Genomic DNA, 57,671 nt, shown 5'->3' with positions numbered 1-57,671 from the left:
ACTAATCTAGGAGGTTTCCAATACTTTCAAAATCATTTATAGCGACATGGGTATAAACTTCGGTTGACTTGGCTGTGCCATGACCTAAAAGCAATTGTTTGTCCTAAAGGCATGCCTGAACGGGTAGACTACCAAAACTATAGAACAAAATATGGTAGAATCGGTAAAGTTCATACCGCAGCGAGCGATATTAACGAGGCTAGAACTCGAGACCAATTAATTCTATACTATTAATCAGCTAGATTATACAGGATGTCCTGATTCCGATTTGCCTTTTTAGCGAAGAGTCCTTTTTCGATAAGTTAATTGAGATTTTAAGTGAATGGTATTCCTTTAATGATCTTAAGATGTTTATGTAGTACTTATGAGCTATATATTTATGAATAGTAGGAATTTTAAACACTAAATTCAATCTTAAGTTCCCACAATGGATTTGCCCGTTTCATTTAGCGATTTTACCGATATGGGTTCGTTGTAAGTATGCATTTCATCGATGTATTGCACTATACTGCATCAAATATTACAGGTTTCACATCATTTAAACTCAAATTTACAACAAATATTTAATACTCTTATCTTATTAATATTTCTTTTTTTATAAGAAAAAACTGAAAACTTAGTAGGTTTAAAAAACGTATAAATTCAGTTTTTAAAATGGACTATATCATCCTTAATGGCTAACCACCACGAGTCCCCTAAATAACCAAAATGTCCCACATATTGAGTCCCCTCACAAAAGCGCCTTCGTTGAGCGTGATAAAAGGAAATATTCACTTTTTACTGAATATCTTTTTTTTTCTATGGATTTCAACCTTCGTTACTGCGCAGGACGCAACACTGCAAGTAGACGGAACTTCTGCCATATGCATAGGTGAAACCACGTCACTTGAAGTAATTATCGGGGCCAGTATTAATCCATATACTGTAATTTATTCCGATGGCAACAGTAACTTTACGCTATCGAATTATACAAGTGACGCTGATTTGGAAAGCCCTACCTATGGAGGTGATCCGATACTGGTTTCTCCCGTGGTAACTACCACGTATTCGCTGATCAGTGTAACAGACCAGTTCAACACTTCATTGCCAATAAGTACTACAACTGTTACCATACAGGTAAACCCACTTCCGTCCGCAATAAGTACAACAATAAACTCTGGCAATCCTGTTTGTTACAACACTCCTTTTTTGATAGAGGCTTCTGCCATAGAAGGTGATTCTTATGAATTATGGAATGAAACCAACACGGCTAAGATCGGCGATATTCCCTTTAGTGCTTCTATTACCGCCAATACAAATTATACCGTTAGGGCCATTAGTGCCACTGGTTGTATTACTACCGAGAATTTAAGTGTCAATTTAGAGACTATAGCACCTTCCCTTTCCGGGGAGGGCAATAAGATTTTGAATCCGGGTACCGATATATGTACCCAGAGTATACCGGACTATCGGTCAACCGTTACCGTCTCCGACAATTGCTCTTCAAATGGAAATATCATAATGACGCAATCTCCGATCGCCGGAACAATTCTTAGCGATCATGGCACCGTACAACCCATAGTGATAACCGCTACAGACGAATCTGGAAATGAAAACACCTATAATTTCAATGTCACGCTTCAGGATAATCAGGTGCCGGAAATCACCTGTTTAGGTAATCAAACACTAGCGGGAAACGCTTCTTGCGAATATCAAAATAACGGAACAAGTTGGAATCCGTTGGCTACCGACAATTGCGCCATTGATGAATTGACATACACTTTGAGCGGTGCCACCAACGGTTCAGGAACTGACTTGGATGGCGTGGTTTTTTCTCAAGGGGTAACTACGGTCACTTGGATAGCAACAGACCCAGCCGGACTAACGGCCAGCTGTAGTTTTGATGTCACCATTACAGATGATACGGACCCTACAGTAAGTTGCCTAGGAAATCAAACGGTAAATACGAATACCGACGTATGCTCTTATACGCATGCCGGAAACTCATGGAATGCTTCGGTAAGTGACAATTGCGGTATCCCGACTATCGTATATGAACTTTCTGGGGCCACGGAAGGAACGGTGCCTTCTACTTTGGATGGTACTACCTTTAATGTCGGTATAACCAATGTACAAGCGGTCGTCACCGATGCTTCTGGGAATACGGATACATGTGACTTTAGCATAGGCGTAAATGATCAAGAAGCACCTCAAATCACAGGGTTACCTTCAGATACGGTAATCGATACAAATGTTGATTCATGTGTTGGTACAGTAAATTGGATTGCCCCCATAGCCAATGATAATTGCAATGTTCAAAGCTTGGTGCAAACATCTAGTCCTACCGCTGACCTGTCAAATGGAGATGATTTTCCCTTAGGAATAACCACTATTACCTATACGGCAACAGATGATACTGGGAACACAGCTACAGAAAGCTTTACGATTACTGTACTTGATAACCAAAACCCTGAAATAAGCTGCCCCTCGGATATTTCACAGAATGCTACAAATGATGTCTGTGGCGCGGTAGTCACCTACATGCCACCGATTGGAACTGATAATTGTTCGGGCGTCAGCACAATTCAAATATCCGGTTTGGCTTCGGGAGCGACATTCCCAGTGGGTATAACCACCAATACCTTTGAAGTCACCGATGCTTCAGGAAATACGGCAACATGCAGTTTTACCATAACTATTTTGGATAATGAAGCCCCGTCCGTAGTAAATATACCAGCTGATATTACAGTGGGCAATGATACAGACAATTGTGGGGCTATCGTCACATGGGTCGCACCCACCTCATCCGATAATTGTTCTGATAGTACCATAACACAAACTTCGGGAAATTCGAACGGAACATTTTTTCCAATAGGAGCAACCACTATTACCTATACGGCTACTGATGCAAGCGGAAATAGTACGAACACCAGTTTCACAATAAACGTTGAGGATCGTCAACAGCCTGTAATAGAAGCTTGCCCAACAAATATCACAAAACCTAGTGATGCCGGTCAATGTGGGACAATGGTTTCATGGACAGAGCCTTCAGTCACGGATAACTGCACAAACCCGGCTACCATAGTTTGGACCAAGTCTCACACACCAGGGTCTGTATTTCCGGTTGGTACCACGACTGTTACCTACATTGCTACGGATGAAGCTACAAACAATAGTCTGGTATGTTCCTTTGATGTACTTGTGGAAGATATAGAAAAACCTGTTATCGGTGATTGCCCCTCGAACATCACAACAACTGTAGATTCAGGTGAGTGCGATGCCATGGTTAGTTGGACCGAGCCCACGGCTGTCGATAATTGTACGGACGAAATGACGTTGGTTTGGACCAAATCACATATTCCTGGAAGCACATTTCCAGTAGGAACGACCACCGTTTCGTATATCGCTACAGATGCCAGTGGGAATACAAGCGCTACATGTAGGTTTGATGTAGTGGTTGCCGATAATGAAGCTCCTCAGGCTGCATGCATTGCACCAACTATATTTTTGGATGCGACTGGCGTAGCCACCCTCACCAGTGCTGATGTAGATGGCGGGTCATCGGATAACTGTACCCTATCCGCGAATTTGATTTTCACGTTGAGTAAGAGCACCTTCAATTGTTCTGACTTAGGAACGAACCCTATTACCGTAACGGTTATCGATGAGTCGGGAAATGAAAGTGTTTGTAACACTAGTGTGACCGTCGTTGATGCCATAGCGCCTACACTCAATAGTACTACGGGCACTGTGGATTCAGATATAAATACAGATATTGGATCTTGTAATTATTCGGTTCAGGGGTCTGAATTAGATCCAGTGGGTATGGATAATTGTTCCGGGGTATTGCTATCCTATACGGTTACCGGAGCTACATCACTATCGGGAACTGGCTCCCTCGCTGGAGAAACATTGCTGCAAGGGGCCAATACGATAACGTGGACCGCTTCCGATGGAGCTAATACATCAACTCCCTTGGTTTTTACAAAAACCGTTGTTGACAATCAAGCACCTACCGTTACAGCGGTAAGCAATCAATTTAAAAATACAACCTCGGGGATTTGCGGATATGAGGTAATCGGAACAGAGTTTGACCCGGTTTTTACTGATAATTGCAGTATTACGACGACCTCTTATAGCATTAATGGTGCTGCTGCCGTAACGGCTTCCACTTTAGATGGTGAAATCATTCCCCCGGGAATAAATACAATAGTATGGACTGCCAGCGATGGCCTAAACACAAGGTCAACAAGTTTCAGGGCAACCGTGAACGATTCGGAAAACCCAGTGATTTCAGTTATTGCAGATATTACTGAGAACATCTCTACGGGTTGTGATATTGAAGTGAATTGGTCAGAACCTACAGCATCGGATAACTGTGTAGGGGTAAGTTTGGTCCAGACCGATGGATTAACAAGTGGGTCCACTTTTCCTGTGGGTACTACAACTATTACCTATGAAGCGACCGATGCTTCTGGAAATAGTGCGACCATGAGCTTTGATGTTATCATAAACGACCTAACACCTCCTGTATTGACCTGCGTTTCCGGAAGCTCGGAACTAAGCCCCTTCTTACGAAATGCGGATACGGGAGACTGTTTTTATACGGTATCGGGTAGTGAATTTGATCCGGTGACCTCTGATGGTTGTGCCTACACGGACGCCACCAACTCCTTTGACGGTTCGACAACCCTAGATGGAAAAGAACTACCTGTTGGAACGCATACCATCACTTGGACGGCGACCGATGAAAATGATAATATATCGACCTGCACCATTTATGTAACGGTGGCAGATCTACAAAATCCTTCATTTGAGGCACCCACTGGTGAGTTTAATCGCACCACAGACCCAACGCATTGTTATTATACTATAGTGGATGCTTCTTTTGACTTGAAAAATTTACAGGATAATTGCAGTGTATTAGATCCTACCTATAGTATCACCAATAATGGAACAGTTGTATTTACCGGAATCGCTTCATTATCCGGTCTACAGTTGCCTAAGGATGAGAATAACAACTACGTTATCGAATGGACACTAAGTGACTCGAACGGAAACACAGTGGTTGCTCCCACATTTTCGATTGCAGTTTCGGATAATCAAGCACCGACTTTTGAATGTAATGGAAACGAAACACGGACTATTTCTGATGGTTCATGTGATTACACGGTCACAGGAACAGAGTTTGACCCACAACTTTTGGCGGATAATTGCGATGTCGAAGGTGACTTGATCATTTCATACGTATTGGATGGAGTTGCCGGTGGAACAACCACTTCATTGGCTAATGAAGTACTTGACGTTGGCGTACATACTATAGTTTGGACAGTTGCCGATTTGATAGGGAACAATGCGAGCTGCGAATTCAATATTACGATAGTAGATGAAGTAGCCCCGACAATTGCCCCAGTTGGTAACCAAACAAAAAACGCACCTACAAATAGCTGTGCATATACGGTTGTTGGAACGGAATTCGATCCCCCATCGGTAAGTGATAATTGTCCAAGCGTAACATTGATAAATAATCAATCAGGGAGTTCAACTTTAGACGGATTCGATTTTCCAGTAGGGATTACAGTAGTAGTTTGGACAGCCACGGATGCTGGTGGAAATTCCGCTACGATACAATATCAGGTAGAAGTGTTGGACGTTACGGCTCCTGACTTTGAACTCATCAATAGTTCGGCAGCCTTAGTTTCGATTACCAAGTCTACTTCGTCCGAAGATTGTTTTTATGAAGCCGTAGGTTCTGAATTTGACCCGCAGGCTATTATGGATAATTGTACCATGGATAATTATACCATTCTCAATGACTACAACAACTATCGTTCATTAGCTTTTGCGACATTTCCAGTAGGTACGACCACTGTGAATTGGAGCATTACGGATAACTTCGGAAATGAAACTACTAAAACTTTGGAAGTAACCGTCGAAGATGATGTGAAACCAATTATTGACTGTCCCGCAAGTACATTAAATAGGGTAAATGACAACGGCCAAGCATACTATACAATAAGAAATAATGAGCTAATGCCAGATGTTATAGACAACTGTGGCATTGCTTCCTACACTTATACGATTTCCGGAGCCACTTCCGGTGCAGGTTCCTCTATTTCAGGGATTCAACTAAACGAAGGGTTGAATACGATAACATGGACTGCAACAGATATGGCCACTCCTGCAAATACAGAAATGTGTGTTATTACAGTAGATGTCGTTTCTAGTCTCTTCCCATCTTTGAGTTGTATTGGAAATCAATCTAGGGATACCGATTCAGGAATATGTACATATTCAGTTCAAGGATCGGAATTTGACGCCCTTGCCTCAACTCCTGGAGCTATCTTGACCAATAATTATAACAATGCGTCCTCCTTAGCGGGAGCAGTATTCCCAGAGGGTACTACCTTCGTTACTTGGACCGCCTCTCAAGAAATAGATGGTCAAACCTATACGGATGTCTGCAGTTATTATGTATTTGTAAATGATTCAGAATTACCTACCATAACAGCACCAGTCGATGTTACGACAAATACAAACGCACATTGTAGAGCGACCGGAATTTCTTTAGGTACTCCCATAACCGGTGATAACTGTGGAGTTCTGTCGATTTGGAACAATGCGGACACTTCTTTTAATATCGGAACTCAAACCATTACATGGTACGTAGAGGATGTTCACGGAAATATAGCATCTGATACACAACAGGTAACCGTCAATGATGATGACCCCCCGACCTTTGAATGTAGATCATCAATTACTAGGAGGGTAGACGAAGGTCAAAACTTTTATACAGTATTTGATACCGAATTTAAACCATTTGGAATCTCTGATTGCTCTGGATTCACGGCTATCAATGATTTCAATGGAACAAGTAATCTTGCAGGAGAACAATTTTCCGAAGGAACAACTACAGTAACGTGGACCTTGACGGATGGGGTAGGCAATAGTTCAACATGTGTAATAACGATTACCATAACCGATAGTAGCGATACTTCACCCGCTATAAGCTGTAGGGCGAACCAGAGACGTGATACAGATGTAGGGTTATGTACCTATACCATTCAAGGAACCGAGATGGATGTAAGTTCAACCTCTCCTGGTTCAACCTTGACCTATACGCTTTCAGGAGATACAACCGGATCTGGAACAAGTACACTCAATGGGATAGTAGTGAACAAAGGAGCCACTACGGTCACTTGGTCAGCCGATAATGGATCCAATTCAAATTCATACTGTACGTATAATATCTATATCATAGACAATGAGGACCCTATGGTAAATTGGCCTTCGGATATTGCTGTAAATGTTGATGCGGATGCCTGCGCAGCAACCATAATCGATCTAGGCACACCGACCGCAACGGATAATTGCGATAGTCCATTGGAGATTAGCTACACTAAATCCAAAAGCGATTCTACATTCAATTTAGGGGAGACTTTGGTCTATTGGACGGCAAGAGACCAAAGAGGTAATTTTGTATATCACACCCAATCCGTAACTGTAGTTGACAATATTGCGCCGACAATCTCATGCCCAAGTACCACTTACTATAGAGAATATACAAACTCAGGAGTTGATTTCTATTATGTAAATGGAGACGAATTCACTCCTGTGGTCTCCGATAACTGTGAAATTACTTCGTACACCAATAGTAGAACCGGAAACGGGTTCTTGAATGGCGAAAAACTCACTGTCGGTAGTCATACGTTCACTTGGACGGCATCTGATGGGACCCATACTTCAACTTGTGATGTCACTGTTGTAGTCATCGATTCTTTTGAACCCCAATTGACTTGCCCAAATCAAATAGAACAACTAACAGCTGCAACCTCTTGCTCATTTGAGATACCTGATGGAATAACCGATTACGATGCCACCTTCGCTTCCGTTTCAGGAAGTAACCGGACATTGACACATGACTTTGCGGGAGCACCATCAGATACCTCACTAGCGGGAGCTTCCATACCAGTAGGTACAACTACCATAACATGGACGGCAACACAAACCATAAATGGAGTTGATTATAGCAACAGCTGTAGTTTTGATTTTACGGTAACTGATGAAACCTTACCTGTGCTAGACAGTCCGTTCGAAGATATTACAGTCAATGTTGACCCCGGCACATGTACCAGTACCTTTACGTTGACACCTCCTACAGGGACCGATAATTGTACTGCTTCCGGAGATCTTACGATAACCAATAATGCACCAGCGGTATTTATTTTGGGGACTACTATTGTTCGTTGGGAATTGGAAGATGAGGCTGGTAATGTCTTGTTACATGAACAAAATGTTACTGTTTATGATGACGAAGCACCGGTCATTGCAAATTGTCCGGTAACCAATGTTACTGCGGTAGCTGAGGGCGCGTCCTGTCAGATAGCGGTTTCATGGCCGTCATTGATCGTTTCAGATGAATGCTCCGGTATGGATTCCTTTACATCGACACATTCGCCAGGCAGTCTATTCGATATTGGTACTACTACGGTGACCTATACGGCTATAGACAACAATGGAAATACTTCAACTTGTTCCTTTGATGTTGTCGTCTCCGATACAGCACCGACAATTTCATGTTTACCAGATCAATCGAGAAATACGGACTCGGGTAGCTGTTCGTATACAGTATTTGGAAATGAGCTAGACCCCACAGGTTTTGACGACAATTGTGCTTCCCCGGTATTGACGTGGAGCTTTACAGATCCTGATACCAGCCTTCTGGTGACTGGCATGAATACCCTTTCAGGCGTAACCATTCCCAGAGGGCCTGAAAATGGAACCGATACAGGAAAAGTAGAAATCACTTGGACGATAGAAGATTCCAATGCACAAACCAGTACCTGCTCCTATATTCTCACCATAAATGATGATGAAGCCCCAATTATCGTAGTTCCCGGTAACCAATTCAGAAATACCGATACGAATCAAAATTATTACACGGTCAGTAGTACTGAGTTTGATTACATCTCAGCTTCGGACAATTGTGGTATTGTTACCAAAATAGTAAATGAATTTGGTGTAGGCACCTTAGTGGGGGAGCAATTACAATTGGGAGAAAATTCGATAACATGGGAAGCGACAGATGATAATGGAAACATAGGAACGGCAATTTTTATAGTAACTATCGAAGATAACGAGATACCACGTTTAGAAACAGCCCCGTCCAATATAAATGTAAACACATCAAGTGGATGTAGCGAAACGGTGAACTACATACCACCTACATTTGTTGATAATGTCACGGATTCGGCAGATTTGGCAATCACTGTTTCTCCGGTTGATGCCATTCCCGGATATGACTTTCCCATAGGAGATACCGAAGTAACATATACGGTTACCGATGAAGCAGGTAATACCTTGACCTATAAGTTTACCGTTACCGTAAATGATACTATTGCTCCAGTAGTAAATTGCCCGGCTGGAGATAGTGGAAATCAATTCAATAGGAATACTGATATCGGTAAAGCATTTTACACCGCCCAGCCCAGTGAGTTTGATCCGATTAGTTTTAGTGATAACTGTCAGGTAACTCTTGAAAATGACTACAATAACAAGACCTCCCTCAATGGAGAAAAATTTCCCATTGGAAGTACGACAGTCACCTGGGTAGCCACTGATGAAAATAACAATCAAACCAGTTGTGAAATCGAGGTGGTGATTACGGATGTAGAAGATCCTATCATCAACAATTGTCCGGATACAGGGGTAAGTCAATCCGCGGAGACCGGACAGTGTTACTATTTGGTGGTAGGCTCAGAGTACGATCCCTTTGACTTTGATGACAACGCCGGTCTTTCAAAACTTACCTATTCTCTTGATGGGGGAGTTGAAGTAGGTACCAATCTAAATACAACACTTTCAGGAGTTCAAATTCCAGTTGGTACAGCATCTAATCCTATTACTACGGTATTATGGCGACTATATGATTCAAGCGATAATATCAGTGCGACCTGTACTACGGAATTTACGATAAGTGATGACGAAGACCCCAATTTTAATACTATTGCCACACAAATTAGAAATACCGATTTAGGTTTGAATACCTATACCGCAAAAAGTCCTACAGATGATCTTTGGAACATCCCGGTTACCGATAACTGTGGTATACAAAACATCACCTATCAAATAGATGGAGGGGCAAAAACGGGCATGGGTCTTTCCACGACAATTATTGGCGAAGCCTTTTCAATTGGAACGCATACTATCGTCTGGGAAGCCACGGATGTAAATGGAAACACCAGTACTGGCATATATCAAGTAGTTGTTGAAGATGAAGAAGACCCAACTGTGGTCTGTAATCCGATAACCGTACAATTGGATGCTACGGGAAATTATACCCTTACGGCTACCAATATTGATGATATCGCTTTTGGTACCACAGACCCAAGTGGCATTCAGGATATGACGGTTTCTCCGAGTACCTTTGATTGCACTAAAATCGGAAATAACACGGTTACCCTTGCGGTTACTGATAACAATGGAAATGTCGCCAGTTGCCAAACTATAATAAATGTCGAGGATGTCATACCACCCGTTGCCGTATGTAGATCGATAGCATTGAACTTAGACGCCTTGGGTATTGCGACTATAACGGCAAACGACATTGACAATGGATCTACTGATAGTTGCGGCATTGCAAGCCTTTCTGTAAGCAAAACTACTTTTGACTGTAATGATTTAGGTGCGAATACGGTGACGTTGACAGTTACCGATATAAATGGAAATAGTGCGACTTGTGATGCGACTGTAACTATTTCGGATACTAATGCACCAGTGGCAGTTTGTAAAAACATTACCGTATCCTTGGATGAATTTGGCAATGCGACCATCGTAGGTTTAGACGTTGACAACGGTTCTTTTGACAATTGTCAGGATGCACTAACATACGCCGTTAGCCCGAATACGTTTGATTGTTCGGATGTCGGCGAGAATTCGGTAAACTTGACCGTTACCGATGGCAATGGAAATTCAGATAGTTGTACCGCTATTGTTACTGTTGAAGACAATACGGCACCAACAGCCATATGCCAGAACATTACCGTAAATCTAAATAGTTCAGGGATTGCTGCAATAACGGCAAATGATATAGATAACGGTTCTTTGGATAGCTGTGGAGTGAATACACTGACCATAGATAAAACAACCTTCGACTGTACAAATCTGGGCTCCGACCCCATGACCAATACGGTAACTTTAACAGTAGCTGATGTGAACGGTAATACAGCTTCTTGTACTGCCTTGGTTACTGTTGTAGATGATGTTCCACCTGTGGTAACCTGTACATCCGATAAGATTGAGAATACGGATAATGCTATATGTGGATACCAGCACATCGGAGCTGCATGGGATGCAACGGCTTCGGATGGTTGCGTGGCAATAAATACGTTGACCTATGAATTGTCCGGTGCTACAGTAGTAGCCGCCAATCCATCCAACACAACTTTGGACGGCCAAATATTTAATAGTGGGGTGACTACCGTTACCTGGACAGCGGTAGATGGCAGTGGTGTTTCATCTCAATGTTCCTCTACAGTGACCATTAATGATGATAAATTGCCCAATGTAGTATGTCAAGATATTTTCATTCAGCTTGATGCCGCTGGAAATGCTTCAATTATATCGGCGGATATTGATAACGGTTCAACTGACAATTGTGGTATTCAAGAAATGTCACTAAGTAAAATGAACTTTACCTGTGCTGATTTTGGTCCAAATACAGTTACCCTTACCGTTACCGATACAAGCGGTAATATAGAAACGTGCGATGCAACCGTTACGGTGGAGGATACTATTGTACCTGTGGTATTGTGTACTCCCATCACTGTACAATTAAATGCTTCAGGGAATTACAGTCTGTCCAATCTCGATATTGATGATATCGCTACGGGCTCTTCTGATAATTGTCCTAATTTTCTAGCAACCGTAACTCCAAATACGTTTGATTGTACCAATGTCGGCGCAAACAGCGTAACCTTGACCATTACCGATATAGCAGGGAATACGGATACGTGTACAACAACCGTAACTGTTGAGGACAATGTGGACCCAATCGCGGTTTGCCAAGATATTACGGTACAATTGGATGCTACAGGCAATGCAAGTATAACAGGAAGTGACATTGATGGAGGTTCGAATGATGCTTGTGGAATTGTTTCGTTGTCAGCCAGCCAAACTAATTTTACTTGTACCGATCTAGGGACCAATAATGTAACCTTGATAGTTACCGATGCAAATGGTAATCAAGATACCTGCGTTGCAGTAGTAACTGTTGAAGATAATGTGGCTCCAGTTTTCAACTATTGTCCAACAAATTTTTCAACCAGTACGGATGTTGGTCTATGTACATATACGCAGAATGGCAGTTCTTTGAATCCCAATGTCGTGGACAATTGCAATGGTGTTTTGTCAGTTATGTACAATTTGACAGGAGTAACTTCAGGTACGGGTACGGATTTGAATGGTGTTGCATTTAACCAAGGGGTTACTAGCGTCACTTGGACAGCGACAGATTCGGAAGGAAATAGTGATACCTGCATTTTCTCCGTTACTATAAACGATACATCGCCCCCCATAGCCACGATCCAGGACATCACAGTGGAATTAGGGCGAGATGGAACTATACAGATTGTTCCTTCGGATATTGACAATGGTTCTACAGATAATTGTGGAATCGTGACCTATGAAATTTCAGGCGATGGGGGTACAACATTTGACCCATCAGTAACATATGATTGTTCAAATTTAGCACCTACTTTTAATCAGGCTCGTCTTCGTGTAACTGATGCTGCCGGACTTTCAAGCATAGCGTTTGCTACAGTAACTATAGAAGATAATCAAGCACCGGCCCTAGACGATATATCTGACCGAAATGTAGTTGCGGATACTGACGTTTGCACCTATACACATTTGGATAATTTATGGAACCCAACGGATAATTGTGATGTATCACCGACAATTACATATACCCTAGCTGGAGCGACCACTGCCATTACAGGCGTAAATACAAGTCTGAACGGTCAAATATTTGAAACAGGTACTACAACGGTTACCTGGACAGTTTCTGACAATGCGTCCCCTGCAAATACCGATACGATTAGTTTTAATGTTGTTGTCACTGATGACCAGGCACCAACAATTTCCTGTCCGGTTAACATAATGCAGGACATTGAAAATGTAGGGGATTCCTCAGTAACCGTATCGGGTATACCAGCACCAATATATGATGACAACTGTAGTGTGACAAGATTGACCTATGAGCTATCCGGAGCCACGACGCTTGCTCCACAAGTATCCGGGATCAATGAACTGAGTAGTAGCACATTCAATTTGGGAACGACAACTGTTGAATATGTAGCCTATGATGCACAGGGGAATTCAGAAACATGCACATTTTTAGTTACAGTGAATGCCCTACCTGAGAATACCGTGGTCGTTACACCAACAACGCTGCAAACTTCGGAGAGTTCGGGCACAGCGACCTTTGACGTGGTACTGCCTTTTGAGCCTTCCGGAGATGTAGTATTTGACATAGCCAGTGATAATGAACAGGAAGGTACGGTCTCCTTGAGTTCGATAACCTTTGACGAATCTAATTGGGATATTCCCCAAACCATCACGGTCACGGGAGTTGACGATGATGTGCAAGACGGAGATACCGATTATACCATAATTTTAACAACCGATACAAGCCTAACTGATGAACTTTCGGGTTATTACAATGTGAATCCATCGGATATAAGTGTCACCAATCTCGATAACGATATGGCCGGGGTCTCGGTATCTGCAAGTAATGGAGCGACGACAGAAGATGGAGGAACGGCGACATTCACATTGGTTTTGGATACAGAACCAGTTGCCAATGTAACGATAACACTGGCTACGGATGATACCTCTGAACTGGAAATGTTAAGTGAGAGCACAGTAACCTTCACCGCAGCCAACTGGGATATTCCCCAAACGGTAACCGTAACAGGTAAAGATGATGACATTGTAGATGGTCCGGTAACATATACCATAGTTACCAGCGATGCTAGCTCATCGGATCCTAATTATGATGCATTGTCGGTGGGAAATGTGAGCATAGTAAATGAAGACAATGATACTGCAGGTTTCATAGTAACACCAACGGCATTGACCACAACCGAAGCCGGGGGGACGGCAACTTTCACCATTCAACTAACGAGTAAGCCCGCTACGGACTCGGAAGATTTTGTGGTAGTAGTTGATATGGCGAGCAGCAATGTAGCTGAAGGTATAATTGATGAATCCGAATTCACATTTACAGCAGATAATTGGAACACTCCACAAACGGTAACCGTTACCGGAATCGATGATGTTGTGGTTGATGGAACAATTGGGTATACTATTCTAAATACCGTCAACACCACCTTGACCACGGATATAAATTATGATGGATTGGACCCGGAAGATGTCTCAGTGAACAACTCGGATGACGATGCGGCAACAGTTTCAATCAATAGTATTACAGAAACCGAAGGAGATACCGGAACGGTAGATTTTGTATTCACGATAACACATTCTGGAGCTGAGGTCATTGGAGGATATGGAGTTACATTCTTTACATCCAATGGAGAAGCCAAAGCACCTTCCGATTTTATTGGTAATGGAGGTGTTATCAATTTCACTACAGGGGCTATAGGAGAAACCCAAACCGTGACCATTTCGGTAAATGGGGATACCGCTGTTGAAATTGATGAAACGTTCAATGTAGTTCTAAACAGTATTATAGCGCCTGGTAAGGATATTAGTATTGACCCTGCCGGAAAAACTGGGGTGGGTACCATTCAAGATAATGACAATGCAACAATCTCTATTTCCGATGCTTCCATACAGGAAGGAAATATGGGCACCACTATACTCGAATTTATAGTTGAACTGGATAGAGAAGTAGAGGATGGGTTGACTTTGGATTATTCGACCAGTAATGGCACCGCTCTGGTATCCGATTCAGATTACGACGCCAGTTCAAGTACACTGACTTTCGAGGGTACGGCGAACGAACAAGAAATAATTCAAATCATCGTGAATGGTGACGATACAGTAGAATTGGATGAATCATTTACGGTGAATTTAAGCAATTTGAATCCAGTATCAGCGCCAGGTTCTGCAATTGTATTAGCGGTAGCTACTGCGACCGGAACGATCATCAATGATGACAACGCGGAAGTATCGATTACAGGATTCAATGTTGATGAATCTGCAGGAACGGCAATTTTTACTATCAGTAGCGATAAACCCATTCAAGATGAAGTTACACTGAATTTTGTTACAGCGGATGTTTCGGCTGGAGCAGGAACTGATTATACCGCCATCGGGACAACTCTGTTGACCTTTGGGGGATTAAACGCACAAAGTCAAAATATAAATGTCACTATCATTGATAATGCAATAGCGGAACCCGAGGAAACCTTAAATGGTATATTAAGTTCATTAGTGGCCAATGGCCAAAATGTCTCTATCGGCACTGCGAGCGCTACGGGCACGATCACTGACAACGACGCGGCCACGATAGCGATCGATGACGTAAGCGTGGGCGAGGGTGCCGGTACGGCTACCTTCACGGTCACCCTGACGGGCAACGTACAGGACGACTTCACGTTGGACTACGCTACATCCGACAACAGTGCCCTTGCGGGCTCCGACTATACGTCGATAGGCACCACGACCCTTACCTTCGGGGGCGCCAACGCCAACATACGGACCTTTACCGTTGACATTACCGAGAACACGATAGCCGAGCCCACGGAGAGCTTCTTCGTCGACCTTGGCGGATTGACGACCAACGGTCAGACGGGCATCTCCATATCTGACGCCCGTGGGGAAGGCACGATCACAGACAACGACGCACTTGTCCTGGACATCGCGGGCCTTTCGGTAACGGAGACCGAGGGCATGCAGACGGAAAACTTCACGGTAACCTCCAACATCGCGGCCGAGGAGGACATCGTCCTTGGCTTCACCACGTCTCACGTGGGCACTACCGAGGGCACGGACTATACGACACAGACGGGGCAGAGCTACACGCTCCCGGCGGGCGATACGTCCCTTGACATCCCGGTGGCCATTTTGGGCGACCTGATCGCCGAGGCGCAGGAGACCTTCACGGGCACGATCTCCCTTACCGATGTGAACGGACAGGACGTCTCGATCGGCACGGCCAGCGCTACGGGCACGATCACTGACAACGACGCGGCCACGATAGCGATCGATGACGTAAGCGTGGGCGAGGGTACCGGTACGGCTACCTTCACGGTCACCCTGACGGGCAACGTACAGGACGACTTCACGTTGGACTACGCTACATCCGACAACAGTGCCCTTGCGGGCTCCGACTATACGTCGATAGGCACCACGACCCTTACCTTCGGGGGCGCCAACGCCAACATACGGACCTTTACCGTTGACATTACCGAGAACACGATAGCCGAGCCCACGGAGAGCTTCTTCGTCGACCTTGGCGGATTGACGACCAACGGTCAGACGGGCATCTCCATATCTGACGCCCGTGGGGAAGGCACGATCACAGACAACGACGCACTTGTCCTGGACATCGCGGGCCTTTCGGTAACGGAGACCGAGGGCATGCAGACGGAAAACTTCACGGTAACCTCCAACATCGCGGCCGAGGAGGACATCGTCCTTGGCTTCACCACGTCTCACGTGGGCACTACCGAGGGCGCGGACTATACGACACAGACGGGGCAGAGCTACACGCTCCCGGCGGGCGATACGTCCCTTGACATCCCGGTGGCCATTTTGGGCGACCTGATCGCCGAGGCGCAGGAGACCTTCACGGGCACGATCTCCCTTACCGGTGTGAACGGACAGGACGTCTCTATCGGCACGGCCAGCGCTACGGGCACGATCACTGACAACGACGCGGCCACGATAACGATCGTCGGATTTGACGTTGACGAAGGCATTGGTTCCGCAGATTTTACAATTAGCACAAACAATGCAATCGAAGATGAAATTACTATAGATTTCACGACTTCGGATGTATCCACTACATCTGTATCTGACTATACCCGAGTAGTAAGGACCTTGTCGTTTGGAGCAACAAATGTCAATACCCAAACCATAAGTGTCGCTATTATCGATGACAATCTTGTCGAGGCTTCAGAAAACTTAGAGGGCATCTTAAGTAATTTATTGTCGAATAATCAAAATGTAACTTTTGATGGATTGGCTAGTGATCTCATAGCCATAGGAACCATTAACGATAATGACACTTCGTTAATCAGTATATCAACAAGCGCACAAGCCTCTGAACCCAATACAAATGGAAGATTTACCATTAGTTCGAACAATCCGATGGCAGTACCCACTAGTATAAGCTATGTGGTCGGAGGAGATGCTATTCCAAATTCAGACTATGTCGAGTTAAGTGGAGTAGTTACAATACCCGCGGGTGATTTATTTATGGACATTGAAGTTCCGATTTTGGACGACTCAACCATTGAGCTATCCGAAGATGTTATTATTACCCTCACTGGAATTATTTCAGGAGATTTGGACACTTCATTAGATGCGGCCAACAACGAGTCCACGGCAACCATAAGTGATGATGATAGTACACTATTGAGTCTAACTTCTTTGGGGTCAGCGTCAGAATCCGGTCAAGACAGTAGGTTCCAAGTTTCCCTTAGTGAGGTAGCCTCGACAGCTACGGTAATTAACTATACCATTTCCGGCACGGCAACATCCAATGATTATGAAGCCTTGAGGGGCAATGTTACTATTCCTGCCGGAGAATTGTCCGCACCGATAGAAATAGTGATCATAGACGATAACATTTTAGAGGGTGATGAAACCATCGACATCTCCCTGACCGGTCTTGTATCAGGAGACGCTGATATTTTAATTGATGGCGCCAATGGTAGTGCTATAATGACCATAGTCGATGATGACAGTTCCATAGCAAGTATCGAGGCTTCTACTCAGGCCATAGAGGCTTCTGTAAATGGACAGTTTACAGTTTCACTTAGCAATCCTGTGTCCACACCGACAATACTGACTTACTCAATTATGGGAACTGCAACCCCGGATGATGATTATGTTGCACTAAGCGGTAGCATCACTATACCTTCTGGTGATACTATAGGAAGTATTGATGTGATTGTCATAGATGATGTATTAGGGGAAGGTTCCGAAAACATTGTTCTCACAATAACGAATGTGGATAGTGGTGTAAACATTGGCACAACGAACGAGGCGGTGGTCACTATAGAAGATGATGACAGTTCTACGGTAAATATCCAATCTTTAGGCGATGCCAGTGAACCAACGGTTGATACCGGGTTTGAAATTACCTTGAATGCACCGTTGTTAATTCCCGCTACTATTGATTTTACGGTTTCGGGAACAGCAACTGCAGGAGTTGACTATCAAGCCATATCGGGTTCGGTAACTATTCCAGCAAATACATTGTCCGTTATCATACCGGTGATTGTTATCGATGATGATATGGTCGAATACGGGGGAGAAACCGTAGCTATAACTTTTGATGCTGCAGAAGATGTTTTGGTTTTTGGTGCCCAAACCGAAGCAGAAATAACAATCAATGATGATGAAGTGCCTACACCTGGAATTGAATTAATCAAAACAGGAGAGTTAAATGGTGATTTAGAAGTCGGTGCGTTGATAACATATACGTTTACCGTAATGAATACCGGCAATTTACCTTTAGATATTATTCAAATTGAAGACCCTTTATTGACTTCTGAGGTCATTCCGGTTTCGGGTATTCTAGCGCCGGGTGAACAAGTGGCCATATCAAGTGATTATGAAATAAGCCAGGCAGATATCGACGAGGGTAAAGTCACCAATACAGCTTATGTTTTTGCAACCGATACGGTGCTAGGTACTACAGTTGATGATAACTCGGATAACGGTATTGTTGAGGATGGACAAGACAATCCAACAATTGTCGAATTATCACAACTGGAGCGTATAGCGCTTATCAAGACAGCCACATTTAACGATGAGAATTTGGATGGTGTATCCCAAATAGGAGAAACGATTACCTATCAGTTTGAGGTTACGAATACCGGCAATGTGACATTGACAAATGTCAGGATAGAAGACGCTTTGCCAGGTATAGTACTTACGGGGGAACCAATCATATTAGAACCTGGAGCATCTGACAATATAACATTCAGAGCTACCTACGCGATTACGGTAGATGATATTGCAAAAAGAAGCGTTACCAATCAGGCTATGGCATTCGGAACAACGCAGTCAGGAAAGATCGTTCAAGATTTATCGGATCCCACCGATATTGCCGGAAACATGCCTACTGAAATAACTCTTTCAGGATGTGAATTAAAAGTGTTCAATGCCATATCTCCGGGTACAGATCGAGAGAACGAGGCTTTCTTGGTAGAAGGACTGGAGTGTTATCCAATCAACAAAGTAGAGATTTATAATCGATGGGGTAAGATTGTTTTCGAGAGAGAGGCATACAACAATAAGGACAATGTTTTCAGAGGAATTTCGGAGGTGAAAGGCACAGTTAACCAATCAAGGGAATTGCCGGACGGAACATATTTCTACGTTATAAAATATGTGGATTTTGATGGTAGTTCAAAAAGTAAGGCTGGGTACTTACATATTAATAGAAGATAAAGAAAAGATACAATCGCATTTTGCGAACAAAGAAAAACGATAATGAGATTAAGAATTGTTCAATTGATTTTTTTCTGTATGGTATACAGTATGAATTCCCAACAAGATTCGCAGTTTACCCAATACATGTATAATACCATAACAATTAACCCGGCCTATACAGCATCCCGCGATGTGATGAATATTTTTACGTTACATCGCGCACAATGGGTTGGCCTAGAAGGTTCGCCAAGTACCAGTGTCGTTTCGTTGAGTGCTCCTGTCAAAGGAAGTAATTTGGGTATTGGAGTCTCTATTTTAAACGATAGAATCGGACCTTCTGATGAAACAAAATTAGAAACGGATTTTTCGTATACCATAAGAGCATTTGACGACTTTCAATTCGCATTCGGGCTAAAAGCCTCTATTGGCTTTCTAAATGTGGATTTTTCCAAGCTCAATCAATTTAATCCTGGTGATTATGCCTTTCAAGACAATATTCAAAATAGCTTTACTCCCAATGTTGGAGCAGGGCTCTATTTGTATTCCGAGAATACCTACTTTGGGGTATCGGTACCAAATATTTTAGAAACAACATACTATAATAAATATGCTGATGCCGGGTCTGTAAGTACTGCTGTACAAAGGGCCCATGTATATTTAATCGCCGGAAAAGTTTTCGAATTGAACGATGCGATTAAATTGAAACCATCAATACTTACAAAGATCGTCAATGGTTCACCTTTACAGGTAGATGTTTCGGTCAATACGCTTTTCAGCAATGTACTTACTTTAGGCTTGGCCTATAGATACGACGCGGCGGTTAGTGCTCTCGCCGGTGTTCAGATATCCGATTCTTGGTTTATTGGGTATGGTTATGATATGGCCACAACCGAGATAGCGAATTACAGTTATGGAACACATGAGATATTTTTGAGATTTGAGCTTTTCAAAAGGTATTCTGGAATATCATCTCCCCGATTCTTTTAAATACATCCTATGTCAAAAAAAAATAAAATACTTGTATTAGCGTATCTGTTTTCAATGGTGATAGTCCATTCTCAGCAAAGGAGACTAGCACTTGCAGATGAGAAGTACGATCTCATGGCCTATATGGATGCGGCACGCCTTTATGAAGGAATAATTAAAAAAGATGTGGAAAACGAAGAAGTTTTGAGGAAACTGGGAAACTCCTATTTTTTCAATGCGAATTTTGAGGAAGCAGAGAAGTGGTATTCCAAACTTTTTGAATACAACAAGGAGCAAGCTGCCCAAACGAGGTTACGCTATCTTCATGTTCTAAAAGTGGCAAAGAAATATGAAAAAATGAAGGAGTTAAGTGATGGGAAAGTTGATATGGTTGAGCATATAAACAAACTGAATGAAAGCCCTGAATACTTTTTCAATTTTGAAACAGATCGTATTACGATACAAATCGAAGATGCCGGAATTAACTCGGAAAACTCGGATTATGGAACAAGTTTTTTAGAAGACGACCTGATTTTTACTTCGTCAAGAGCACTATCAGGGATTGACCAAAAGATTTTTGAATGGACGAACAAACCCTTTTCGAATTTATTCAAAGCGAAACAGGAAATAGGAGGAGGGTTCCATAAACCTAAGGAATTTTTGAAGGGAGTCAATACGAAATTCAATGAGTCCACAGCGGTCTTTACTACAGATGGGAAAACCATGTTCTTTACACGAAATGATGCTATGCTGAGAGAGCGAAAAAAAGATAATACCCAAATAGTAAATCTTAAAATATATAGAGCCACACTAGTGGAGGGCAAATGGACTGATTTTCAAGAAATGCCTTTTAACAGTGATGTGTATAATTGTGCGCATCCAGCATTAAGTGCTGATGAAAAGATCTTGTATTTTGTTTCCAATATGCCCGGAACCATTGGACAATCGGATTTGTATAAAGTAAGAATCAATGGGGAAAACGACTTTGGAACACCAGAAAATTTAGGTACTTCAATAAATACCGTCGGTAGGGAAACTTTTCCTTTTGTGTCTCCAAATGGCGAATTGTTTTTTGCATCGGATGGTCATTTTGGTCTTGGTGGCCTCGACATTTTTGTGGCTAAGATGAGCAAGGGTGGTATACACTCAGAAGTTCTGAACCTTGGTGACCCCATCAATAGCTCCAAAGATGACTTTGGCTTCTTCATTGACAAAAAAAACAGCGAGGGTTTTTTTAGTTCCAATCGCGATGGAGGTCAAGGAGGTGATGATATTTATAAGTTTGAAGTGATACCGGAACAGAATACACCGGAGGTAGTTCCAGTACCTGAAATAAATACGACTACAATTGTTCAAGGCGTAGCAAGGGATGAAGTGAATGGAGTGGAGTTATCAAAAGTAGAGGTAACGCTATATCGATTGGAACCTCATGAAATATTGGCAAATACACTTACGGACGAAAATGGAAACTACTCATTCGCTATTGAACGGAATCAAAAATTTAGAATAGAGTTCAAAAGGAAAACCCATACGCAAAAAGAAAGACGGTTTAACTCATTTAAGTCACCAAGCTTACAAAATGGTATTCGTTTGGATGTCTCTTTGCAGCCTATTTTGGATGCTAAAGTATTGGCGAATTTGAACAAAATCTATTTTAACTCAAATGACAGCTACATTAGAACAGATGCTTCTTTGGAATTGGACAAGTTGGTGGTGCTCATGCTTGAAACATATCCGGAGATGGTAATTAAGATAGAAGCTCATACCGATCCAGTTGGTTCTCATGAATATAATGATTGGCTGTCGCAAAGAAGAGCTACATCTACGTACAATTATTTGGTGTCAAAAGGAGTACCTGAAAATCGAATAGTCTCTTACACAGGTTTCGGAAAAAGAAAGCCTATTAATGAATGTACAGAGGCTAACCGATGTACGCCCGAAGAATTAGAGTTGAACAGACGTACGGAGTTTCCTATAATATCATTGGAAACTGGTAAATGATTTATCTTGGTCATGCCTAAAATATCAACTATAATTTTCCAATACTTATTTTTAATATATTGTCATGATTAAGTTAGCTTCGTGACCCCAACCAAGAATAGATAACCTTTTTTGTTTCCAAGAATCTCCAAAACATAGTTGCTGATCAGTTGGGTGAAGATTTAGAACTTGCAGCACGAAACTTCGTTTCGCTCACTTCAATTTAATTACCCATTTTCGGATTCGGATAATTATCGGACTGGTCTTCAACCGTCTCGTCCATACATACAAAATCTTTTTCGATCAAAAGCTGAATTGTGGCGCCGTTGGCTTTTTGTATGCTATGATGGAAACCGATTTGACTGGTTTCAAACCAATTTTTACTTGCTTTTTTTTCTAAAAACAGGGTGATGGTGTTGTTTTGAAATTGGGCATCAAGCGTATGAATTCCTTCTTTTGCTTCTAATACATAGGTGAATATCGTATTGCCAAAATCCGTGGTTTCTTCAAAGCGACCTGTTTTACAAAAAATCTCGACCTCTGATTTGGTCAAGCGATAGCGTATGGAGTTTCCTTTGATTCTAATTTTCATCTTTTGCTTTCTTTTCAACCAGACTTTTGGTGAATTCATTTAAGGTTTCTACTTTTTCTTCAAAATCACCTTTTATAGTTTTCCGGAATTCGTTCAGGTTGTTGACCAGATCATCAATATTTTCAGGAATCACATCCTCGAAAAACTGACGTAACCGTTTGGCGGTCGTAGGTGATTTCCCATTCGTAGAAATAGCAACTTTGACATTTCCCTTGGTCACAATTCCTCCCATGTAGAAATCACAATACGGAGGATTGTCCGCCACATTGACCAGTATATTTTGCTTCCGGCAATCATGATATACCCGCTCATTGACCGAAATACTATCCGTAGTGGCGATAACCATGTGATTGCCAAGTAAAAAATTTGACTCGTATGCGGCTTTATGCATTTTAATGTTGAATTTTTGGGCCAGGGCGACGGTGCCTTCCCGATACATCGGAGATACCATTTCTACCTTGGCATTCGGACTTGATTTCAAGAGAAAGGTCAACTTTTCTTCCGCAACGTTACCACCACCGACAATTAAAATATTCAATTGTGAAACTTTAAGGAAAACAGGGTATAGATCGTTACGCTCCATGGAGTTCTTCTTTTTTATCTGTTTTGTAGTTTATGGTAACTCGTGTCCCTTTACCCACTTCAGAATTGATGAACAAACGCCCGTTGATATAGCTGATTCGTTCTTTCATAAAGAACAGACCCATTCCACCTTCACTGTTGTTTTTTGGGACTTCGTCTAGAATAGAGGCATCGAAACCCTTTCCATCGTCATCCACAACGATACTTAAAATAGCATCCTTGAAATTAATAGTGACCAAAATGTAATTGGCATGTGCATATTTTATGGCATTGTTCACCGCCTCTTGTGTAACCCTATAGATATTGGTTTCAGCTAAAGAATCAAAACGAATGTGTTCTTCTGTTTTATTCTCAAATAAAATAGTTTTCCCCGTAAGTTTTGAAAGCTCAATAGTCATTTTATGAAGTGCCGGAAAAATACCATGATCGCTCAATTCTGGGGGTGTCAAATTGAAAGTTGCTGTGCGAACACCCTTTATTAAATCAGCGGCCAAATCTTTGAGATAGGAAATTTTCTCTCCCGAATTCTCGATATTTTCCAAATCAATGGATTCAATAGTAAACTTTAGGGCTGTAAGCATCTGACCGATACCATCATGTATGTCTTTTGCAATCCGTTTTCGCTCTTCCTCTTGCCCTTCAACAATTTGGCTGGCTTGTTGTTTTTTCTGAAGCATACGCTCTTCAAAATTCTGTTGGGTCAATTGGGCTACTTTCAATTGATTTTGTTTCCGTTGGGTGATGTCAGAGCATAAAATCAAAATACTCTGTTGTTTGCTTGCTTGGTGCATAGGAATAATCGAAATATCTAACCAAATCTGCTGTCCTGATTCTGTAGTGATTTGTATCTCTTCTGTTCGAATATTGTTCTTTCGATTGTTTTTGAGTACTTCTTTCAGGTATTGTTGTTGTCCCTCGTCGGTGGTTAATAGTTCTGACAAAGGAGTATTGAGTTGCTCTCTTTTGAGCCCTAATAGTTTCAGGAATTTTTTACTGATGAAGACAATACTCCCGTCTTTACGGGCACTGGCAAAGAGAGCGGCATTGTCAATAACAAAGTTGAGTTCTTGTAATTCCCGCAATGACTTTTCTTTTTCGGTGAGCAAGGTCTCTATTTTCTTAGTGTTCATATCAGACTCTACCTGACTTTGCATTAAATTGGTGATCGTTTTGCGAATCTGTAGGGATAGGGGTCTAAAAATCAAGAGCATTTCAAGCAATAGGATCAAAAGGGAAAATGCCAATAGCCAATATTCCTTTTGTTTTAAATTTTGAAGTTGCGCATTACTACGCGCATCGTATTTATTTACGATGTTGTCCATCAAACGCAAAAAGGAACGTTCGTTTTCTAAAAGAATGGTTTTCTGTCTGAGAAAATCAAAGGGCTCTATTTTTTCTTGGGATAGGATTTCTTCCGTTGCATTGACCATAGCCTTATGATGTGGATCTAGGTTTTGAAAAAGACTAAGGATCTCAGCATTGTTTTCAGGAGGGAGGTTCAAAGTGGGGTCTCCTAATTGAAGTCCTTTATGTGATGCTTTCCAAACGGATAAGGTTCGTTCTATTTCGGAAATAATCCCCTTTTTTTTCTCCGGGGAGGAAGTATCGTTGAGTAGTAACACTTCTTTTACCAATTTCTGACTGAATGCACGTTGCCGACCAGCAACATTGATTACCCGAGAATCACTTAACTGGGAATTTAAATGGGTCTGAATTAATATTTGAGCGATTATTATGGTCAAAGCGATTCCTGCCAGCGCCAAAAGATACCACTTCCTGACCCTAAGAAAGGTGGTGGTGTCAAGAGGTTTCTGATGGTTGCTACTGGGCATTGTTCTGTTTTCTTTTTGCGACGATAATTTATCTGGGACCAATTGCCCTGGATACGAGTTGAAGAGACACTTCGGAAAGCGGAAGCTTCAATGCAGCTGCGTGGCCTTTATCGGACATCTTTCGCCACGTTTTTTGTAAAATGTCAATCGTTTTTTCTTCGGGATGTTTCGCGGCAAAGGGTTCAAAATAATATTCTAGAAATACCAAACAGATGACATCCTCCAAAGTCTGTGTCTCCTTGTTCTTTTTTAATTGTTTCTTTTCTAGAAGAAATCCGACCTTTTTAATCACTTCCTCTGGGTAACCAACTTGTTCTAAAATGGAAGCCGCTTTTTTGACATGGAACTTCTTCAACTCTTGTCGCCATCTTAGATACCCTTCGCGATTCATTTCGAAGGAATCACGTGTGATTTCCCAGCGACGAATATGTTGACAACGTGCTGTCAACTGCAAGACCTCGGAGGCATTTGGAGCAAAGGTGTTCAATTGCTCGGTCATTCGTTGAGCGTACAGCAATTCTTTAGGATATGTTTTTCCTTGGAAGACTTCTGTATTCGGGTCTTCCTTATTTGCGGCATCAAAAAGCGTAAAAGCATGTTGTAGTTGATCCGAAATCGACATATCAATGGGTTTTGACCAAAACTATTCAGAAAAGCCTACATACACAAAGCCATCCTCGATTTTAACGGGATAGGTGGCAATAGCTTCTAAGTCCCCATTGAGGTGTTTTCCTGTTTTTAATGAGAAATTGTTCTTGTGCAAAGGGCAAGCCACTTTGGGTTCTAGGTTTTCATCACCGATCATTCCTCGAGACAAGACCATTTCCATTTTGTGGGGACATAGATTTTGACAGGCGTACCAGGCATTTTTCCTAGTGAAATTGAAAATCGCGACTTGCTTGTCCTTATACTTGATGCATGCCCCTCCATTTTTTGGGAATTTGGAAATCGCTGCCGCTTTAAACCAAATTTTTACATCTTCGGCAGGTACAGTTTCATAAAGGTTTAAACTAGCAATCATAATTTAGGTTTTTACAATTATCAATTATCAATGAACAATGAACAATGAACAATGAACAATGAACAATGAACAATGAACAATGAACAATTGGGAGTGAACATGATGGGTTGAATTTCACACCCATGCCTTTGGCATTTTTTGTGCTCTCAACGATACGAACTCGATGTTGTCATCGGTCTCTTCAGAGTTTACGAAATGTGTATAGCGCTCTCTTATTTCAGGAGTTTCGACAGCTTCTGTCCACTCGCATTTATAGGAATCGACCAAGGCCTGCATTTCGGCATCCAGTTCGTCGACAATCCCTAAAGAGTCGTTGATGATTACATTTTGCAAATAGGTAATACCTCCTTCTAACTTTTCCAGCCAGGGAGCGGTTCGTTGTAGCGGGAGCGCTGTTTTGATATAGAACATGATAAAACGGTCTACATAGGTTATGGCGGTTTCCTTAGCTACTTTTTCAGCCAGTAAAATGGCATGTTTTGGATTTGCACCTCCATTTCCACCAACATATACATTCCAGCCACCTTCTACAGCGATGAATCCGAAATCTTTGCCTCTTGCTTCGGCACATTCGCGGATACACCCAGATACCCCTCCTTTAAATTTATGTGGAGAGCGAATGCCTTTATAGCGATTTTCGATTTCTACGGCGAAGCTTACACTTTCATCCATTCCGTAACGACACCAGGTAGAGCCGACACAGCTTTTTACCGTACGGAGGGATTTCCCATAGGCTTGCCCTGTTTCAAATCCTTCTTTGATGAGTTCTTCCCAAATTAAAGGCAGCTCATGCAACTTCGCTCCGAACATATCGATTCGTTGCCCACCCGTGATTTTGGTGTATAAATCATATTTCTCGGCAATTCGACCCATGGCGATAAGCTGCTTGGGAGTGATTTCGCCACCTGCGACCCTAGGTACCACGGAATAGGTTCCGTTTCGCTGAATATTCGCTAAGTATCTGTCGTTAGTATCTTGAATAGTACTTTGTCTGTTCGCGGTTTCGTTGTAAATACTGGCAAAAATGGCTGCTATGGCAGGCTTACAGACCTCACAACCATGGCCTTTGCCCACCGTGTCCAACAGTTCATCATAATCTTGTATACCTCTTAATTTAACAATGTCGAACAGCTCTTGCCGCGAATATTCGAAGTGTTCACATAGGTTTACCCTGAGTGTTTTTCCGATTGTTTTTAAACTCTCTGTTATTAAATCGGCCACCATCGGCTTGCAGCCGCCGCACCCGGTGGCCGCTTTTGTGGCTTTCGCGACCAACTTGATATTCTCATTTCCATCGTCCAAAACCGAAGAGCAAATTGCGCCCTTGGTCACTGCTTCACAGGAGCAGACTACTGCGGTATCCGGTAAATCCATAGCACTACCAAAGGAAGTGCCACCTTCACCGCGCCCCCCGATAATAAGAACTTCAGGGTGTTCGGGCAATGACATTTCATTCTGATACATCTGAAGTAGCATATTGTAATCTTCGGCTTCGCCGACCAAAATTCCGCCCAATAGTCTTTTACCATCATGGGAGACATTGATGCGTTTATATAGACTTTCCGTCTTATTTTCAAAAATGATGGAATGACCCTTCTCGGGAGGCATAAAAGGTGTCCCAAAGCTGGCCACATCAACACCGATTAGTTTTAATTTGGTCGACATGTCGATTTCCGCGGCCATGACCGATTCTTGCTTCCCGAGAATTCGATCTACGGCTACTTGCGCCATTTCGTAACCAGGTGCTACGAGACCATAGATCATTTGGTTATATAATGCGACCTCGCCAATAGCCAAAATATGTGGGTCGGATGTTTCCATTCTGCTATTGACTACAATACCACCGCGTGTTCCCATGGTTAAACCGGCATTTTTACCGAGTTCATCACGAGGTCGTATACCGGCTGAAATCACTAACATGTCTACATTTAGGATATCGTCCTCACCGAATTCCATGCCGGTGATTTTGCCATTTCCCAAAATCTGATTCGTGGCTTTGCTCAGGTGGATATGAATACCCATTGACTCTAATTTTACCTGCAGTACTCTACTGCTTCTACTGTCGAGCTGTCGCGGCATTAACTTTGGCGCGAATTCCACCACATGTGGCTCGAGCCCCATGTCCATAACGGCCTTTGCCGCTTCCAATCCTAGTAGGCCACCTCCAAGTATGGCGGCTTTTCCTCCCTTTATGGTTGCCGCATAGGCCAAGGTGTCTTGTAAATCCTCTATCGTACGGTATACAAATACGCCATTTTTCTCCACCCCTCGAATAGGGGGAACAAAAGGAACGGATCCCGTGGCCAGTACCAGATAGTCATAGGCAACACTTTTGCCTTTGGAGGTAGTCACCGTTTTAACGTCGCTATCAATGTCGGAAACGCGCTCATGGGTATGCAATTCGATTCTATTTTGCTCATACCAACTTCTGGGTGCAAGACGCAAGCGTTCCGCATCCCCATCTTCGAAGAACTCACTTAAATGAACACGGTCATAGGCGACGCGAGGTTCTTCCCCGAAAACGATAAGCCTATAGCTAGAGGTATCCGACTGGGCCACAAACTTCTCGCAGAATTTAAACCCCACCATTCCATTTCCAACGACTACAACTGTTTTCATAAGCTTCGATTTTAATACGAAAACACAATATTACGTATTAATACGTATTTTTTATCTGTTTATATGGAAATAAATACGTATTCTTGTTGCGGATATGATAATCTTTCCATAAAAAAGTAGTAATATGAAAAACGAAAACTCACCGAAAGTAAGCTTGGTAGGTGCAGGGCCTGGAAGCAAAGACTTAATTACATTAAGGGGTTTGAGGGTTTTGAATGCTGCTGACATCATTTTATATGATGCCTTGGTGAGCGAGGAGCTTCTTTTGGAAGTAGATGCTTCGATACCGAAAATATACGTAGGTAAGCGCTGTAGTAAGCATTCCTTTACCCAAGATAATATCAACATCCTTATGGTTGAAAATGCATTCAAATATGGACATGTAGTTCGTCTTAAAGGAGGGGACCCCTTTGTCTTTGGACGAGCACAAGAGGAGATTGATTATGTGGAATCCTTTGGTATCCCCGTTTCCGTAATACCCGGAATTTCAAGTGCCTTGGCAGTGCCCTCCGGCCAAGGAATACCCATGACACGACGCGGCGTTAGTAGTAGTTTTTGGGTGATGACAGCGACCAAGCGCGACGGTTCTTTTTCCGAGGATTTGATTTATGCGTCTAAATCTTCAGCGACCATGGTCATTCTAATGGGTATTCGAAAATTATCGAAAATAACTCTTGAAGTTAGTAAATATAGAGGGTGTGAGATGCCAATAGCTATTGTTCAAAATGGAACTCTTGACAATGAATGCTGTACCATTGGTACCTTGGGCACAATCAATTCATATTATGAAACTTTGGATGTTTCCAAACCTGGAATTATCATTATAGGAAATGTAGTGGCCGAACACCCTGCCTTTTTTGAAGAAGAGGTACAGCGCGTACTCCATTCTAGCCTATAGGTGTATCTTAGTAAATAAGGTCAGTTGATTGATACTTTAATTTTCTTTCTTTTTTATTTTTTTTTTTGAATTCTTCAATTTCATTATCTCTTTTTTCACAATTCTGGATTTTCAGAGAACACTTTATCCCATCCTCATAAAAATACGTATAACAACAAATATTTGGCACTATAAATACGTATAAATACGTATTAGTACGTATTTTTGACCCGTTAAGTAGTATAACCTTATAAATCGTATTGAATATGAAATCAATTTTGAAAATCTCCTTTTTTCTATCGGTAACCCTATTAATGGTTGCTTGTGGTGGAAAGGAAGCTAAAAAAGCCACAGAAAAGACTTCTGAAGCCGTCGCATCAAAAACACAACAATTGGATATTGAAAAACCACAACTCACATTCGGGTTTATAAAATTAACGGATATGGCTCCTTTGGCTATCGCCAAAGAAAAGGGGTTCTTTGAAGAGGAAGGGCTTTTTGTTTCTGTTGAAGCCCAGTCGAATTGGAAGAATGTATTGGACCGCGTCATTGATGGACAGTTAGACGGTTCGCACATGTTGGCCGGACAGCCTATTGCAGCTGGTGCCGGATTCGGAAGACAAGCACAATTGGTAACTCCCTTTTCCATGGATTTGAACGGAAATGGAATCACGGTTTCGAATGATGTTTGGTCAAAAATGAAACCAAACGTTCCGAAAGGATCCGATGGAAAACCGATTCACCCTATTAAAGCAGACGCGTTAAAACCCGTAATTACCGACTACAAGAATAGTGGTAAACCTTTTAAAATGGGAATGGTATTTCCTGTCTCCACACACAACTATGAAATTCGATATTGGTTGGCGGCTGCCGGAATTCATCCGGGCATGTACACTGCTGACAACGTACAGGGTCAAATTGATGCTGAGGTTTTACTTTCGGTGACACCACCGCCGCAAATGCCAGCTACTTTGGAATCTGGAACTATTTATGGGTACTGTGTGGGTGAACCATGGAATCAGCAAGCTGTATTTAAGGGTATCGGAGTTCCTGTAACCACGAACTATGATATCTGGAAAAACAATCCTGAGAAGGTTTTCGTAATGACAAAAAAGTTTGTCGATGACAATCCGAATACGGCGGTTGCTGTTACCAAAGCATTGATTCGTGCAGGTAAATGGCTGGATGAGCCTTCGAATAGAGCGGAGGCTGTAAAGGTTCTTTCTATGTCTCAATACGTAGGTGCGCCAGAAGAGGTATTGGCGAATTCTATGACCGGAACTTTCGAATTCGAAAAAGGTGACAAGCGCGAGATGCCCGATTTCAATGTCTTTTACAAGTACAATGCAACCTATCCTTTTTATTCGGATGGTATTTGGTTCCTAACGCAAATGCGTAGATGGGGACAAATTCCTGAAACAAAAACCGCAGAGTGGTATGGTTCGACCATCAAAGACATTTACCGTCCTGATATCTGGAAAAAAGCTGCGGACTTGTTGGTGGCTGAAGGACAAATTCCCGCAACCGATATTCCTGAAACGGATGGATACAAACCCGTAACCGCTGATTTTATTGATGGAACGTCCTTCGATGCAAAAGATCCAATCGGATACATCAATAGTTTTTCCATCGGAAATAAAGACTAAGAAATTCTATTCTCATAATCGAAGCAAAGTAAAGCAGCATGGAACAAGAAATCACATTAAAAAAAGAAAGTCAACCCTTGGCATTTTTAAAGCCTTTGGTCGTCAAGTTTACGCCAAAGTTTCAAAAGGGGGATATTATTTCTTCCTTAAAGAAAACGGGAATTACCATTGTCTCGATCCTATTGTTTTTGGGCTTATGGCATTTGGGTTCCAAGGCCCTGTATAATAAAGAAGCAGCCTACAAAATCGAGAAGGCACTAACGGAACAGGGGCAGGCAGCGGCAGATGCCGAACGTGCCTGTATCGCCTCAGGCGATAGTAGTTGTCAACCGAATACACTGCCTTCTCCGGCTCAAGTTTGGAGTTCGCTACAGGCCTTAATTGCAGACCACAAAGTAATTACTGCAGACAAAGCAGCCTTTGTTGAAAAGATGGCCGAAACGAATATCAAGTTAGTGGAACAGGGTAAAGATGCGATTGTCTATACCGGTCGTGCCTCCTTTGTGGATATTGTTTTGACCAGTATAAAAACCGTGTTCGCTGGTTTTCTATTGGCGCTTTTAATTGCTGTACCTATTGGAGTTATTATCGGTTTGAGTCCCTCGTTACGAAGTGCGTTCAACTGGTTTATTCAAGTTTTTAAACCCGTATCCCCTGTAGTTTGGTACTTACTGGTTTTCATGATCGTAAAGACCTTGTATATTGGGGATAGCTCGGATAATGCTTTCGTGATTTCCTTTATAAGTGTGGGTTTATGTGCCATGTGGGCGACGCTCGTCAATACGGCTATGGGCGTTTCTTCGGTGGATAAAGATTACATCAATGTTGCAAAAGTTTTAAAATTAGGCACGTTTCAAAAGGTGTTTAAAGTGATTTTGCCTTCCTCCTTACCCTTGATCTTTACGGGATTACGAATTACCCTTTCAGTAGCTTGGATGGTTTTAATTGCCATCGAACTATTGGCCCAAAGTCAAGGACTAGGACTCTTTGTTTGGGAAGAATTCCAAAACGGAGCGAACGATTCAAACGCAAAAATTATCGTGGCCATGTTCATCATCGGTATCATCGGTTTCTTATTGGATAGACTGATGCTAACCGTACAGAATATGGTCTCGTTCAACAAAAACGAGGGAGTATAAAAAAGATATAAGACAGCTACACTGCTAGACGTAAGACGAATCATTCATAACTAAAAAGATGGCATACCTAGAACTAAATAACATCAATAAAACCTACGGAGAAGGAGAAAACGCTACTGAAGTGCTTTCAGATATCAATCTCTCTATAGAGGAAGGAGAATTTGTTGCCATCGTGGGCTTTACCGGAAGTGGAAAAACAACTTTGGTCAACCTGATCAATGGACTCCTAAAGCCAAGCAGCGGTGAGGTTTTGTTCAAAGGAGAACCTGTGGTGGATACAAGTCATGAAAGGGGCGTGATTTTTCAAAACTATTCCTTATTGCCGTGGTTAACGGTAGGGCAGAATGTCTATATGGCGGTCAAAGAAGCTTTTCCAAAGGAGTCTAAAAGTACATTACAGCAGAGGGTTCGGGACTATGTCGATATGGTCAGCCTAACGCCTGCGATTAACAAAAGACCAAAGGAACTATCTGGGGGAATGCGTCAGCGTGTGGCGGTCGCAAGGGCCTTGGCCATGAATCCTGAGATGATCATCATGGACGAACCTTTAGGAGCTTTAGACGCTCTGACCCGGGGTAATCTTCAAGATGAGATTTTGAATATCTGGAGTAAAGACAAACGCACTGCGCTCTTGATTACCAATGATGTAGACGAAGGTATTTATATGGCGGATAGAATTATTCCTTTAAAGCCTGGACCAAATGCGACTTTGGGTCCGGAGTTTAAAATTGATATTGAACGGCCGAGAGACAAGACAGCTTTGAATGATAATCCAAATTATAAGAAAACTAGAAATGCCATCATCGAATACTTGATGGATATAGGTGAGTCTCGTAAATCGGTTTCCCAAGAGGAATTCGTACTTCCTGAAATCCCACCAAAGAGTTTTGTAGCCTAAAAAAAGAAAACCATGAGTACAGCAAGTATGACAAAACCAATCACCGAAAACGGAATTCTATTTCCGTCGAAAGTGATGTTGGACCTATCGAAACTGAAGAAGGTATATTCCACACCAAAAGGTGATTATGTGGTATTGGAAGATTTGAACCTGCAAATAATGAAGGAAGAGTTCGTTACTATTATCGGGCACTCCGGTTGCGGAAAAACGACCATGTTATCAATGATTGCAGGCCTAAACCCAATTTCAGGAGGAAACATTGCCGTTTTGGGGAACCCTGTAAAAGGCCCTGGACCCGATCGCGGAGTGATTTTTCAATCGCCAAGTCTCATGCCCTGGATGACCGCTTTGGAAAATGTGTTGTTGGGAGTCAATCAAGTCTTTCCCCATGCTACAAAGGCACAACGAAAAGACATCGCCAAATACTATTTACACAAAGTAGGACTTGATGGCGCTTTCGATAAAAAGGCCATCGAATTATCGCAAGGCATGCAACAACGAGTTGGTATTGCCAGGGCTTTTGCTATAAAGCCCAAAGTGCTCTTACTCGATGAACCTTTCGGCATGCTCGATTCCTTGACCCGTGGAGAACTGCAAGACATTCTAATAGAAATCTGGAACAAAGAAAAAATTACCGCCGTAATGATTACACATGATGTTGATGAAGCCATTTTTCTGGCCGATAGGGTGGTTATGATGACCAGTGGTCCAAGGGCTAAAATTGGAGATATACTGGATATTGAATTCGAACGTCCCCGTACTAGAAAATCCGTATTGGAGCATGATGATTATTACACCTATCGCAAACATTTGATAGACTTTTTAGAGCACTGATAACCAAAATTAAATCACACGTATGAACTGAGCTTACTAAGCGTTATTGCCTTTCGATTGCTATAGTGGCGAATGACATACAACCTTTAAGAATCCATTAAAAATACACAGATGAAAAAACAACAACTCGTAGTTGTCCTAGCCTTGCTATGCACTACATTTACCTTTGCACAATTTACTTTAGATGGTCAGTTTAAGCCGAGAACAGAGTACCGCAATGGCTTTGGAAGCATTATTCCCGATGCTGCGGATCCGGGTTACGCGATTTCGACCAGAATACGTCTTAATGCGGGGTATACCTTTGATTCCTATCAATTCTATGTTAGCCTACAGGATGTAATGGTTTGGGGGGAAAATCGACAAATATTGCCCGATGATCAAAACGATTCTTTTGCGGTCTTCGAGGCTTGGGCAAATATCCACCTTGGAAAGGGGTGGTCTACAAAACTAGGGCGCCAAGTACTCTCCTATGATGACCAACGCATTTTTGGCGGACTCGATTGGGCACAACAAGCACGTAATCATGATGCGGGGCTTCTAAAATACAAGAGCGAGAAGTTCATGCTCGATATCGGTCTCGCCTTTAGTCAGGATTTTGATAATCCCACAGGATTTCAGTCCGTTGGAACGGCCTATAACACAGCAGGTTTCTTTACCTATAAGACCATGCAGTATGCCTATTTGAAACAACAATGGACGAATCTTTCAGGAAGTTTATTGCTTTTGAACAATGGCTTCCAGAATTTTACGGGAGAAGCGGATGCCCGTGTAGCCGATGGTACTAGTAATCTTCAGACCCTAGGAACCCATTTGAACTATAAAAAAGGAAGCTTCGGGGCGGCGCTCAACGCCTTTATTCAAACAGGTGAACGACAGGGGCAAGTCGATGTCAAAGGTGCTTATTTACTGGGATTGGACTTGAGTTATAAGGCGACCTCAAAGGTAGGTCTAGGCATAGGGGTCGAGGTCATCAGCGGAAATGATGGAGAAGCGGGCGAAACGGGAGCCTTCTTTCCCTTATATGGCACCAATCATAAGTTCAACGGGTTTATGGATTATTTCTATGTTGGAAATCATGCCAATTCCATTGGATTGTTCGACATACACGCAAGTGCCAAGTTTACCCTTGGTAAGACCTCAAGTTTATTGGTAAAGGTGTTGAACTTCAGCGGAGAGCAAGAATTAGCGAGTGGAGAAAAGTCATTGGGCACAGAGGTAGACCTGGTATTCGCCAAGAAATTCAAAGGTTACGGGTTAGCGATCGGCTATTCCCAAATGTTCGCGAACGACGGTATGTATGAGTTGAAAGGAGTTTCCGAAGATTTGGCCGCCGGTACGCAAAACTGGGCTTGGGTGCAACTCACCATGAAACCAAAATTCCTGAACACGGCCAAGAAAGACTAGTCCGTAAAGATGCTTCGATAGGCTATCATGACCCTCTGGGGTTGTGGTAGCTTTTTTGTTCGTACGATCATCCTGAGTACTTGACTTCGATTTGTACAGGCTCCTTTGAAGTGTATTGAAACACTTTTACGCTGCGCCATCCTCAGTGGAGTCGAAGGATTAGGAATACAAAGGGGCTTTGATTATGCTCAGACTGACATTTGAATAACATCCTACATTCCACGTCGAGCACCCAACAAAAATGCTATATTTGTACGTATAACTACTTATAGTATTATCGTATTTTGAATCAAACTACCATAGTTTTAGTTGACGACCATGTACTAGTGCGCGATGGTATTCGTGCCCTTTTAGAAAGCGAAGAAGATTTGGTTGTTATTGGGGAAGGTGCTGATGGTACTGAAGCAATAGCGCTTGTAGAAGCCAAAAAACCGGATATACTGATTATCGATATTCGAATGCCTAGGATGACGGGTATCGAAGCGGTGGAAAAATTAAGTGCTGCAAATGCAGAAGTCAAATGCATTATTCTCTCTATGCACGATTCTGAGGAGTATATTTTGCAATCCGTGGCGGCAGGTGCCAAGGGTTATTTGCTCAAGGATACCGGTAAAGTAGAGTTCATCAAGGCCATTCATACGGTACAGGAAGGTGGAAAGTACTATAGCGGGGATATTTCGAATGTTTTGGTCAACAATTTGCTGAATCCAAAAGCAAAGAGTAATGAGAGTCACGACAAAAACATACGTACGAACAATCCCTTTGATTTGACCAATAAGGAAATTCAGGTCTTAGAGTTGGTCTTATCAGGATTGACAAATAAACAAATTGCCGAAAAGCTACAAAATAGCAAACGTACTGTAGAAACACACCGTTTTAATCTCATGCGCAAGATGGCGGTCAAAAACTTAATGGACCTCTCAAAAAAAGCACAAGAATTCAATTTGGTCTAAGGCCGATTTATATTTTGATAATAGTAATTTCATTCCCTTTTTTTAGCAATACCCTGAAAATACCCGCTAACTATTACCATATTATTACTACGTATTAGTACGTATTTTTCTAATTTGCTTGTTCAAATATGATGCTGTCATAGATAGATTGCGCAATGCAGAAAAAGAAAACAGAAAAGACGATTTGTTCCTATTGTGGTGTGGGTTGCGGTATTGAAGTTACTGTAGATACTAGGGGTACGATTACGGTAGAAGGTGATGAAGACTACCCTGTAAATAAAGGTATGCTCTGCTCTAAAGGGCGCAATCTAAATTATGTAGCCCAAGATACTAGCGACCGTATTTTGCACCCTGAAATGCGTTGGAGCAGAAACCACCCCTTGCAAAAAGTCTCTTGGGATACGGCTTTTGAACGCGCCGCCGCGGTTTTTAAAAGTATCATTGCCAAACATGGTCCCAATAGTGTGGGCTTTTATGTGTCCGGTCAATGCTTGACCGAGGAGTATTACCTTGCCAACAAGATCGCCAAAGGCTTTATCGGGACGAATAATATCGATACCAACTCTCGTTTGTGTATGAGTTCTGCGGTGGTCGGCTATAAAAAAACGGTAGGTGAAGATTCCGTGCCCATTGCTTATGCGGATATAGAACTTGCCGATACTTTTTTGATTGCCGGTGCGAATCCCGCTTGGTGCCATCCGATTTTGTATCGTCGTTTAGAGCAACGGAAGGCAGATAACTCCGAAGTCAAAGTCATTGTTGTTGACCCTAGAAAAACACAAACAGCCGCCGCAGCTGATTTGCATTTGCAGATTCTTCCCGGTACCGATGTTGTTTTATTCAATGCGATTGCCCGTTGGTTGATAGACAAACGAAAAATCGATAAGAATTTTATAAAGAAGCACACGGTCAATTTTGAGGCCGTCAAAGAAATGGCCTTTTCCCTTTCCATTAGACAAGCGGCAGACAAGTGTGGTATTCCAGCCTCTGAAATCCGCAAAGCGGCGCAGTACATTGCAGAATCGAGCAAATTTTTAAGCATGTGGACGATGGGACTCAATCAAAGTGTGATTGGGGTGGCTAAGAACGTGTCCCTTCTCAATATTTCCCTTTTAACGGGTCAAATTGGCAAACCCGGTTGCGGTCCATTTTCACTCACAGGACAACCCAACGCGATGGGCGGTCGTGAAGTAGGAGGGATGGCAAACCTTTTGGCCGCTCATAAAGATTTAGGAAATCCGATCCATAGAAAAGAAGTCCATGATTTTTGGGGAGGAAAGGAAATCCAAGGTGAACCCGGTTATACGGCCACCGAAATGTTCGATGCTTTGGAAAAAGGGAAACTAAAAGCTATTTGGATTATCTGTACGAACCCGGTCGTAAGTATGCCCAACGCACACAAAGTAGAACGTGCATTGAAAAATGCAGCTTTTGTGGTAGTTCAGGATATTTCCCATGATTCTGAAACTACCAAGTTCGCAGATCTGCTCCTACCTGCAGCAGGTTGGTTAGAGAAGGAGGGAACGATGACCAATTCTGAGCGTCGTATCAGCTATTTGCCCAAAGTAATCGACCCACCTGCGGAAGCTTTGCCCGATGTGGAAATCTTGTGGCGCTTTGCACAAGCGATGGGTTTTAAAGGTTTTGATTACTCCACTGCCAGCGAAGTCTATGACGAGCATTGTCTGTTGACCAAAGGCACCAATATCGATATTTCCGGACTCAATTATGACCGACTAAAAAACGAAGGAAGTTTTCAATGGCCGGTTCCCCATCCTACGCATCCGGGTACCCCGAGACTTTTCAAGGACAATATCTTCTATACGCATGATACGAAGGCACATTTTAATACACCAGCTACGCTTTACAATTCATCCGAAGCAACTGATATTGATTTCCCTTTAATCTTAAATACAGGTCGTATTCGGGACCAATGGCACACCCGAACCAAAACAGGAAAAGTCAAGCGTTTGCTCACTCATATTCCGCAACCTTATCTTGAGATGAACAAGGTTGATGCGTATCTACGAAAACTGAAAGATGGTGATATCGCCGTTATCAAAAGCCGTAGGGGAGCAGTGCAAGTAAAGGTAAAAGTGACTGGCGATAGTAGGGATGGTGTCGTTTTTCTTCCGATGCATTGGGGCAAAGTATTGAATAATGATTTTGGTCGCGCCAATAATATTACGAATGATATTGTCGACCCGGTTTCCAAAGAACCTGATTTTAAATACTGTGCGGTTCAAGTGGAGAAATTTGTAAAGCAAGAGCAGAAAATAGTCGTCATCGGTGCTGGGGCTGCTGCCTATCGCTTTATACAATCGTATCGCGAGAAAAATCAAAAAGATGTTTTGCATGTGTTTTCCAAAGAAAAGGACCCCTTTTACAATCGGGTTTTGCTTCCAGAATATGTGAGTGATGAATTGTCTTGGGAATCCCTAGAAAAACTAAAGCAAGGCGAACTGGAAAAGTTGAATGTAAACCTACATCCCGGAATCGGAATAACAAACATCGATGAAACTGCCCAAAAGGTTATGGATACTGATGGAAACCAACATTCATACGACCTGCTAGTGATGGCGACAGGAAGTCGCGCCTTTGTACCCAGCGAAGTAAAAATGGACGTTCCGGGTCGGTTTACGATGCGTGAACGTGGTGATGCCGACAAGCTGAAAAGATACCTGAAAGAAACCGGATTGGCGGCCGAAGAACAGCATGTGGTCATCGTAGGAGGGGGATTACTTGGATTAGAACTCGCCGCGGCCTTAAAGAAAATACACGTCAATATCAGCATTGTACAACGCGCCCCCCGATTGATGGAGCGACAGCTCGATAATGTAGCGAGTCGCCTATTGGCCGAGGATGTTGTCGAGCGAGGAATCAACATCTATTTTGATAATGAAGTGAGCACCGTTTTTGAGGAAAAGGAAAGTACGGACTCCCTCTTGGTGAATCTCAAAACAGGTCGAACGATACAGTGCAATGCTATCGTCTATGCAATTGGCACACGACCGAATATTGAACTGGCGAAACAATCGAATCTCGAAACCCGACGTGGGGTAGTCGTCAATTCGTATTTGCAAACAAGCAATCCTTCGATATTTGCCTTGGGTGAAATTGCGGAGTTTGAAAACGCGCTATTCGGAATCACATCCGCCGCGGAGCAACAAGCTGACATTGCGGCCAACTATATTCTCGGGGATTTTAGCAGTATCTATACCGGTTCCGTATTAATGAATATTCTAAAGTTCGAGAATCTTGATTTGTGCAGTATCGGTATGGTGAACGCGCCAAAAGAGGATAGTGCCTATGAGGAAATAATTTTGATGGATGCCAGTAAACGCTTCTATAAAAAATGTATCGTTAAAGATGATATGTTAAAGGGAGCTATTCTGATGGGGGATAAAAACGAATTTGCAGAGTTCAAGCGCTTGATTGAAGAAGAAATCGAACTCTCTGAAAAACGGAATGAACTCCTGCGTGGAGCGTCAAATACGATGCCACTAAAAGGAAAACTGATTTGTTCGTGTAGTCAGGTTGGGGAAGGTAATATATGGGATGCTATTGCCGGTGGCTGTGATACTTTTAATAAACTATGTTCTGAAACCGGGGCCGGTTTGGGCTGTGGTAGCTGTAAGCCAGAAGTAAAAGCTTTGTTGGATGGTCAGCTCGCAATTTTACAATAGCAGAGGGTCAAATTGAGCGGAGTAGAAATGTTTAGATGGACGTAGCCCTTCGACTCCACTCAGCATGACTTTAGTTTAATGATAAAACTATGAATGACGATTTGCACCGCATATTGATACGTGGGGGAGTGACCTCACCGGGAGAATTGAAAGATATCATTTTCATGCTAGAGACTGCTGGTTTGAAGGAAGTCCATTTTGGGTCACGCCAAGATTTGCTTTTTCCGATGAAGGCGGCCGACGAAGTACAGTTAGAAAGTATCTCGCAATTCAATACCGAAATTGTTGGTGAACGCAAGTATCAGAATATTGTGTGCAGCTATGTTTCCGCAGATATTTTTGACATGACCTATTGGTTGAAAGGGTCTACTTATCTCTATATTTTAGAAGGTTTTGGCGATAACCCCAAGCTTAAAATCAACATCACTGACCCGAAACAAAGACTGGTACCCATTTTTAGTGGTGACTTGAATTTTGTTGCCTCTGAGAGCGAAGATTACTGGTATTTGAATGTCAAACTTCCCCATTGGCAGCGGTCGGCTACCTATCCCGTATTGATTTATACATGGGATATTGCCAAAATTTCCCAGGCTATTGAAACCATTTACGAGGATATTCAAGATGTGGACGAGCTCTTTTTTGTACTCAGCAAAAAGTTGGATACGAATAACAAGGCCATTGAAAAAGAATTGAAAATCGAGTATACGACTTTTCCCTATTACGAAGGAATGAACCGTATGGGGATTGACCAATATTGGCTGGGCTTGTATTGGCGAAACAACAAGTATGACCTCGCTTTTTTAAAGGAGTTTTGTGGTTTTTGTTTGGATAATAGTATTGGTAAAATATGTATTACTCCATGGAAATCCTTCATCGTAAAAGGTATAAAAAAAGACAGTCGCTTAGAATTAGAACGCTTTTTAGGACAATGGGGAATCAATGTACGTCACTCCCAATTGGAAATGAATTGGCATGTGCCCGTAGATGATTCAGAAGCTTTGGAACTCAAGAAGTTCTTAGTCAGAAGTTTCGACCAAAATGATATCAGCACCTATGGCCTAACTTTCGGAATTAGTAACGATGTCGGTAAACGTTCTCATTTTGCTTCGGTGATTATTGAGAAGAATGCTCTTCCTGCAATTGTACAAGACTTTGAAGTACGACCAACCTATAATGTATTGCATTTCGAAAATTTTGACCCGAATACACAAAAATACATGGCTTACGCGCAGGACGTAGATAAGATAGAACTCCCAGGATTGTTAATGGAGCTCAGTAAAAAGTACTTTGTCGAATTGGGCAAATTGGCAACAAGAGAAGAACCCGTGAATGGCAACAGTGAAAAGCAAAAGCAGTTCGTCTATCAATGCCAATCTTGTTTTACCGTATACGACAAATTGTATGGCGATGCCAAAGCAGGAATATCGGCGGGGACTATTTTTAAAGATTTGAAGGAATCTTACCAATGCCCGGTTTGTGATTCCCCAAAGAAGAATTTTGAGAAAGTAGAGTTAGAAATCAATAGTTTCTAATTCAAGAAATTTTTGGCAATTTTGGTGTATTGATTGATTTTCCAATTCAGTAGTGTAAAGGAAGCGTAAAATTTGCCTTTATGAGTGCCATTTTGAACCAAGTTTGGAGTTAGGCAATCATGTAAAATAAGGTCTTTAAGTAATTATAATAAATATAGTATTAGTTCTGTCGTCCCGACTAACCGGAAGAGTGATTTGCGAAAGCAGGTCACTTTTTTGTTTTTAGAAGCTTTCAAAATTAAGGTAAGTCCACCGGTCATTGAATTGGGTGATGTGTATTGAAAATTGAAACCAAAACTCATTGAAGTAAGTAGAATCGCTTTAATGCTTTGATCGATACGGAGTTTGAGTAATGTCTTTCTATTATTCAACTGCAAGGATGACTGGGTCACTTGAGCACAGAAGGTTCAGGCTGTTAGAATTCAAAGCACATCATTAGCCTTTTTTGGTATTGATATTCAATGTTTTAGCTTGGCCAAGACTTGGGAAAACTTTTCGGAGAACTGGTAATCGGTCTCCTCCAATTGCTCGTAGGACCAAATAAAATCGATTGCGCTCAACTCCAACAGTTTTACTACCTGTGATGTACCTAATTTGGACTCCATTGTGCGCATCATGTCATAGAATACAAAATAAGCGGGACTATCATACATGCCGGACAACGAAAGATCATCAACAAAGTCGTAGTCACATCTTTGTTCGAACAAATCAATAACCAACAATTCAAAGAGTCTGTAGTTTGTCTCTTTGCGCCGCTGGTTTTTGTTGTAAATTTTTTGATTGAACAGGGCATAGCCGCTGGCATTTTCGACCTTTGTAAAATCTGCAACATAGGTGGCCATTCCTTCCCGGAAAGCTTGTTCTATATAGTAGGCCGCGGGTTCGTTCTTTGAGAGCTTAGGCCTGGTCTGGTCTTGTATAAGATGCAAGACTTCATGCTTACAAAGGAGTTGAAGTCCGACAGCATCGTTTTTTTCAAAAGACGATACATCTATATAAAAGGAATTCGGTTCACCGTCCATCGTCCATCCTCCACCGATAGCTCCAAAAACGAAATATAACGTGATATGACGCTGGTTTGACGCCGGCAAAAAGTCGCCTAGGCTTTCAATCAAAGCCCTTTTTATTTTGGACTCTTCCGTTTTGAGATTGGTGACAAATTCGGCACCGATTTGAAACTTGGGCTTGACACGACTATAGAAAAACAGATCCGGAGCATCACTTTCGGTCAACAGGTGGCCTAAACTTTCTTTAAATGCCTTTTCGTTGGCCGACGGGCGGTAGGATTTCATTTTTTTTAGAAAACCCTGCGTTCCTTGACTGGAGACCAGTTGCTCAAAACGGATATCGGTAATGGTGTCTTCAGTCCGAAGGGTTTGGATACCCTCGATCATGTCATAATTAAAGGTAATCTCTAATTGTCCATATAAGGAAGGGAGGACAAGTAGGGCAATAAAGCAAAAAATATGGTTTTTCATCAGTTGGTTTTAGCGTCCGTCCTAAAAATAAGCAACCGGATGGAAAAAAATCTTTATTTCGATTGATTTGTATTGCGAACTGGTCTCAATCCGATTTTTGAGACTTCTTGTTTTCGAAGGATGTTATTACGACATATACCTTCGAGAATCGTAATGGGCGTCAGAAAAAAATGTTTCTGTTATTGATTGGTCTTTTCTCCTAAAGTGATAGGAGAATCGGGAAGTGATTGTTGGAGGAATAGATGGGGCAGGGGTAGCCGATGTTTCTAACGGTACAGTGACTTCACGGCTCGCAAACTCGAAGTTTCACTTACAATCGACCATTTTATGAGATTTTTTTTTGAATAAGTCAAATCATCTAAATAAATCAAATTCAAATGTTCAAGTATTTAACACTAGTAGTACTTTTTTCAAGCACTCTTTCCTTTGCCCAAGATTTACCTAGAAGGGCCGCCTTTGAATCAAAAATCGCTTGGCCCGATAATAAGACTCCAGGAGCGGTGATAAACGCTATCATAGCAGGTTCTCCTTTGGACAAAGCGGGGTTTCAAAAAGGAGATCTGATAATTGCGGTAAATGACAGACTTGTAGGCAATCAAGAGGATTGGAGTGCAATCACCTACGGTTTGAGATCTGTAGCGGATACTAAAATCGAGGTCAAGCGTAATGGAAAGCTCGTTTCAGCTATAGTGCGGCTGAAGGCAATGCCCTATGAAGAGAATAGCAATGTAAAGACCCTGTACGAGACAGTGGTCAATGATTTTGGTATAAAGCAACGTGCCATAATAACGATACCAAAAGGAAAGGAGTTGCAGAAAAACCCGGCCATTATTCTCATACAAGGCTTAAGTTGTTCTTCAGTGGAAAAGTATTCTGGCAGGAGTAACAATTGGGTAAAGCTCATACAAGACCTTGCCGAAAAATCGAACATGGTACTTTTTCGAATTGAAAAACCCGGTGTTGGTGATAGTGAAGGCGACTGCGGAAAAGTTGATTTCAAAACAGAACTAAACGGATATGAATCCGCGGTCAAATATTTGAAAAGCAGACCTTACGTCGATACCACTAAAATTGTTGTCTATGGCAACAGTATGGGTAGTGCCCTAGCACCATACCTTGCAAATACCTATGACCTCGCCGGGGTTATCTCTGATGGTACTTTTTTTAAAACCTGGTTTGAGCATATGTTGGAGATCGAGCGAAGAATACTGAATATAGAAGGCAAGACACAAGAAGAAGTTTATGAACTGATGAATACGGTTTACATTCCGTTGTATTATGAAATGCTTGTTAAAAAACGCAGTTTTGCAGCCATACTAAAAGATCATCCTGCCTATAAAAAGTACCATCGGCAAGGGTTGTACCACATGTATGGTAGGTCAATGCAGTATTATCACCAAGTACAGGATTTCAACTTTGCCAAGCAATGGGAAGACCTGAAGGTACCTGCCCGAATACGATGGGGAACCAATGATTGGATAATGACCGAAAGTGATAACGATATGATTGTGTCGGTTCTAGAAAAAAATGACCATCCTGATTATGAGCTTTTTAAATATGAGGGTCTTGACCATTGGAGTACCTTACACCCTGATTATGCCAGTAGTTATCACTTTAAACCAGGCGAATGGGAGTCGGATGTTAGCCAGCAAATTATCGATTGGGCTTGGGAAATCTTAAAAAAGGACCAGTAGTTATAGGGGTCGCATCTGCTCTTGATACTGCTTTGGGGTGATACCTTCTCGTTGCTTAAACTGCCGATAAAAGGTGGCCTTCGACGAAAACCCTACTTTTTCGGCGATTCCGATCAGACTGTACTTATGGTTTTCCTCCAGTACAATTAACGACTTGAATTCATTTACCCGTAAGGTATTTATGAATTCAAGAGGAGTCTGGTCGAATTCTTTTTTTAAAAACAACTTGAACTGAGCTGCCGAGATTTTGTCCGTTTTCAATAAACTTTTCAAGTCGAAATCAGGTTGGGTGAATACTTTTTTGGTATCAAAATGGGTTTGTATGAATTGCCGTATGACATCCTCATCGGAGATGGTGTCGTACCTATTGTAAATACGATTTCCCAGAAGAGCTGATTTTAAACTGGGAGATTCTAAAATGGCAAAGATCAAAATACCAGTGGTAACCAATATGGCTAAGATTTGATAAAAATCCTGGAAGAGAAAATCAAATGACGCCCGATAATCCGATTCGGGCAGCATAATTTCATATAAGGTTTTCGTATTCAAACGAAGTTGATAGAGCGATATGATCCAGAAAAAAAGCGCATAGCGTATGTAGCTCTTTTTTAGAAGTTTGCTCTTTAGGATCTTCAGTATTGGAATACCCAAAAAGAGATACCACAGATAAGAGAAAAATATAAATAGATGAACAGCGGCGACAATACGAATGATGTTTTCGGCATAAAAGTCCTTGAAGCCAAACTTTATGGTCATGTAGGTCACATGTAAAAGTGCAGGCAATGACAGATGAACAAGCAACTTTCTTTTGCCTATTTTTTTATGCTGTATGGTATAGATAAATAGAAACAAAAAAGCAGGTAGAAAAACGTGTTTATAGCCCCCCAGCAAAATATTGAAAAACAAGTTGTTGTTGAATGTCGGCCAATACAGCGTATAGATAAAGGGCAAGGCGAGAAAGCAACACAAAGCACCTAGAATTTTATTCTTCACAGGTTTATTCCATAAATTGAAAATACCCAAAACCAAAAGTTGAAGGTATAAACAAACAAAAATTCCGGTGGCTATCGATTCCGCCCAATACGCATTCATTTTCAGTCTATTTTATTCAAACCACAAGTAGATAACCGTTAAGACATTCCTTGTTTGATATAGCCCAAGAGAACTGATTTCAAAAACCAAAGCCATACACTATTGATACCTCTATACTTCGATAAAGAGGATTATCAATACGTCTCACCGGTTTAGAACTTTTTCAATTTATGCTAATTTTTCGAAACTTCAAGCCGACCCTGTAAATATGAATTAAAAATCCGGTCTTCCCAAAAACGAATGATTTGGCGTAGGCCAAAATCATTGTGAATAGGTCTCAAAACTTGAAATGAGACTAAAATGAGTCTGCTTGTAGTTTTCTTGAACGCTAATTTTGATGGTCAATGCAGACCTGAAACATGAGGTTGAGCGCTTAAAGCGATTGCCTTTCAACACCCAAATACCCATGTCAAGGCGATACGGTTGTATCGTATCGAAGGGGGGGCATGATATCCAATAAATTGAAATAAGAATATGGAAAATGTAGTAAAAGCAGTGACTGAAAAAACCCTTTTCAGTAGAACCACGTCGATTCAAAAGCACATCCATACCGATCCAGACACGTTATGGAATATTTTGGTCGATGGCGAGAAATATACCAAATGGAACAGTACGATTACCTATTTTGACGGTCAGATTAAAAAAGGAGCTACCATTCGATTGAAAAGTTATCTTGATGAAAAACGCACTTTCAAATTGAAGGTGAAAGAACTGATCGAAGGTGAAAAATTGGTGTGGGGTGATGGAATGGGAAAGAGAACTTTTGATTTAAAAGCCAACGATTCCGGTACCCTGTTTTCTATGAGTGAAAAAATCGGAGGCCCGTTTTTCCCCTTATTTGCCAAGATGATCCCCTCTTTTGATGAGGCATTCGAAAAGTTTGTAAACGATCTGGAAAACGAAGCTATAGCAATTGAAATTAAAAACTGATGAACTACAAAGAAAAAATCGGCACCAAAGAAAACCCATTACTACTCAAGACACCCCCTTTATCTTCTGAGTATACGATGCACGTTGACATTAAGAACGATAAGGAAGTGTTGGTGTGTACGGTCGGCAAAACGATTTTGTACTATGATATCAGCATAATCGAAGACCTCTATCAAATGCTTTTAGAACATGGAGATTGGATGTTTTTAGGCAGTAAAGATGAAAAGGTGGAGGCAAAGCCTGATACCGTGGAGTTCTGGGCGCGCGCTGCCGATAACTCTATTGGAGGATGGTATGGCCTCAGAAAAGGATTCCGAGGTCGGGTGGGCATGTACATCCCCCCTTTATTGGAAGCTTTGGGCTACGCAGCGGTGGAGCACAACAAGCGAAACAATCGCATGCGGGCGATTAAAAGATAAACTGGCCGACGTCACGTACTAAATTATTTGGGTATGATCATCCATTGGTTACTTAAGGTCAAGCGATTTGGTGAACGCACCTGGAGTACTACCGGTTTTTTCTTTAAAAATCCGATAAAATGTAGTTTTCGATTTAAAGCCGACCTCATAGGCCACACCGGAAATGCTAAAATTAGGTAGATCGTTTTCCAGATAGATTTTTTTGAACTCCTCAATGCGCAAGGCATTGATATACTCATTAAAAGACTGTTGATAATGTAAGCGTATATAGGCTATCAAGGCGTTTTTGTGCACCCCTAAGGTTTGGGCGGCCTCTTTGGCGGTAAGATGCTGGGTTTTAAAAAGCTTTTCGCCAATGATCCGTTGCGTCACCAGAGATTTGATTTCTTGCTCTTTTTCAACGAGCTCTTTGTCCAGAAAAGGGGATTTTGGAATGAAGAAATTCTTGAGCTGATTATTCTCGCTTATAGCAAAGATAATGGTGGCAAAATAGACCAAAAAGGTAAATGGGAAAAGAATATATGAATTGAGTATTACATAAAATCGCTCTGTTTGTTCCACGAAATAAACAGAGACAAAGTGAATGGTATAGGTGATAAGAAAGTACCCCATTAGCGCAAAAAAGAAAATGAAATACTTCTTTTTCAAACTCGGTAGAATGCCATGCAATCGATAGCGATTTTTGATTAAGAGTACTATATAAACTACAAACAAAGCGATATTTAGAAAGAGAAACAATTGGGCTATAAAGACATAGTTCGTATGAAAGAAAGTAGAAAAACCGAATTTAATCAAGGTATAAACCGTTGAGAGTAGGAGTGGAGCTGCGAGATGAAGGGTTATGGTGCGGAATATCTTGCCCTGTTGGGGCAATACAATTATGTAGAGGTATAGAATCGGGGCGAGAAAAAGGGTTTTAAAACCACCGAATATCAGGTTTCCCCAAAGGGAACCCTTAAAGTACGCCCATAGAATAGTATATAAGGTAGTGGCCCCGAGAACAAAGCAAAAACTACCAATTAAAAGTGGTCTTGCCTTCCACCGGCTGCCAACCATATAAATCAGTCCGACCAGTATCAATTGAATGTACAGACCGGCCTTGATACCATCAATAAGATCACTTTCAATAGTTATATCCATGGCGCGAAATTCTTTAAATCTAATGTACCAATTCCGCTAATAAGGTATCAAAACCGATTTGGAACCGATTTATAAGGACATGGGTACGGAACTAATGGGAAACAACAGTAGTTTTATTGGAAACATAAAACGAATGAAAAGAGTAGTGTTTTTAGTGAGCTTGATGTTTTTGCTATCCTGTTCGGAGGAGGAAGAAAATCCGTTTTTCGGACCTACTCTGGACTTAACAGTTGTGGAGGGCAAATACACCGGTAGTTGGAATTGGGAATTCGGTATTGGAGAGATTTCCATGATCATAGAACCCTCATCGACGGCTGGCAGGTATTTTGTACAGTTTTATGAAAGTAGTAGTTTTAAACCTGTCTTCAATACTGATGGTGTATCCCCAGAGGCCAAAGGTATATTGGTGCTTGAGGGCCAGAACGCAACATTAGAACTCAATCTGAACACTGATGCACCCCCTTGCGTGGGGGATTATTCAGGTACAGGTACCAAGACGGATGACGGTATTCTCAACCTAAGCATGGATATCATGCACAATTGTGCGGAAGATGCTCCGGCCACCTGGAGTTTGACCAAGGTTGAAGAACTGTAATTGGAATGTTTATCATTTGAAAGGAAAAAATGCATTTTGGAAAGTTACTTTGGTGCGGTTTGATTTTTTTGTGGATGTGTAGTTCGGGCCATGCACAGCATCGGGGTGATGATAGTATAGCTACAACCGAATACTTTGAATTTCACAGTAATTATTGGATCAATCTCCATCATTTTTTATATCAGAAAGCTTCCGGAAGTCAATTGCGGAAACTGAAGGAGGATGGAAATCAATATTTGGAAATCGGCGAGGATAAAGTTCAGCTTACCCTCAGCGCAGCCGATGAAAAAACCCTATCAGAGGCCATCAGCTATTATAAAGACAGTATCATATCAAAAAGTTTACTGTTTGACCTGGGCCAAGAGCGAGTTTGGTTACAGCGGAGAGAAGCCGGAGTACGGATTTCGGATACTACTTTTTCCAAGCGGTATACTGAGATCCTCAACAAGGTAGGCCCGGTTTATAGCAAGCACTTTTGGCCACTACACGAGAAGCAAAACGCCGCTATTTTGAAATTGCAGTTGCCCAGCATCAAAAAGTTCGAAAGGACGGTAATTACGAAGATGGAAGGATTTGCTATGAAAAAATGGCCTGTGACGACCAAAGTTAGAGTCGATGTTTCCGCCTATGCCAATTATGCGGGAGCTTATACCCCGACGAGACCGAGGTTCAATATATTTATTTCCTCTCTAGATCCGAGCAGTGAAAAAATGGATTTTGTGGAAACCATTCTGCATGAAGGGTCCCATCTGTTGTTTAATTATGGGGGGCCTTTTAGGGAGGGTATAGCCCTGATTTTTGACCAGAAGAAATTGGAAATACCTTACCCAAAGCAGCTATGGCATGCGGCCCTGTTTTACTTATGTGGTCGATCGGTTCAAGATGAACTACAAAACAACGGGTATACAGAGTACCGTATGATTATGGATACGCGCACTATTTTCAGTAGCTATAATACGAAGGTTTTTCGAGCTGGTTTAGAGCAGTATTATCAAGATAAAACGAATTTCAACAATACCATAGCCCAACTATTGGATGGCTTAAAATAACACTTAAAATCTGTACAAAACGATGATAAAAAGAGAGTTTATAAAAACATTGGCAGCAGCTTCAGCCGCAACTTTCATGAACCCGATGGTGGCTTCAAGCCGTATGATTGCCAGCGATTCGAACGCTAAGAAGAAGATGCTTATGTTAGGCGGAAGAGGCTTTATCGGCCCAAGCATTGTTAAGGTTTTTTTGAACGCGGGTTTTCATGTGACACTATTGAATCGAGGAAAAACCAATGCCACGCTTTTCAATGACCTACCCGTTATCATATGTGATAGGGAAAAAGAAAATAGGGAAGGGTACAAGAAAATCGATAAAAAATACAGAGAGACTTACTGGGATATTGTCATAGATACGTGGCAGAAATCCCCGAAGGCGGTTTCAGACTTTCTTGATGAGTTTAAGGGCAGTATAGGACACTATCATTACATTTCAACGATGTCGGTTTATGATAAATGGGATTCGAAATTCATCGAAGAAACCGCAGCGTTGAATCCACTTCCATCATTTCCAGAAACGATAAGCACCGATTTTAGATATGCCATTCGAAAAACACTTTGCGAAGAAGCGATACGCGAACGAATGGCCAATTACACGATCTATCGTTCCCATGGTATGAAAGACTTTCGAGTCACAAGACCTCATGATCCCAACGCAGAACCCTTTTGGCCCGTGCGATTTAATCGCGGGGGAGAGATCCTACTTCCAAATATCGCAGATCATCATATTCAGGTGACCGATGTGCAAAGCCTTTCAAACTTCATTTTGCACTGTGCTGAATCCGGCACCTATGGCGCCTATAATGTTGCGTATCACCCGACCCCGTTTAAAGATTTTGTATCCAGCCTTATTTCGGCCACTGGTATGCCTGATAAATTACACTGGATAGATGGGGATTTCTTAATAACCAATGAACTGATACCGTATAAAATAGTTCCCCTTTGGAAACCAGAACCAAAAGGCTCCTATTACTTCAATGTTCAAAAAGCGGTTAGCGCAGGTTTGGTAAATAGACCTATGGTAGATATGGTAACGGACCAATTGAACGGTTACAAAAGCAGACACCCTAATGACGATGTCAGATTTGGAGAGATTATGGAGGGGAAGAAACTAAAGTATTATTCCATGGAAAAAGAGCGGGATATCATCAAGAAGTGGGTCACAAAACGAGGTTGAAACAGAGAGTGAATCCATTTTAGATGTTCTTTTTTATGGGCAGATGCGAAGTATCGCATTGATACAAGCGGTTTGCCAGGACGAAGACCATCGATAAGGCCTTCGTATCCAGTTTGGACCCGGGGTGAAGGCATCCTATGGATTTTTTGCATAGGCGCTTGCTTTTATCGACCATTCGTCGACACTTAACCTTCATTCACCTATACCAAGTTTCCATCCATCCCTACTTTTTCCGATAACAATGAATAAATGACGAATTTTGGCGTTCAAATAGAAATGCAAGGCTGATGAATATCCTACTTATTGAAGATGACAATATCGAGATCATGAAGCTGCAACGCACGGTTTCCAAACTTGGGTTGAGCCATAGGATCACCGAAGCGAAAAATGGGGAACAGGCACTGGAGTTGCTCAGGTCTGGTCAGCCCTTGCCCGATATCGTGTTATTGGATTTGAACATGCCCCGTATGAGCGGAATAGAATTCCTTAGCATCCTAAAAGAAGATGAGGTGTTGAAATACCTACCTATTGTTATTCTTACAACATCGGAGAATCGGGTCGATTTAGTGGAGTGCTATAGAATCGGAATTGCCGGGTATGTCATAAAGCCTTTAAAATACGAGGATTACCAAGATAAATTGAGTAAGGTACTGGCCTATTGGGAAGTGAACGAATTGGTCAAAGGTTGATCAGAAAGATCATTTCACAACATTTTTTTCGTTTCACGTATCACTTTTCCTACTTTTAGTGTAAATCCCATAGAAATGAAAGGAATCGTCTTTACAGAGTTTTTGGAAATGGTAGAATCCAAATTTGGTTTGGAAACCGTTGACAATATTATTGAAAGTTCAAACCTGCCTTCCGAAGGTATCTATACTTCGGTGGGTACCTATGATTTCAATGAGATGGTGAGCCTTATTACCCAGCTTAGCGAGCAGGTAAAACTACCGGCCGGAGATTTGATTTACACTTTTGGCCTCTATCTTTTCACAAGTTTGGGAAAAGCCCATCCTGAAGTGATACAGAGCTATACTTCGCCCTTGTCCTTGCTGTATTCCATTGAAGACCATATTCACGTACATGTAAAAAAACTATATCCCGATGCGGAACTCCCCACCTTTAAGATTTTGGAAAAAACGGACACGTCCATTTCCTTGATTTATTCCTCTTCAAGGGGACTCTATCGTCTGGCACATGGACTCATGGAAAAGACATTCGAACATTTTAATGGGGAAGCCGACATCTCTTATCAGTTGCTCAAAGATGATGGTACTGAAGTGAAATTTGACATTGTCCAGCATGGATAATAAAGAAGTTACCCTTTTGAAAAAGGCGCTCGAGCGCCAGAAAAAGGCTAGGCAACAGGCAGAGCGAATTTTGGAAGAGAAATCCAAAGAACTTTTCGATGTAACGCACCACCTGAAAGAAAGCAATAGCAAGCTCGAGAACCTGCTCAATGAAAAGACCTCTGAACTAGATGGGGTATTCATCAATATCATCGATCCCTACGTGGTCATGGATCTGAAGTTCAATGTAATCAACATGAACAACTCGGCCAAGACCTTTTTAGGGTATGACCATACAAAGGAAAGTCTGAATCTTGCCAGTATTGTGCACCACGACTTTATAGCCTACACCGCCCAATCCTTTCAATCATTGATAGAAGTGGGTACGCTTAAAAATTACCGAGCAAAAATACTGACCAAGGCCAAGGAGGAAAAATGGGTTCTTATCAACAGCAGTTTGATTTATAATACGGATAGAAAACCAATTGCAGCCCAAGGTATCGTGCGCGATATCACCCAAGAAATGGAAGTAAAGCAATTGCTTGCCGAACAGAAAAAGCAGTTGAATACCATTGTTGAAAATTCACCCTTGGGAATTGTCTTGGCCGTGGAGGATAAGATCGTAAAAACCAATACCACTTTTGTTGAGTTATTGGGATACACTGAAAATGAATTGAAAGAAATGTCCGTACGCGATATTTCAGCACCTGAGGATATAGCCAACTCCGAAAAGTTAATTGTCCAAATGAACAAGGGAGAGTTGGACAAGTTTTCCATCATTAAAAAATACTATAAAAAAGATGGCGGGTTTGTATTGGCTAGGACCTTGGTCAGCGCCGTAAAGGACGAGAAGGGAAAAGTGGACTATCAAGTGGCCCTCGTCGAGGATATTACCAAGGAGCGTGAAGCGGAAGAGCGCCTTAGAAATGAACGCGAAAAATACAGCAGCATTATCGCCAATATGAATTTGGGTCTTATCGAAGTCGACAATGACGATGTCATTCAAATGGTCAATCAGAGTTTCTGTACCATGAGCGGATTTGACCGAGAGGAATTGATAGGCAATAAAGCGGCAAAAGTCGTGCAGGTGCAAGAAGGGAGGATCATTGATGAAAAACAAGCAGAACGCCTCGTTGGCAAATCAGATTCCTATGAGGTGGAAGTCCGTAATAAAAAAGGGCAGTCACGTCATTGGCTCATTAGTGGAGCTCCGCGTTATGACAATAACAAAAATGTGGTTGGATCGATCGGCATTCATCTGGATATCACCGATCAGAAACAATTAGAGATCCAGAAGGAAAAATTGTTGGAAGAACTCGAAAAGAGCAATGAGGGCTTGCAAGAGTACGCACATATTGTGTCTCATGACCTGAAGTCACCTTTGAGAAGTATCAGTGCCCTCGCCAGTTGGTTGACCGAAGATTATCACGATAAATTGGATGATGACGGAAAATTCAACCTACAACAGATCCAAGAGAAAATAGAGGGTATGGATGGTTTGATCGACGGTATTTTAAAATATTCCAGTATCAATGATGCGACCTTGGACAATACCTTGGTCGATGTCAATGAGGTTGTCGGTGGGATCCGCGAAATTATTTTCGTGCCCGAAAATGTCAATATCGTCATTATGAACCCGTTGCCCAGCATCAAAGTGGACAAGACTAAAATTCACCAACTGTTTCAGAACCTGATCAGTAACGCGGTCGTGAATATCGAGCGCACTGATGGTCTGGTAGAAATAAGTTCAAAGGAAAATACGTCTCATTGGCAATTTAGCGTTAAGGATAATGGTGTCGGTATTCCAAAAGAATATCACGAGAAAATATTCAAGGTCTTTCAGTCGATAGGTAATAACCAGCGTTCCACAGGAATCGGACTCTCCATCGTCAAAAAGATCGTTGATGTGTACCAAGGCAAAATTTGGCTGGAGAGCATGGTCGGTGAAGGCACAACATTTCATTTTACCTTAAAAAAATAATATGCGAGAAACCCCGAATCTTAGTTATATTAAAGAACTCTCCGACGGTGATACCGTCTTTGAGCAAAAGTTCATAGGCATTTTAAAGAAAGAATTTCCAGAGGAGGTCCGTACCTATGTGAACTACATTGAGAATGATCAACCCAGGTCGGCCGCCGAGATCGTCCATAAGTTGAAACATAAATTCAATATCTTAAGTTTGTCGAACTCCTATGCTTTCGCTGTGGCCTATGAGGAAAAACTCAGAGCAGGGGATACCCAGAGTGATAGAAGCTTTCGAATGCTATTGGATATGATACAGAACTTCCTAAACACCTTATAAGATGAACAGCATAATCATTGATGACGAAGCCGCCGCCCGGGCCATTGTAGCCCAGCGCTGCTCGAAAATACCCGATTTGGACGTAATCGAAGAATTCGACAATGCCATTGATGCCATTAAATTTCTGAACCAACAGGATATCGACGTCGTGTTTCTAGACATCCATATGCCCGGATTCAGCGGAGTAGATTTTGTGCAGACCTTAAAAAACCCGCCGAGCATTGTGCTGACCACCTCCGATACCGATTTCGCCATTGCGGCTTATGAGTATGAAGCGATCATTGATTATTTGGTGAAACCCATCACTGCCGAACGTTTTGAAAAGTGTATCCAAAAAGTAAAAAATTCCCTTGCCAAACAGTCTCGGGCAATCCCAGAAGAGTCCGCTACTACCGATACCGGTGACGATTTATACATCAATATCGACAGACGCCTCATCAAGTTGAAGTTCAGTGAGATTATGGTCATTGAGGCCAAGGGCGATTATATCGATATCAAGACGGAGAACGAAGACTACCGTGTACATACCACTCTAAAGAAGATCAAGGACAAATTACCTGAAAAACTATTTCTGCAGATCCATCGGTCGTACATCATCAATTTCACGAAAATCGTGGATATCGAAGACAATAGTGTCCTTATTGAAAAAAGTGTCATTCCCATTAGCCGTTCAAACCGGCCCGAACTTATGAGAAGGCTCAATCTGCTGTAACGGGTTCTTCTATAGCTAAGCACCATTCGTCTACAGTAAAGGTGCATCGACCGAGTCAGGGCGAACTACTCGAGGGGTTCATACTATATTTGGAGTATAAAAATTAAAGTATAACCCTAAATCAATACATTATGAAAACGTTTCTATTAGTTACGACTTTGAAAGCCTTAGTAACCGCACTGAAGACCGTTATCAGTACTACAGTGGTTGGTGTCGCTCTAGCGATGGGCGGATTACTATAACAACTGTGATTTAATAATATAAAAGCGTCCTTTGGACGCTTTTTTTTGTACCTAAAAGTGAATAAACTCAGGGCAAGTTCGAGAAGCATTCGAATCAAAGTAGCCTTGCCAAATGGACGTCCGCCCAGTACAAATCTCGATTATCGAGCTATGGTAATTCGGTGTCTTGTACTTATCCCATTCGAACCTCCATTCACCTACAGCAAACCGCCATCCACCGAAATCCGCCAGTAATCTTGTGCATTCATTCGGATATTTGCCCCAGTAACATTTAAAACCTACTTAGCATGAAGAAGTTATTACTTACCCTAGCGACCTTGTCATTTTTAGGAATGGCCTATGGGCAGAACTACAACTATCTCGGCGACTATACCTCAGATGGTACGCCTAAGTATTTTGATACCAAAGATGAGGTGTCCCCCGAAACCCTGCAACTTATTTCCGATGCCTTACCGGAAGGTTTTCCGGTGCCGGACTATAATCCCCAATATATTACCTCAGGTTATGATACCGATATTGTGCTTGATGATAATGCCGATGTATGGGTGACCTTTGTAGGCGAAGGAGCTGGGTACAAGAATGTACTGGGCTTTTATACCTATGATGTGAACAACCCGTCACCGACAGCTCCGCAGCCTGAAGACATCACCATCGTCTTTCCCAACGTATCCGCAAAATATAGCGGAGGAAGTTTGGAAGTAGGGCATAAGGTAAAGATCGGGCGTTTTCCTGCTGGTACAGGTATCGGTTGGGTGCTGTTGGCCAATGGTTGGAAAGGTCGGGTCACTGCGGGACTATGGCAGTTGTTTTCCAATCCGGATTATAACCCTGAAGCCCAAGAAGAGTTACGGTACCACAATGTGTTATTGAACGATCCTGATAACGAACGTATCATTCTCGGTTTTGAGGATATTCGAAGAGATTATGGCAGTTGTGATCAAGATTTCAATGATGCCTTGTTCTATATCACGGCAAACCCCTACACCGCGATACGAACGCAGAACTACAATAAGATTACGGACCACACGCCCGTAAGTTCAGGAAACGATGGCGGCTTGGAAAGTAATGGCGATTTGGCAAGCCTGATCGCAAAGCGCAACTTTGAGCGGAATAAGACCAATAGCTTTAAGAATACCCAAAAGGCACAACGGAAGTACTCCAAAAAGACCTATAAGTCCTTTGGGGCCAAGTCTGGGCAATTGGATGGCTATTTTCCGGAGAGTGGGATGTTCGGAACCGAGTCAACATATGTTTCGAGTCCTGAAGACCTGTTGGACATCACCAATGCCGAAACCATTTTCTCCATCGATTATTATAAGGGAGAAGAGCGCGTATCCGCTGCTTTGGCCACTGAAACGAGGGGAAGCGTATATAATCATACC

General features: G+C 42.1%; 33 protein-coding genes (1 of these 33 only partly in view). 24 read left to right on the top strand and 9 right to left on the bottom strand.

The window, feature by feature from the left end; translation table 11 throughout:
- The first annotated feature begins 708 nt into the window (after positions 1 to 708).
- The 3 genes from ACKWCA_RS23720 to ACKWCA_RS23710 are packed head-to-tail and all read left to right on the top strand — an operon-like array spanning position 709 to position 22,578.
- Positions 709 to 19,629 (top strand): HYR domain-containing protein, encoded by an 18,921-nt coding sequence (locus ACKWCA_RS23720; protein ID WP_413980741.1) that lies wholly within the window; start codon positions 709 to 711, stop codon positions 19,627 to 19,629.
- Positions 19,630 to 19,671: 42 nt separating this feature from the next.
- Positions 19,672 to 20,598, top strand: a complete 927-nt coding sequence (locus tag ACKWCA_RS23715) for a PorP/SprF family type IX secretion system membrane protein (RefSeq protein WP_413980740.1) — start codon at positions 19,672 to 19,674, stop codon at positions 20,596 to 20,598.
- Positions 20,599 to 20,607: 9 nt separating this feature from the next.
- On the top strand, positions 20,608 to 22,578 hold the full coding sequence (locus ACKWCA_RS23710) for an OmpA family protein (protein WP_413980739.1): 1,971 nt from the start codon (positions 20,608 to 20,610) through the stop codon (positions 22,576 to 22,578).
- Between the two features lie 202 nt (positions 22,579 to 22,780).
- Here the strand turns inward: ACKWCA_RS23710 and ACKWCA_RS23705 are convergent, their stop codons facing one another.
- The 6 genes from ACKWCA_RS23705 to nirB all read right to left on the bottom strand — a co-directional run bounded on the left by ACKWCA_RS23705 (position 22,781) and on the right by nirB (position 29,203).
- Positions 22,781 to 23,149: a DUF7009 family protein gene (locus tag ACKWCA_RS23705; protein WP_413980738.1), complete on the bottom strand. Its 369-nt coding sequence runs from the start codon at positions 23,147 to 23,149 to the stop codon at positions 22,781 to 22,783.
- Positions 23,139 to 23,732, bottom strand: coding sequence for a precorrin-2 dehydrogenase/sirohydrochlorin ferrochelatase family protein (locus tag ACKWCA_RS23700; RefSeq protein WP_413980737.1), 594 nt, complete (start codon positions 23,730 to 23,732; stop codon positions 23,139 to 23,141). Before ACKWCA_RS23700 ends, ACKWCA_RS23705 begins: the two co-directional genes overlap by 11 nt.
- Positions 23,722 to 25,563, bottom strand: coding sequence for a PAS domain-containing sensor histidine kinase (locus tag ACKWCA_RS23695; protein ID WP_413980736.1), 1,842 nt, complete (start codon positions 25,561 to 25,563; stop codon positions 23,722 to 23,724). Before ACKWCA_RS23695 ends, ACKWCA_RS23700 begins: the two co-directional genes overlap by 11 nt.
- Positions 25,564 to 25,591: 28 nt before the next feature.
- Positions 25,592 to 26,185, bottom strand: coding sequence for a DUF4202 domain-containing protein (locus ACKWCA_RS23690; RefSeq protein ID WP_413980735.1), 594 nt, complete (start codon positions 26,183 to 26,185; stop codon positions 25,592 to 25,594).
- Between the two features lie 21 nt (positions 26,186 to 26,206).
- Complete coding sequence (gene nirD / locus ACKWCA_RS23685; protein ID WP_413980734.1) at positions 26,207 to 26,584, bottom strand: nitrite reductase small subunit NirD; 378 nt, start codon at positions 26,582 to 26,584, stop codon at positions 26,207 to 26,209.
- A 114-nt stretch (positions 26,585 to 26,698) separates the two neighbouring features.
- Positions 26,699 to 29,203 carry a nitrite reductase large subunit NirB gene (gene nirB / locus ACKWCA_RS23680; RefSeq protein WP_413980733.1) on the bottom strand — a complete coding sequence of 835 codons (2,505 nt, stop codon included), beginning with the start codon at positions 29,201 to 29,203 and terminating at the stop codon, positions 26,699 to 26,701.
- Between the two features lie 124 nt (positions 29,204 to 29,327).
- On the opposite strand from nirB, the gene cobA reads away from it, so the two are divergent.
- The 9 genes from cobA to ACKWCA_RS23635 all read left to right on the top strand — a co-directional run bounded on the left by cobA (position 29,328) and on the right by ACKWCA_RS23635 (position 42,172).
- Positions 29,328 to 30,101 carry a uroporphyrinogen-III C-methyltransferase gene (gene cobA, locus ACKWCA_RS23675; RefSeq protein ID WP_413980732.1) on the top strand — a complete coding sequence of 258 codons (774 nt, stop codon included), beginning with the start codon at positions 29,328 to 29,330 and terminating at the stop codon, positions 30,099 to 30,101.
- 245 nt (positions 30,102 to 30,346) lie between these two features.
- On the top strand, positions 30,347 to 31,726 hold the full coding sequence (locus ACKWCA_RS23670; RefSeq protein WP_413980731.1) for a CmpA/NrtA family ABC transporter substrate-binding protein: 1,380 nt from the start codon (positions 30,347 to 30,349) through the stop codon (positions 31,724 to 31,726).
- Between the two features lie 38 nt (positions 31,727 to 31,764).
- On the top strand, positions 31,765 to 32,865 hold the full coding sequence (locus ACKWCA_RS23665) for an ABC transporter permease (protein ID WP_413980730.1): 1,101 nt from the start codon (positions 31,765 to 31,767) through the stop codon (positions 32,863 to 32,865).
- 58 nt (positions 32,866 to 32,923) lie between these two features.
- Positions 32,924 to 33,763, top strand: coding sequence for an ABC transporter ATP-binding protein (locus ACKWCA_RS23660; RefSeq protein ID WP_413980729.1), 840 nt, complete (start codon positions 32,924 to 32,926; stop codon positions 33,761 to 33,763).
- A gap of 12 nt (positions 33,764 to 33,775) precedes the next feature.
- Complete coding sequence (locus ACKWCA_RS23655) at positions 33,776 to 34,597, top strand: ABC transporter ATP-binding protein (RefSeq protein WP_413980728.1); 822 nt, start codon at positions 33,776 to 33,778, stop codon at positions 34,595 to 34,597.
- Positions 34,598 to 34,708: 111 nt separating this feature from the next.
- On the top strand, positions 34,709 to 36,001 hold the full coding sequence (locus ACKWCA_RS23650; protein ID WP_413980727.1) for an alginate export family protein: 1,293 nt from the start codon (positions 34,709 to 34,711) through the stop codon (positions 35,999 to 36,001).
- A gap of 284 nt (positions 36,002 to 36,285) precedes the next feature.
- Complete coding sequence (locus ACKWCA_RS23645) at positions 36,286 to 36,954, top strand: response regulator transcription factor (protein ID WP_413980726.1); 669 nt, start codon at positions 36,286 to 36,288, stop codon at positions 36,952 to 36,954.
- Positions 36,955 to 37,109: 155 nt separating this feature from the next.
- Positions 37,110 to 40,640 (top strand): molybdopterin-dependent oxidoreductase, encoded by a 3,531-nt coding sequence (locus ACKWCA_RS23640; protein ID WP_413980725.1) that lies wholly within the window; start codon positions 37,110 to 37,112, stop codon positions 40,638 to 40,640.
- Positions 40,641 to 40,729: 89 nt separating this feature from the next.
- Positions 40,730 to 42,172, top strand: a complete 1,443-nt coding sequence (locus tag ACKWCA_RS23635) for a rubredoxin (protein WP_413980724.1) — start codon at positions 40,730 to 40,732, stop codon at positions 42,170 to 42,172.
- Between the two features lie 458 nt (positions 42,173 to 42,630).
- Here ACKWCA_RS23635 and ACKWCA_RS23630 read toward each other — a convergent pair whose 3' ends face one another.
- Positions 42,631 to 43,650 carry a DUF5700 domain-containing putative Zn-dependent protease gene (locus tag ACKWCA_RS23630; protein ID WP_413980723.1) on the bottom strand — a complete coding sequence of 340 codons (1,020 nt, stop codon included), beginning with the start codon at positions 43,648 to 43,650 and terminating at the stop codon, positions 42,631 to 42,633.
- Between the two features lie 377 nt (positions 43,651 to 44,027).
- Between ACKWCA_RS23630 and ACKWCA_RS23625 the strand changes: the two genes are divergently transcribed.
- A complete protein-coding gene (locus tag ACKWCA_RS23625; protein ID WP_413980722.1) occupies positions 44,028 to 45,344 on the top strand; it encodes an alpha/beta fold hydrolase in 1,317 nt (438 codons plus the stop codon).
- Here the strand turns inward: ACKWCA_RS23625 and ACKWCA_RS23620 are convergent, their stop codons facing one another.
- Positions 45,345 to 46,436 (bottom strand): helix-turn-helix domain-containing protein, encoded by a 1,092-nt coding sequence (locus tag ACKWCA_RS23620; RefSeq protein ID WP_413980721.1) that lies wholly within the window; start codon positions 46,434 to 46,436, stop codon positions 45,345 to 45,347. It lies immediately after the preceding gene.
- A 474-nt stretch (positions 46,437 to 46,910) separates the two neighbouring features.
- Here ACKWCA_RS23620 and ACKWCA_RS23615 point away from each other — a divergent pair, with 474 nt between their 5' ends.
- Together ACKWCA_RS23615 and ACKWCA_RS23610 are read left to right on the top strand one after the other, a co-directional pair.
- A complete protein-coding gene (locus tag ACKWCA_RS23615; RefSeq protein WP_413980720.1) occupies positions 46,911 to 47,366 on the top strand; it encodes an SRPBCC domain-containing protein in 456 nt (151 codons plus the stop codon).
- Positions 47,366 to 47,785, top strand: coding sequence for a DUF6855 family protein (locus tag ACKWCA_RS23610; protein ID WP_413980719.1), 420 nt, complete (start codon positions 47,366 to 47,368; stop codon positions 47,783 to 47,785). Before ACKWCA_RS23615 ends, ACKWCA_RS23610 begins: the two co-directional genes overlap by 1 nt.
- Before the next feature lie 48 nt (positions 47,786 to 47,833).
- On the opposite strand, the gene ACKWCA_RS23605 is transcribed toward ACKWCA_RS23610, so the two are convergent.
- Positions 47,834 to 48,925: a helix-turn-helix domain-containing protein gene (locus ACKWCA_RS23605; RefSeq protein WP_413980718.1), complete on the bottom strand. Its 1,092-nt coding sequence runs from the start codon at positions 48,923 to 48,925 to the stop codon at positions 47,834 to 47,836.
- 133 nt (positions 48,926 to 49,058) lie between these two features.
- On the opposite strand from ACKWCA_RS23605, the gene ACKWCA_RS23600 reads away from it, so the two are divergent.
- The 9 genes from ACKWCA_RS23600 to ACKWCA_RS23560 form a co-directional block, all read left to right on the top strand.
- Entirely contained in the window at positions 49,059 to 49,520 is a 462-nt protein-coding gene (locus tag ACKWCA_RS23600) for a hypothetical protein (RefSeq protein WP_413980717.1), read from the top strand.
- A gap of 29 nt (positions 49,521 to 49,549) precedes the next feature.
- On the top strand, positions 49,550 to 50,569 hold the full coding sequence (locus ACKWCA_RS23595) for a hypothetical protein (protein WP_413980716.1): 1,020 nt from the start codon (positions 49,550 to 49,552) through the stop codon (positions 50,567 to 50,569).
- A gap of 22 nt (positions 50,570 to 50,591) precedes the next feature.
- Positions 50,592 to 51,746, top strand: a complete 1,155-nt coding sequence (locus ACKWCA_RS23590) for a Rossmann-fold NAD(P)-binding domain-containing protein (protein WP_413980715.1) — start codon at positions 50,592 to 50,594, stop codon at positions 51,744 to 51,746.
- A 287-nt stretch (positions 51,747 to 52,033) separates the two neighbouring features.
- Positions 52,034 to 52,435, top strand: coding sequence for a response regulator (locus ACKWCA_RS23585; RefSeq protein WP_413980714.1), 402 nt, complete (start codon positions 52,034 to 52,036; stop codon positions 52,433 to 52,435).
- A gap of 75 nt (positions 52,436 to 52,510) precedes the next feature.
- A complete protein-coding gene (locus ACKWCA_RS23580; protein ID WP_413980713.1) occupies positions 52,511 to 53,053 on the top strand; it encodes a heme NO-binding domain-containing protein in 543 nt (180 codons plus the stop codon).
- Positions 53,046 to 55,013: a PAS domain S-box protein gene (locus ACKWCA_RS23575; protein ID WP_413980712.1), complete on the top strand. Its 1,968-nt coding sequence runs from the start codon at positions 53,046 to 53,048 to the stop codon at positions 55,011 to 55,013. Before ACKWCA_RS23580 ends, ACKWCA_RS23575 begins: the two co-directional genes overlap by 8 nt.
- 1 nt (position 55,014) lies before the next feature.
- The gene (locus ACKWCA_RS23570; RefSeq protein WP_413980711.1) at positions 55,015 to 55,335 is read left to right on the top strand and encodes an Hpt domain-containing protein; all 321 of its coding nucleotides are present in this window, start codon (positions 55,015 to 55,017) and stop codon (positions 55,333 to 55,335) included.
- Between the two features lies 1 nt (position 55,336).
- Positions 55,337 to 56,047: a LytR/AlgR family response regulator transcription factor gene (locus ACKWCA_RS23565; protein ID WP_413980710.1), complete on the top strand. Its 711-nt coding sequence runs from the start codon at positions 55,337 to 55,339 to the stop codon at positions 56,045 to 56,047.
- Between the two features lie 529 nt (positions 56,048 to 56,576).
- Positions 56,577 to 57,671: the beginning of a DUF4114 domain-containing protein gene (locus ACKWCA_RS23560; RefSeq protein WP_413980709.1), read on the top strand. The gene runs 1,485 nt beyond the window's last position; only the first 1,095 of its 2,580 coding nucleotides appear in the window; it begins with the start codon at positions 56,577 to 56,579; its stop codon lies beyond the right edge, outside the window.

Origin of the sequence: Maribacter corallii, from assembly GCF_047345415.1 — a bacterium.
Classification (GTDB): Bacteria; Bacteroidota; Bacteroidia; order Flavobacteriales; family Flavobacteriaceae; genus Maribacter_C.
The sequence above is the reverse complement of the archived record's forward strand: the minus strand, read 5'-3'. Positions and strand labels throughout refer to the sequence as shown.

Bases quoted from the DNA above. Each gene is read 5' to 3' on its own strand.
- ACKWCA_RS23720 (WP_413980741.1), top strand. From the start codon at position 709: ATGTCCCACATATTGAGTCCCCTCACAAAAGCGCCTTCGTTGAGCGTG.
- ACKWCA_RS23715 (WP_413980740.1), top strand. From the start codon at position 19,672: ATGAGATTAAGAATTGTTCAATTGATTTTTTTCTGTATGGTATACAGT.
- ACKWCA_RS23710 (WP_413980739.1), top strand. From the start codon at position 20,608: ATGTCAAAAAAAAATAAAATACTTGTATTAGCGTATCTGTTTTCAATG.
- ACKWCA_RS23705 (WP_413980738.1), bottom strand. From the start codon at position 23,149: ATGAAAATTAGAATCAAAGGAAACTCCATACGCTATCGCTTGACCAAA.
- ACKWCA_RS23700 (WP_413980737.1), bottom strand. From the start codon at position 23,732: ATGGAGCGTAACGATCTATACCCTGTTTTCCTTAAAGTTTCACAATTG.
- ACKWCA_RS23695 (WP_413980736.1), bottom strand. From the start codon at position 25,563: ATGCCCAGTAGCAACCATCAGAAACCTCTTGACACCACCACCTTTCTT.
- ACKWCA_RS23690 (WP_413980735.1), bottom strand. From the start codon at position 26,185: ATGTCGATTTCGGATCAACTACAACATGCTTTTACGCTTTTTGATGCC.
- nirD (WP_413980734.1), bottom strand. From the start codon at position 26,584: ATGATTGCTAGTTTAAACCTTTATGAAACTGTACCTGCCGAAGATGTA.
- nirB (WP_413980733.1), bottom strand. From the start codon at position 29,203: ATGAAAACAGTTGTAGTCGTTGGAAATGGAATGGTGGGGTTTAAATTC.
- cobA (WP_413980732.1), top strand. From the start codon at position 29,328: ATGAAAAACGAAAACTCACCGAAAGTAAGCTTGGTAGGTGCAGGGCCT.
- ACKWCA_RS23670 (WP_413980731.1), top strand. From the start codon at position 30,347: ATGAAATCAATTTTGAAAATCTCCTTTTTTCTATCGGTAACCCTATTA.
- ACKWCA_RS23665 (WP_413980730.1), top strand. From the start codon at position 31,765: ATGGAACAAGAAATCACATTAAAAAAAGAAAGTCAACCCTTGGCATTT.
- ACKWCA_RS23660 (WP_413980729.1), top strand. From the start codon at position 32,924: ATGGCATACCTAGAACTAAATAACATCAATAAAACCTACGGAGAAGGA.
- ACKWCA_RS23655 (WP_413980728.1), top strand. From the start codon at position 33,776: ATGAGTACAGCAAGTATGACAAAACCAATCACCGAAAACGGAATTCTA.
- ACKWCA_RS23650 (WP_413980727.1), top strand. From the start codon at position 34,709: ATGAAAAAACAACAACTCGTAGTTGTCCTAGCCTTGCTATGCACTACA.
- ACKWCA_RS23640 (WP_413980725.1), top strand. From the start codon at position 37,110: ATGCAGAAAAAGAAAACAGAAAAGACGATTTGTTCCTATTGTGGTGTG.
- ACKWCA_RS23635 (WP_413980724.1), top strand. From the start codon at position 40,730: ATGAATGACGATTTGCACCGCATATTGATACGTGGGGGAGTGACCTCA.
- ACKWCA_RS23630 (WP_413980723.1), bottom strand. From the start codon at position 43,650: ATGAAAAACCATATTTTTTGCTTTATTGCCCTACTTGTCCTCCCTTCC.
- ACKWCA_RS23625 (WP_413980722.1), top strand. From the start codon at position 44,028: ATGTTCAAGTATTTAACACTAGTAGTACTTTTTTCAAGCACTCTTTCC.
- ACKWCA_RS23620 (WP_413980721.1), bottom strand. From the start codon at position 46,436: ATGAATGCGTATTGGGCGGAATCGATAGCCACCGGAATTTTTGTTTGT.
- ACKWCA_RS23615 (WP_413980720.1), top strand. From the start codon at position 46,911: ATGGAAAATGTAGTAAAAGCAGTGACTGAAAAAACCCTTTTCAGTAGA.
- ACKWCA_RS23610 (WP_413980719.1), top strand. From the start codon at position 47,366: ATGAACTACAAAGAAAAAATCGGCACCAAAGAAAACCCATTACTACTC.
- ACKWCA_RS23605 (WP_413980718.1), bottom strand. From the start codon at position 48,925: ATGGATATAACTATTGAAAGTGATCTTATTGATGGTATCAAGGCCGGT.
- ACKWCA_RS23600 (WP_413980717.1), top strand. From the start codon at position 49,059: ATGAAAAGAGTAGTGTTTTTAGTGAGCTTGATGTTTTTGCTATCCTGT.
- ACKWCA_RS23595 (WP_413980716.1), top strand. From the start codon at position 49,550: ATGCATTTTGGAAAGTTACTTTGGTGCGGTTTGATTTTTTTGTGGATG.
- ACKWCA_RS23590 (WP_413980715.1), top strand. From the start codon at position 50,592: ATGATAAAAAGAGAGTTTATAAAAACATTGGCAGCAGCTTCAGCCGCA.
- ACKWCA_RS23585 (WP_413980714.1), top strand. From the start codon at position 52,034: ATGAATATCCTACTTATTGAAGATGACAATATCGAGATCATGAAGCTG.
- ACKWCA_RS23580 (WP_413980713.1), top strand. From the start codon at position 52,511: ATGAAAGGAATCGTCTTTACAGAGTTTTTGGAAATGGTAGAATCCAAA.
- ACKWCA_RS23575 (WP_413980712.1), top strand. From the start codon at position 53,046: ATGGATAATAAAGAAGTTACCCTTTTGAAAAAGGCGCTCGAGCGCCAG.
- ACKWCA_RS23570 (WP_413980711.1), top strand. From the start codon at position 55,015: ATGCGAGAAACCCCGAATCTTAGTTATATTAAAGAACTCTCCGACGGT.
- ACKWCA_RS23565 (WP_413980710.1), top strand. From the start codon at position 55,337: ATGAACAGCATAATCATTGATGACGAAGCCGCCGCCCGGGCCATTGTA.